Source organism: Psychrobacillus sp. Z3-81, assembly GCF_056620325.1.
In genome coordinates, this window is record NZ_JBWQPU010000015.1 from 1 (window position 1) to 57,671 (window position 57,671).

Below are 57,671 nucleotides of genomic sequence, written 5' to 3' on the forward strand. Positions count from 1 at the left end.
CAACTGTCCCTAAAAGCCCGATTGGTTCAACTAATGATTGGTGGGGGATGAAAGAATACCCCCACCAATCAAAGTTTAACTTTATGTGAATGAAGGGAATTTGGGAAGGGCAATGTAAGGATAAGGGAGGAATAAGCTTGACGAAGATGAATCTAGGAATTATAACGGCATTTTCTGCAATTGGAATTGCACAAGGATTAAAAATTTTTACTTATAAGAAAAACACGGGAAAATGGGATTTCAAGCAAGCATTTACTACAGGTGGAATGCCAAGCTCCCATTCAGCCGGAGTTTCAGCATTAGCTTCCTATATCGCAGCCAATAAAGGAACAAGGCATACAGAAACAGCTATTGCGGTTATTTTTGGTATTATCGTCATGTATGATGCACAAGGAATCAGGAGGCACACTGGTGAGATTGCTCAACTGGTGAACGATTTAGAGGACCATGTTGCTGAGTTATCAGGAAATTTTCCGAGCTTTGAGTATGTAGAGGGAGAGGGCGAACTAAAGGAGCTTCTTGGACATCAACCGATTGAAGTGGCAGCTGGAGCTTTGTTAGGTGTAGCCTTAGGGGTTATCACAGCAAAATTAGAAGGATAAAATCTGGGTATGCAAATCTTTTTGGTACAAATAAAATTCCGGGGTATTGTAGTAAATAAAATACCGACTGCTATACTCCCGGAATGTATCCTTTTTATTCTTCATTTTGGCTATATGTTTTCGTTTCTCCCTCGTGAAACTGGACATCTAACTGGATAGTACGTTCTTTTTGGATATCAAATGATTCCTTCACCTTAGTTAATACCTCTTCCTCTTCCATGTCAGGAGTTAGATTTAGCTCATTGAATACTGGTGCGAGTAAATCTAAGGCTTCGTCACCCTCTGTGTTTACTCCCTCTTGCATATTTTTATAGACAACTAGGCTGGAGTCACCTTTATATTCAACTGTAATCGCTTTTTCATTTTCCTCTGTCGCAACGGTTAGATTAAACTCTTCAAATGTAAATTTATCTTCTTCAGCAGAATCAGCCGATTTTTGGTCCTGTGTGTTTGGCTTGATCACGTCGGTTTTTAATACGTTTTCTTCCGCTTCATTGTTATTATCATCATTATTACATGCACCTAATAACAAAATCCCAGAGAGGATTATACTTACTACCATCGTCTTATGAATATTTTTCATCCTATTTCTCCTTTCTATAAGTACTCACTCTTTTAATAACCAGTTCGCCCATGCTCTAAACAAATAATGAGCTTCTGCCCTTGTTTATGAAATTTGGAAAATAGGGTATAGATAAAGAAATACTTTACGAGAAAGGATGTATGCAGAATGCTTACGTATACCGAAATAACATCGATGGAGCAATGGAAGAAACTGATGCAAGAGTCTGAGGATAAAAAAATACTTATTTTTAAGCATAGTACGACTTGTCCAATTAGCGCTAATGCATATGGGGCATTTGCTTCTTATCAGTCACCAGTAGATAAATATTTAGTAAATGTTATACAAAGTCGGGAGGTATCTAATGCGGTAGCGAAGGATTTATCTATCCAGCACGAATCACCTCAAGCGATTGTAGTAGAGAATGGAAAGGGAATATGGAATGCCTCCCATTGGGATATAACAGGAGAGGCATTGGACGAAGCAATCAAACAATAGAGAAGACCTAAAAAAAGCGGATCAAAATAGCACTTGCGACTTTAGTGATAGTCGCAAGCGCTTTCTTCTTTTTGTGAACAGGCAATTAGGCAAAATAAGTTACCACTCGTAAAACGATAGTATATACATCTTTTTGTCCTCGTTTCCCCTGTAGACTCTACTTTCATTCATAATAGTCTTCCAGCCACAAAGACTCAAAACTATTCTCTTAGTTTAGATAGATACGGGCTAGGGTAACAGATGAATGGGAGAACATTCTTGATTGAAAAAGACCTTGTAGGGTCGAAATAAAAGGAGGATACGAAATGTTCGATGATTTTTATTGGAGAAGTACACTTTCCTTTTTACCAGAATTTATTTTAGCTTTAGTGGTTTTATTGATTGGTTTTGTTGTTGCAAAAGTGTTGGAAAATGCAACATATAAACTACTGAGAAAATACCGAGTGAACGAACGCCTCGGTAATACACGAGAAGGTTGGTCAGTAGAAAAGATTGTGAGCAAAGTAGTTTTTGCTATTGTTCTTTTATTTGCCTTTATTCTTTTCTTTAGTATTTTAAATATGAATACGATCGCTTCTCCTTTTATGAATATGTACACTGGCTTAACTGATGCGGTACTAAATATCTTAAAGGCCGGACTTATTCTATTGCTGGCATGGGTGTTAGCAACCGTAGTAAAAAAAGTTATTAAGATGGCAGGAAATAAATTAGATTTAAACAAATATGTACAAAAAGCTGGCACAGATGCTGGCAAAGTGGATCAAGCGAAATGGACTGATACGGCTGCTAATGTCGTATACTACCTTATTTTCCTGCTTTTCATTCCAGCAGTTCTGAGTGCATTAGGTATAGATGGTTTAAGTGGTCCGTTCGAAGGGATGGTTGCAAGCTTCATCACTTTCATCCCGAAGCTAGTTTCAGCAGCAATCGTCTTTGCTATTGGCTGGTTTGTTGCGAAGCTTGTAAGAAACTTAGTAGAGAAATTTCTTCAAGCTGCTGGTACGGATCGATTAGCTGACAAATTAAAGATTTCTAGCTTCCTAGAGGGTACAACTCTTTCGAAGGTAGCGGGTATCATTGTATTTGTCTTAATATTAATTCCTATTTCGATTACCTCATTAGAGATTTTAGATCTAGAGGGTATTTCAGCACCTGCAATTAATATGCTGAATCTCATACTTGCTATGCTACCTAAGATTTTTGTCGCAATTCTATTAATACTCATTGGACTTGTTGTGGCTAAGTGGATAAAAGATATGGTTGTCTCCTTGCTTGAAAAACTCGGAGTGAACTCTCTTTTCGGTAAGATGGGCTTCAAGGGAGTTGGAGGGAAATCACCTTCTTTTGCTGCTATTATTGGCACAATCGCTCAGGTAGTGGTGATTCTTTTATTTGTTGGAGAGGCACTACAGCTTTTAGAGCTAGACTTTATGGTGACATTGGTAGCTGCGATCTTTGCTTATTTACCTCATGTGCTTACGGCTGTCGTAATACTTGCAGTAGGATTCTGGTTAGCTAATTTAGTGGAAAGAATTGTTGGAAGCTTGATGACTCATGCTTCAGGCTCTCCTCACTTTTTACGCTATGTAGCTAAATATGCTATTTTAGCATTTGCCTTTTTTATGGCCTTAAGTCAATTAGGAATTGCAGCTTCTATTATTAACTCTGCATTTATCTTAATACTGGGTGGTCTGGCACTAGCATTCGGTCTGGCATTTGGCTTAGGAGGACGAGAGCATGCCGCTAGATACCTAACGAAGATGGAAAAAAGCATTCAAGATGCAGAGGTTTCCAAGGAAAGCATGATTCGAGAAAAAGAAGGAATGAAGGAATCCTTTAAGGAAAACTTTCAAAGCCCAGAAGAAAAAGAAAAAAGCTTAAGAGGTAATAATCCACATATAGATGAAATCAAGCCGGTGGGAGATTTTGATGCAACTGCTGCAAATGAACCACCAAATCCAATGGACGAGGCCTTTGAAGAGGACTCTCCTGATACTGGGTACAATCAGCGTTCAACCGATGATTTCCATCCATATGACGATTTACCACCGAACAATAAAGAATAACATTTTCGCTCCAGTCTATGAAGGCTGGAGTTTTTTAGAATAAATGATAATAGATTGCAGGGATGGTAAAATAGATAAAAATGGTATTGGGAGGCTGGGGAAATGATGGAGCAAGTGTTTATAGTAGATGGTGCAAGGACCGCTTTTACAAGCTTTGGTGGAGCCTTTGCACAAACAAAGGCAGATGAACTCGGAGCAGAGACAGCAAAAGAGGCGTTAAGGCGTTCTGGAATTAGTCCAGAAGAGGTAGACCATGTTCTATATGGGAACGTGATTCATTCGAGCACAAATGCTTCTTTTCTAGCAAGGCATATTGCACTAAAGGCAGGAATTCCAGTAATTGTACCTGCCATGAATCTGAATCGATTATGTGGATCTGGCTGTCAGTCCATTATTTCTGCCGCTCAGCTGATTAAGCTTGGGGAAGCTGGCATCGTGCTATGCGGTGGTGCTGAAAATATGTCCATGGCTCCGTATGCGAATTTTGATGCGAGGTTTGGAGCTGCAAAGATGGGGTCTATGACATTTGAAGACATGCTTCAGCGGACGTTAACGGATGAATATATCGGAAAAGGTATGGGAATGACAGCTGAAAAGCTAGCACAAGACTATGGAATTACGAGAGAAATGCAAGATGAATTTGCTCTGCTAAGCCAAACGCGTGCCACTAACGCACAGCAGGAGGGCAAATTTGAAGAGGAAATAGTAGGCGTAGAGGTGCGGAGTAAGAAGGGGGCCGTGTTGGTAGATAGGGATGAATACATTAAGTCACAGGTCACGATGGATAAGCTTCAAAAATTATCTCCTGCATTTTTAAAGGATGGTACCGTCACTCCAGGAAACGCAAGTGGTATTAATGATGGAGCGGCTTCTTTAGTAGTCGCAAGTGAAAAGAAAGTGAAAGAACTGGGCTTACATCCAGTAGCCCGCATTGTTTCTTGGGCGGTTGCAGGTGTTGATCCAAACGTTATGGGAATCGGTCCAGTACCAGCTATGAAAATGGCTTTGGAAAAAGCAGGTCTTTCACTTGAGGACATAGATTTAATAGAAATCAATGAGGCATTTGCTGCTCAATATTTAGCGGTAGAAAAGGAACTGGACCTTGATAGGGAGAAAACGAATGTCAATGGCGGAGCAATCGCACTAGGTCATCCAGTTGGTGCGAGTGGCACGAGAATTGTTCTTTCGCTTGCTTATGAATTAAGAAGAAGGAATTTGACCTATGGAGCAGCCAGCTTGTGTATCGGTGGAGGGCAAGGTATCGCAATGATTATTGAACGTGTGTAACCTATGGAAATTTGAGGACTATTGAAAGAATGATAGTTAAGATGATCGTGGAGGGGGCTAAGAAATGAAAATTGGTGTTTTGGGTGCCGGGACAATGGGGAGCGGCATTGCGCAAATAATGGCAACAGCTGGATACGCAGTGACAATGTGTGATATTAACAATGAGAGCTTGGAAAGAGCGGCAAAAGTGATTGAAGAAAATGTTAAAAGGGTGAACAAAAAACAAGAAAAAAATCTGGAAGAAGCAAGTAAAGTCCAGGAGAGAATAAGGTTCACTTCTAACAAAAATGATCTTGCTGATATGGATATTATTATCGAAGCAATCATGGAGAATATTGAAATCAAGAAACGGGTGTTTTCCGAGCTAGATGCCATTTGCGAGGGTAAAACTATCCTGGCATCTAACATATCGGGCTTTAGCATTACAGAACTGGGTGCGTCTACAAACAGACCAGAAAAGGTAATAGGCCTTCATTTCTTCAACCCTGTTCCTGTAATGAAGCTAGTAGAGGTCATTCGGGGTTCAGAGACGTCGGAAGAGACTTATCAGAAGTCATTAGAAGTAATAAAGAATACCGGAAAAGAGAGTATATCTATAATAGATTCCCCGCTTTTTGTGGTGAATCGAATTCTTGTACCAATGATCAATGAAGCAATATTTGTACTAGGTGAGGGTATTGCGACAGCTGAAGATATAGACAAAGGGATGGTGCTAGGGACAAACCAGCCAATCGGACCCTTAGCCCTGGCTGATTTAATTGGCTTAGATACTTTGCTTTGTGTAATGGAAACGCTGTTGCAGGAAACAGGGGACTCCAAGTATCGTGTTGCTCCGCTATTAAAGAAGTATGTGAGGTCTGGTCGTTTGGGACGTAAGACGGGCAGAGGCTTTTACGATTACAATTGACTTATACGACTGTGAGAAGAAATGATAGCACTTATGACAACTAGTCATAGGTGCTTTTTTTATGCCAATCAAGTCCTGACGAGCGAAAGCTCAGTGGATGCCCGGTTACTCAGACCTTACCGAGTGAGAGTAAATTGCTTCTGAACGAGAGTAAAGTCCGGCTGAACGAGAGTATTCCCCCTAAATGAGAATAAATTGCTCCTATCCGAAAATAAATCTTGCCTCTCAGAGAGTAAATATACCTTGAACGAGAATAAATCCCCTGTGAACGAGAGAAAGGAGTATCGCTCTTTTGGTCCTGCGGCTTCCAGGTTAATCGAATCTTGCCAAGTGAGAGTAAGTTGCTTCTGAACGAGAGTATAGTCTGACCGAATGAGAGTATTCCCTTTTTCTCGGGCCAACTTAGGTTATTTGAGCGTCAATTTACGAGTGAAAGCAGCTTCCCCTCCTAATCCAGCGGATGCTCGGTTACTCAGACCTTACCGAGTGAGAGTAAATTGCTTCTGAACGAGAGTAAAGTCCGGCTGAACGAGAGTATTCCCCTTAAATGAGAATAAATTGCTCCTATCTGAGAATAAATCTTGCCTATCCGAGAGTAAATATATCTTGAACGAGAATAAATCCCTTGTGAACGAGAGAAAGAAGTATTCACCTTGTGACGATAGGATGAATCGGTTGAATAAAAATATATTGAAAAATTATGTATTCAAGTATCTTTGTACTGAGATATTAGTTTGAATTTTTAGAATAAAAATGAATCAAATTTATCAGTTTTAATTTATGATAATAAAATTTTGATATAAATAAAGTTAAATATATATTTATTAATAAAAATATGACTACCAATTTTAGAGAATGAAATTTCGTGACAAAAGTCTTTGTGTGGAAAGTTCTATTAAAAGTTAGACTATTCTGATGAAACTTTGACTAGAAAGAATTGGGATGTTATTTATTATATGAGTGATATATATGGTTGTTCATGTAATAAATGGAATTTAGCTATTATTTGAACGTTGCTTTGAAGTAGAGGTTAATTCAAGGGGAAGTTGGCAATGCAAACATACAAGCACGTGGGGTATGTGTAATTTTGTTTTCTGAGGGAAGGCTCCAAGCCGAATAGTTATTACCCGTCTTACCTTCTGTTAAACCTAACAAATTATATAAATTTGGGAAATTTCTATTTTCCTAGGTTTAAGAGGTTAGAATACGGGGGAATAGACTAATAGAATTGGATGTATTTAGTAAAAAAAGAAGAAGATAGACGCTCTTTGTCGCTGTCTTGTTTGAAAAAAGAAATGTTTGTTACTTATTTGTTAAATAGTCGATGGCGTGTTTAGGAGATTAGGTGGGGAAGTACCTGTCTAGGTTAACCTTACATAGTTAATCTTTACAGTTATTTTATAAATTTAAATTCAATGAAAAGGGAGATGTATGGAATGTCAGGAATTATTCGCGTAACACCAGCTGAGCTTGATGCAATGGCATCACGTTACAGCAACGAATCTAGCGAGGTAGCTTCACAGATTGGACGTCTTGATGGAATGATTTCAGAGCTTCAATCTATGTGGGAAGGGGCTTCTAGTGCAGCCTTCGCTGAACAATATGAAAGATTAAAACCTCATTTTAATGATATGCGAGAGCTTTTAAGTGAAATTAGTGTTCAATTAAGTCGTACTGGTCAAGCTCTTCAGGATGCGGATCAGCAAATTGCAAGCCAAATCAGAGGATAATCTGGCTATATGCAAAAATTGCAAAGCGTCATTCCATATTGGGAAGACGCTTTTTCCTTCATTTTCAGGCGTTACCTTTATCCTATTAGCTTTAGAGGTGAAAAAGATGTATATAGAAATAACGGTAGATCTTTCTAAATACAAGGAAGAAGTGTTGGATATTCGATTATCTAACTACTATACCTTGAAGAAAATGATAGATATTGCTTGGCAGGCAGCTACTATCAAAGACACACCAAGAGAGGGCTATTGGGTTCGTGTCGTGAATAAAGACAAATTATTCCCTGGATACCTTACTATATCGGAATGTGGCATTACTACTGGCGACCGGCTTGAAATTATTTAAAGGAGCTATGGACGATGGCTGTTAACTCTTATACATACTTTAAAAATAGAATTGGCGCTGAGATAACGGAAGAGCCAAAGAAGACCACATTTGTCTTTCAAAAAGAAAGAGTTGGGTTTAAGCGGACGGAGGAAGTCATTTTCCTTCAAGAGGTCAACCCCAAAATTCGCAAGGAAATTATTATTACGGAGAGTGAGTTGATACTGGAGGCAGAGATTCCAGAAGGGTATCAACGATTTTCGAATATACATCAAGAAGAGGTAAAAGCGCGCTGGATGTTTGGATACCAGTTGGTTGAAGCCGTCGAAGCACATTCATATCCTCGACTAAACCAAATTATAAGTCCTGAAAATATTATCTATAACAAAGGGATGGCACCTTCCTTTTTGTATTATGGGGTAAGCGGCAGCCTACCTCCATTCGAAGCAGATAAAGAAAGAGAATGGCTTGAAACCAAGGCGGTAGTCGCAGCAGCCATTGATAATTCCTTTACCTTTGATGATTATCTAAAATACTCTGAGATTTTAGAGTTGAAGGATACTGGGAAGACAATCATGTCCATGGAGGATAGTCAAGCTCTTCTAAATTACATAGCAGTTCAGATGGAGCAGTTAGAGGAAAAGGAAAAGAAAAATGTACAAATTCCTCAAAAAAAGTGGCGAATCACGAAGTATCTAGCCATTGCACTAAGTGTCTTAATGATCCCGGCAATTGTCTTTACTATTTTGTTTTTTGTCCATGAACGACCTAAAAATATCGCCTTTCATAACAGTCATTACTACTACTTAAATCAGAATTATAGCCAGGTAGTTAGTACACTTGGAAAGTATAGCGTGGATTCTATGCCATATGTCGTGCTTTATGAATATGCTTATTCATCTGTAACAAATGAGCGACTGGATGAGGAACAGAAAAAGAATGTTTTAGCGAATATCACCTTGCGTACAGAAGAATCTTATCTGAAATATTGGATTTATATAGGAAGAGGAGAAGCAGAGGAAGCGGTAGATATAGCGCGAGCGATGGAGGATGGGGAACTAATCACATATGGTCTGTTGAAACGTAGAGAAGAAATCAAAGCGGATGACAGTCTTTCTGGTGAAGAAATGCAAGAGCAAATCACGGAGATTGATCGAGAAGTAGAAGAATATGAAAAGCTAATGGAGCAAGAAGGAATGGAAGAGGAAGAATAGCTCCCCAACTAGGTATTGGAAAGAAGGTGTTTGCATTTGATGCATCTATGGGTTTTTTATGGAGACGTTTATCAGAGAGTCCCGCTAGAAGAGAAAGAGGGAGCTATTATTCGAATCGGTCCATCTATTGAAGATGATGTGACCGTACTATCTTATCCTTTTATTCACGGCTCTATTAAGCTGATAAAAAGTGGAGAAACTTTTGAAGTATATGATGGAGATAGACAAACAGGGGTGTTACACCTAGGGAAGGAACTGCAGGTAGAGCAGAAGGAAAAAATGATACGCTTATTTATTTCACGTAATCCCTTATCTGCTAAAACTTACTATATAGACTTTGAGAATGAAGTTACGTTTGGAGGTAATGCTTCAGACGCAACTTTTACATGGAAGGAATCTGTTTATCCCTATGCAGAAGGAGGTAATTTCTCTCTTAATAAAGTAGCAGGTGGTTGGATTATTAAAAGAGATATTAATTGTCCATTGTATCTCAATGGTTATAGATGTGAATCTAATCAGCTATTGAGTATAGGAGATGTTTTACAATGGTCCCTTATAGAATTCCGTTTGGTTGAACGAGACATGCTAGAGGTAGTTTCCGCTGTAGACTATGAAAGTGTATTACCCGAAATAGAAGTTCCGAAATCAGAAGTTTTGCAAAAGTATCCAGATTACCGTAGAACACCTAGGATGATTTATGATTTGCCAGATGAGAAGGTATCCATTACCTTTCCTTCGCAGGAGTCCGAGGATTCTAATAGAGGGTTGCTAACAGCGATTGCAGCTCCTCTTGTCATGCTTATAGTCATGGGTACTATTTCCATCATTTGGCCAAGAGGAATTTTTATCATTATCTCTATTACGATGTTTATTGTCGTGATTATTAATACGACCGTTCAATATGTGAAAGACCGCAAAAGAAGAAAACAACGGGAAGAAAAGCGAGTGAGAGTTTATACGGCATATTTAGAAAACCTCCGTGAGGAAATTCATGAGCTATCAGAGAAGCAAAAGTACGTACTTGCTTATCATTATCCTCATTTTGAACAGCTCAAGGCACTGACACAGAAGCTTTCTGGGCGAATTTGGGAAAGGACATTAGAAAGTCACGATTTTTTAGAGTTTCGACTTGGAGCAGGGACAATACCATCAAGCTTTGAGATTAAGCTATCGTCCAGTGATTTGGCTAATAGGGAAATAGATAATTTGCTTGAGCAAGCGCAACGAATTGAAAAGGTCTATAAAGAAGTGCCAAACGCACCAGTAACGACGAATCTCTCTGACGGTATTCTCGGATTAATAGGAAAAGAGACTATTATTAAGCGAGAAATTCAACAAATTATAGGACAGCTTGCCTTTGCGCATAGCTATCACGATGTCCGATTTATTTATATTTTTAAGCATGAAGAATACAAGGAATTTGAATGGATGAAATGGCTGCCTCATTTTATGATTCCCAATATGCATGCAAAGGGTTTTATTCATAACGAGGAAACAAGAGATCAATTATTGTCCTCTCTCTATGAAATGATACGGGAAAGAGACATTTCCGAGGATAAAGGAAAAGTTACTCATTCGCCACATTTAGTGTTCATCGTGTCTAATTATTCTTTAATTGCAGAGCATGTAATTTTGGAGTTTCTAGAGAGAAAGAATACGCAAGAGTTGGGTTTCTCTGTCATATTCACAGAGACTGCAAAGGAAAGAATTACGGAGAATGTCCACACGCTTGTACGCTATGTGAATGAACGAGAGGGAGATATTTTAATTGAAAAAGGAAAGGCAGTAAATAAATCCTTTCAGCTCGATTCCTATGAACCAACCACCAATGAAAGATTTGCTCGTACGTTGAAGACGTTGAATCACCAGGTAGGTATGACGAATTCTATCCCGAATTCTGTAGGATTTTTAGAAATGTTTGGTGTCAAAGATGTGGAAGAAGTACCAATTGATCGATTTTGGAGAACAAACGAGTCGGCAAAATCACTTGCAGTTCCAATTGGCTTGAAAGGAAAAGAAGAGCTAGTTCATCTGAATTTACATGAAAAGGCACACGGACCTCATGGTTTATTAGCAGGGACAACTGGGTCCGGTAAGAGTGAGTTTCTCCAAACGTATATTTTATCGCTTGCAGTCCACTTCCATCCTCATGAGGTGGCGTTCCTGTTAATTGATTATAAGGGTGGAGGAATGGCGCAACCATTCAAAGGGATTCCGCATTTACTTGGAACGATTACGAATATTGAAGGAAGTAAAAACTTTAGTATGAGGGCTTTAGCCTCTATTAATAGTGAGCTAAAGAGAAGGCAACGGTTATTTGATCAATATGGTGTTTCTCATATTAATGATTATACAAGGCAGTATAAGAGTGGAATTGCAATGGAGCCACTCCCACACTTATTCCTAATTTCTGATGAGTTTGCTGAACTAAAGAGTGAAGAGCCAGAATTTATTCGTGAGCTTGTGAGTACTGCGCGAATCGGACGAAGCCTTGGGGTACATCTAATCTTAGCGACTCAAAAGCCAGGCGGTATAATCGATGACCAAATCTGGAGTAACGCACGTTTCCGTGTTGCCCTGAAAGTTCAGGATGCAGCAGACAGTAAGGAAATCTTGAAAAATAGCGATGCTGCTTCTATCACGGTTACTGGTCGAGGCTACTTACAGGTTGGTAATAATGAGGTTTATGAATTATTCCAATCTGCGTGGAGTGGTGCACCTTATATGGAGGAAACGTTGGAGGGAGAGGATGACGTTTCCATTGTCACGGACCTAGGACTGCTTCGTTTATCCGGAATTGAAACGGTACAGAGTAAGAAGAAAAGCAATTTAACCGAAATCGAAGTGGTTACCTCTAAAATTGCAGAGTTGCAACAGAAGCTGGGAATCTCCAAGCTTCCGAGTCCTTGGCTGCCACCTTTAGAGATGCGCATCGAACCGCCAGTTGGCTGGGGTAATCAGGAGGAGGCATTCCCAATAGGTATGATCGATGAGCCGGAGAAACAGGCACAGCTATTATATAGCTATAGCTGGAAAAGAGATGGAAATGTAGGGGTTTTCGGTTCCTCGGGGTATGGAAAATCTTATACTCTTTTGTCTCTATTGCTCGGCCTTAGTCATCATCTATCTCCAACGGAAGCTCATTTCTACCTATTAGATTATGGCAATGGTTCATTACTGCCGTTGAAACAGCTTCCGCAAACGGCAGATTATCTAACGATAGATGAGGTGCTTAAGCGAGGTAAACTCGTGAAGCTAATAAAAGAAGAAATAGCGAAGAGAAAGGTTGCATTTCAGCAAGCAGAGGTAAGTAACATTCATATGTATAATGTCGTTTCTGAAGAAAAATTTCCTCTACTCTACTTGGTGGTCGATAACTTTGACATTGTACGAGAGGAAATGGAAGAGCTAGAGGCACAGCTCATTCAGTTCGGACGAGATGGACAGTCTTTAGGTATTCATTTATTCATTTCTGCAACAAGAGTTCAATCCGTTCGACAATCTCTCATGAACAATTTAAAAACGAAAATAGTTCACTATTTAATCGACAGCTCCGAGTCTTATAGCATTGTCGGAAGAGTACCGTTTGATTTAGAGCCTTTTGCTGGAAGAGCAATCGTAAAGAAAGAAGATGCAAAGTTTGCACAAATGTATCTACCAGCAAGTGGAGCAGACGACTTTGAAGTATTAGAGGCAGTGAAAGCGGTAGTTCAGCAGTTGAAAGAGCACTATAAAGAGGCTCCATCTCCAGCTCCTATACCGATGCTGCCATTAGAACTTCATTCCGATAATTTTATGGAATACTTGCCTGCTGAAGAGCTTCGAACAATCCCTGTAGGATTAGATGAGGAAACGGTGAAGCCTGTCTTTATTGACTTCCACCGCAATCATCATTGCCTGCTAATCGGTCAGGCGCAGCGTGGAAAGACGAATACCATCAAGTGGATGATTGAACAAATGAAGAAACAGAATTCAGGATTTATCGCTATTTTTGATTCCTTTGATAGGGGCTTGTCCATGTACGCCGGGGAAACAGGCATACGTTATTTAGATACAAAAGAAGGTTTGGCTGAGTGGATTTCAGAGGTTGAGTCGCACTACGCAGAAGTGGAGCAGGATTTTGTTCGCAATATTCAACAAGGAAGAAATATTGAACTGCCTCTTTCCTATTTCATTGTAGATGGATACACACGATTCTTACAGGTTGCAGATGCAAGTGTCCAAGATCGCTTGTCCAAGCTAATGAAAAAGTATGCACACTTAGGATTTAATGTGATTGTTTCCGGAAACAATTCCGAGCTTACGAAGGGCTTCGATCCATTTACCAATGAACTCAAGCTTGTTCGTCAAGGTATGCTCTTTATGAAAAAATCAGAACAGACAATATTCGCTGTTTCTTATGAGCGAAAGGAAACAGAATTGCCTATAGGATATGCCCACTTTGTATTAAACGGAAATACCACAAAAATACTAACGCCGTTATGCAGAATTGAGAGGAAGATCATGCAATGAAAAAGACAAAAAATGTAGGGCTTTGGAAAATTGTTGCTGGTATTGTATTTATCATCGCAACGCCTATCTTATTTTTTCTGCTAATGGGTGTAAGTCCCTTAGATTTAGAAAAAGAAAATAAGAGAGTAATTGCCATTGTCAACGAAGATCAGGGACTTTTAAAGGATGAGGAGTCAGTAGAGATGGGAAAAGAGGTAGTCACTCTTTTAGGGCAGGACTCCTCATATGAATGGTCGGTTGTAGGGCGTGGAACTGCAGAAAGTGGATTAAAGTCTAACCAATACGAAGCGATTGTATATATTCCTTCAAATTTCTCAGCAAGTGTCATGTCGTATGATGAAAGCAATCCACAGAAAGCAGAGTTTACCTTTAAGCTGGATAATCAGAAAGCCGGCATCCAAAAGGAGAAGGTACTTCAGGAAATTAATGGTGCTACGAATAGGGTGAATGAAAAGATTTCTACCCTTTACTGGTCTTATATTGCACAGGAAATGGATCATATTAAAAAGGAATTTTCCAATATTCTTAAGACGGAATCAGAATTCTTAACAGCAATGGCTGGTTATTATAAGCCTGAATCGGAAGCATTAGCAGAGGAAATGACTAGACAGAAGGAGCAAATGGAGGGAATTCTCTCTACCTTAAACTCTACCAATAAATCATCTAAGCAACGGGTTGAGAACGCAGAAGTATTTGAACAGCAGATGAAAGGGTTTATTGATTACCTCCAACAGTATCGTACTTTTCAAGAAAAGCAAAAAGAGATACTGCAACAGGTACAAGATAGCAGCTTGGCCCAAATCCAGGCAGCAGCCGTTAAGCAGAATGAACAATTTGGTGAATCTATAAAGCAATTAGAGGACAATAACGAGAAATTAAATCAGGAAATTAAAAAAGTAAACGATATGGTTGCAGCGAATCAAGAAAAGTTTAACCAGCTATCTACTACCCGTAAACAGGTAGTAGATAGCCAGCTTTCAGAACTGCTAAGCGTACAAAAGAAAGCGATCGACCGTTATAACTTTGCCTTACTTCGAAGCCTGGAGAGAGATATCACCAATCAAAAGGATTCTGGGGTAAGTGGTATAGGAACGGTCGGATTGAACCCTGATGCGTTGGCCGACATAAAGGACGGTATGCTCGTTAAAATTGATGAAAAACGGACTAACGCACCACCACAGCTACACGAGGAAATTGAGAAGATAAGTGGGCTAGTAGCTGTTCTAGATTCCTTAAAGGAGAGCTTACAGGCTACAGAATCTGATTCGAGTTTAGTTTCGGAGCTTGAAAAAGTTCAAACTGAATTATCTACTCTCCATTCTGCAATAAGAGAAAAAGAAGATAATTTGTTCAGTTCTAGACAAGAGGATATGGAGGATTATGTAACTGCAACAAACAATTATACTGAGCTATTAGAAAACTATCGCTCGATTTTTGAGGAAAACACTTCCATCCGTGACGTTTTGAATAATTATCCTGCTGACTTAACTAGAATTGGCGCTGAAATCAAACAGAAGGAACAAAAATTACTTGCCCATAAAAATATGAGTGGATCTCAAAAGGAAAGGTTACAGGAGCTATTCGATAAAGGTTATTCCACAATGAATCTTAGCTCAATGCTATCTTACTACGCTACGTTGCAGCAGTTTGAATATACCTTGAATGATGACATTCAAAATCAGATAAAGGATGGCATGCTAGAGGATGAAATTTTGACCGCATTGCTAAGGGATGTGGTAACTGTGCAAGAGGATGAACTTGAAGACTGGATGCAATTAGAAGAGAGCATACCTCAAACTCAACTAAGTGTAAATGAAATGGACACCACCTTTGCTGCGATTATGTCAGGATATGAGAAGAACATAGAACAACAGCATGTTGCATTGGTAAGCGAGTTAAATTCCATTAATCAGCAGGCGAATTTACTGCTTCAACAGCTTCAAAATCCTGCAACACTAGGGAATCCAGAGCCAGCACAAGGTATAACTGAAGGAGAGGTTGCCTCGAGCGGACAAAATATTAGCAGTCAGCTTTTAACGCTTAATCAAATGATGGTTTCTCTTTCTGATAGACAAAATAGTTTAGTAGGCTATGCAAACGATTTGCATGTGAAGGCAGGAGAATTAAAGGAAACATCAGTAGACTTTACTTCCAAATGGGAAACAAATGCGACTGCAATGAATGAATTTGAAGGAGATATTCAAGAATTCCTAGGGAATACGTATGTAGATGGACAGGAAAATGGCTATGTATTTGAGCATTATGTCAATCCCCTAGCGGTAAAAGGGGAGGCTGTACTTTCTGAGTCTGCTAGCAGAGTACCACCAGTTATTCTATTTTTAGTACTTCTATTGAGCAGTCTGTTTATTGGATATTTTACGTATCAGTTAAAGGCTGGTTCTGAGGGGATGAAGCTTGCTATGGCTGGAATATTATCGCTTATAGTAGGAGCAATCATCAGCCTATACAGTATTAATATGTATGTGTTAAATGATTCTCGAGCTTTAGAATGGTCTATCTTTACTGTCCTATTACTATTAGCAGGTGCTTCTCTTATCAAAGCTGCCCTAGAATTTGGTCAAGCAGCAGGGTGGATTGCTGGAATTGCATTAATGGCTGTTTATATTATTCCTTTATTAATATTGGCAGTACCAACAATTGATGTGCCAGATGTATTATCTACCGTCTATATGTCTATCAAATACGAGCCAGAAACAAGCTTTATTTTAGGGGCAGTAGTGACGGCAATCATCGCTAGTATTATGCTGACAGTCTCCTATTTTATGGGGAGAAAAAACAATGCTACAAGGGTAGATGAGGTTCATGAAGCTTAAGCGGAATTGGTTACTGATATGGATGATTTCCTTTTTAGGAGCTTTTTCAGTAGAGGTACATGCAGAGGAGGATAATCCCTCCTCTGATTTAAATCCTTTGCAATATGAAAGCTTAAAGTTTAAAAAGAATACAGATTATCTACATGATGAAAAAAAAATAGAACTTAAGAACACATTGCCCAAAAAACAGTTTGATATTTTCTTTGATGGGAGGCAGCAGCTTCCTGAACGAGGGGATACCTCTTACTTGTTTCAAACAAGTAAGCGTGGCGAGATAAGTACGGTTTCTGCCAGATCACAGGAGCTTCAGTTATTCTCCGAAGAAGCATCTTCTTCTGTTATACAAGCATCTGACAAGATAGAGGAAGGAAGCGCCAGTAAGCTCCCTATGATCATTATCATTACTTTATTAATTTTATCAATTGGTTCCCTATTTCTATTTATTGTACCAAAGCTGTTAAAAAACGTAGATTCACCTAGAAGTGTTCAAACAAAATCATAGGAGTGGATGGTTAGCATGCTAAGTTATTATCTCGCTCTTCTAGCTAAAAAGCAGGAAGAGGTAAGACGCTTAAATACCTGTAAGTCTTCCCTATCGGGGAAGAGAGCGGATTTTCAATCTAATCAACATAAATGTCTAGAGCCACACTTGACGACAACCACCTGGCATGGCACCTTAGCGGATAGCTTTGATCATATCCGGGAGGGTGGAATTGAAGCATCGTATTTAGAAATTATGGGAAGTCAGTTCGATGCAGCTTTCACGGCAATTGATAACAAGATTGCCTCCTTAGAGGCAGAAATAGAACAAATTAAACGGATTATCGAAGAGATTCGTGCACGAGAAGCAGCGGAGGCAGCTGCAAGAGCAAAAGCTGCCAAATAAGGTGAAGGGGTGACTGTTGATGGCAGAAATTAAAATGAAATATGCGGATGTAGAGGCTAAGATTGATCAGATGAATAATGCTGGGAGCTCCTTAGACCCTTCCAAGCCAGAGCCTATTTCTGGTAACACCTTAAACGTAGTAGATAAATTAAGTAATCTATCTGATGAACTAGAAGGGGTATTGCTCCACTACCAAGAAATTTTAGCATCGAATAACCAAACTTCTACAGCGTCGGTTCAATCCATGAAAGAGACGGATGAAATGATTTCAACTGGTATTAACTCTTCAATGAATGGACCGAGACTGATGGCACATTAACAGCTGCAATGACAAATTAAAACTAGGGGATTAAAACCTGTTTCCCGGAGGTGCTCATGTGAAAGTATTGCAAGTAAGTTCTTTTAATGCTGGGCTGCAAAGAGAAAAGGAATGGCTAACAAAGCTTGAGGGAGAAATGAAGGCTATTCAACAAGCAATTGATGGATTTGTAGCTCTGGAGGATTCGCTAAAAGGGCAAGGAGGAAATGCTCTAAGGGCATTTTATAATGACTGTCACTTGCCCTTTGTCCTATTTTTTCAAGGATTTCAATCTGCTTTCCAAGACGTATTAAGCAATATGAAGGCTTCTCTTCAACAGCTGGAGCCAAGCGATGCTGGGTATATACAGCAAAGCTTTCTTGAAGGGGAAGTAGAAAATGGTTTAACGGAGATTTCTACTATAACTGGGAATCTTACTGACGAGGCAAATAGTATTATGGATACGGTAGCAGACATCGTAGGCCTGCCACATCTGAATGATAGCGAAGTGCAAAGTGAAATTAAGAATGCCAAGAAAAAGAGAGATACAACAGTCACTGACTTGGAGGCTTTTGATGCCAATCAAACTGCTGCACTAGAAGTAGCGGCAGTTGGAATCGATAGCTTAAAATCGTGGCTCAACGATATTGAATTTTTAATGGCAGAGGGGTTAGTAGGTGTTGATTTCCCGCAAGACGAGTGGAATCAAGCGCAAAGTGGTACATTAATTGGAAAATTCTACAAAAACTATCAAGCGGATTTATTAGCTAATAACCCACGTGTTACCGGGAATGATGTGGATGTATGTACACCTAACAATGCGGAAGCCTCTGGAGGTGGAGGCTTAGAAGGCATGGCTTCATCTTTTTTATCAGCTATAGGTCTGGATGCATCAGATTGGAAGGATGAGCCTATTGTTGCAGCAGCTACGTTAGCGACCTTTAGTGATTCTGGATATGCCGCTCTTAAAGAAATGATGCTAGCTAAACAAGGGTTTGGAATAAGACGTGAAACAAAAGTGACCGCTCAAGGAAAGACGAGAGTTGTCATCAAGCTAGATAGACCTGAGCTTATAGGTGTGAAAAAGAAAACTTATACAGGCGCTAATGCAACAAACTATACAAAAATCTTTAAGCGTGTAGATGCAGCAACGAGAGTGAAGGAGACATTTAAATACGCTGGCAATAAAATAGGTTTTATTGGAGCTGGAGCTACTCTTGTAGGTAATATATTCCATGGTAGTAGAAGAGGAGACACAGTTGGAGAAATTGCAGGTGAAGCTGTTAGTGATCTTGCTGTAGCAACTGCATCTTGGACCGCTAGTGCAGCAGCTGGTGCAAAAATTGGAGCCATGGCTGGAACATTTGGTGGACCTGTGGGAGTAGTGGCAGGTGCAGCGGCGGGCTTTGCAATCGGTATAATAACTACTGCTATGCTAAGTGACTACAAAATTTTTGACGCAGATGGGGATGGGAAAAAAGATTCTGTCGGAGGAATGATAAAAAGTGGCGTATCTAAGTTAGTCGGATTATTTGGATGATAGGAGAGAATGAAGATTAGTAAACACATAGACGAAATTACAAAATCCTACTTACGGTTTCAAACACCGGAAGAAAATAGATCAAACATCATTACATTTTTTTTAATCTTTTTATATTTTATTGGTCTCTTTCCCCTGATAGGGGATCCAGTTTCTATGAGTTATATTTGGTGGGCTATAATTCCCGTAATTCTCATAACTATATGGGGATTACTCTACATAATAAACCCCTATAAATATGAGAAATCTTATTATCTCTTTTTTGGGGTGTATGGAATAGTTAATACATTTGTATTCTTCTTATCTATACAGAAAATGCTTTATGTAAATATGAATGCCACTGGTAGCTATGTATGGATAAGTGGGGTTATTTTATTCCTAGCTTTAATTATTGGGATAAACATATTAAATGTGAAAGCTATTTATAGTGGTACGTATCATAAGCTCCAGCAGAAGAAAGGAATATCTGTCAGTTGGATGGCAATTGGGGGAATCGGCTACGCGCTTGGGCAACTAGTTTTGTCCTTTGCTAATTCTGACTTCGCTATAGAAATGATCATCATCGTATGTATTTCTTTTCTAAGTGTATTTACTGCCTTTTTTTCTGTTCATATTCACAAGTACTTTTACATTAGGAAGCATCTAGAGGAAGTTAAGCAGATATATCCTCAGTTTGGTTTACCGAAGGAGGAAAGATATACAAAGAAAAAGCGAAAGAAGGGGAAAAAATGATACCCAGTTTTTCACACAAGGATCTCTACTTTTTAATGCAGATAATGGATACAGATATTCTCATTGGGTTCTCCAATCCCTTTGAGGGAAAGGCTCATCACGAAATATCTCCAGAATGGAAGAAGACACGGGAAAAGCTAGAGCAGCTTCAGCTCTTAAAAATCACGGATAACGATGTACAGATGGAGGAGCAGTTCCAACGTGCATTGTGGATTATGTCACGGACAAATCTAGTAGTAGAAATCTTAAAGGATGGAAATCAAAAGAGTTATTTTTACTTTAGCAGACAAAATGTGGTGGAGTGTACGCAAGTGGAGAACGGGGAATTCACCCTTTATATGCACGGAGCCTCAGAGGATACATGGAATAATGTCATCTATCCTAGAATGCTTACTGGTGTCGAAGAGAGAAAAATACTCACGAATGAAAAGGTTTATGTGTCTCCAAGGGAGTACAATAAATGGGTAAAGGATAATAACATGCAGGCGGCAAGCGATGCAAATCCAGCCTTGAAGCAAGCATTTCAACAACGAACACACAATCATCGGATGATGCTATTTTATAAGGGTGAAACAGATTGGATGGTGGAGGGCCTCCATATATTGACATCTCCGGCTGGAAACTGGGTATTGAAGATGATGAACAAGGATGGCGTGGAACTATTAGAGGGCAATCAATCTACGAATATGGGAATTGTTTCAGCTATATTATCCTTGCTCCAAATAGTTATGGAAAAACAACAAGCGATTGTAAAATAATAAAAACGCATGTCATCTTTTATCGGATGATATGCGTTTTTATAATGGGATTTGACATTTCATAGTTGTGTTCTCACCTGAATTCTTTCAATTTGTGCTAGATTAATCGTATAGTTATTCTCTGTAATAATAAATTCTCCTCCATTGGCGTATTCCCTTTTTGCCTTTCGGATATCCGTGTCCGTCTCCAAAACTAAGCTATGTCCACCTTTAAAGGATAAAAAGAATTTATATTTTTTTGTCTCCAAATGGTCACCTCCTTTCAAAAATTGTACCATATGGTTTTATTTTTGGAAATATATTCATAAAAAGTAATTCGATTTATTTATGCTTAACTTCTAGACAGTTCATTATATATTATAAATACTAATATTCTAATTAAATTGACTTCTTTATTAGGAACACTTATATTTTAGATAATGAAATGGAGAGTGGGGAAATCACATGCTGTGGGATACATCAGAAAAGCTGAGAAAACTTTTATGTGAGCTAGTAAGCTGGAAAAGTATAACGCTAACAGAAGGGGAGAGACTGTTTGCGCCAAAGCTCATAGATAAAATGAGAGAGTTAGAATATTTTCAAAAACATCCAAGTCGATTGCAAATGCATGATGCTGGTCTAGGAAGATCGGTAGTGACTGGACTATATAAGCATTCATCTGCTGTAGATACAATCGTTATGATTAGCCATTTTGACACAGTACAAACAGAAGAGTATGGAGAGCTAGAGCCACTAGCATATTTCCCAGAGGAGCTAACAAACTATTGGATGGAGCATCCTCAAGAATTACCGGAGAGTGCCAGAGCCGATTTGAATACAGGTAAGTATTTGTTTGGACGAGGCACAATGGATATGAAAATGGGACTTGCCCTTCATATGCAGCTAATAGAAAAGGCAAGTATGGAGAAATGGCCAATCAACCTGTTACTTGTAGCTGTCCCAGATGAAGAGGTAAATTCAGCTGGAATGCGTGCTGCTGTGCCACATTTAGTAAATATTCGTGAAGAATATGGCTTACATTATAAGCTTTTCTTAAATAGCGAGCCGTCCTTTGCACAAAATCCAACGGATATAGACGAGTATATCTACTCTGGAACTATCGGCAAAATTATGCCTGCTGCTTTATTTTATGGAAAAGAAACACATGTCGGAGAGCCGATGAAAGGGATCACTGCCAATTACATTGCTTCTTATCTAACACAGCGCATGGAATTTAACCCGATTTTCAGCGAAACTGATTTAGGAGAAAGTACACCAGTTCCAGTATCTCTGCAACAAAAGGACTTAAAAATGTCTTATTCTACACAAACTCCTTACCGAGCAGTAGCCTTATATAATGTGTTTTTATTCAAACGATCAGCATTTGAAATCATGGAGCTGTTCGAGCGAGTGGCTAACGAAGCAATGAGTGCTTTAAATGAAAGCTATAAGGTAATCTGTGATAGAGAAAAGGTTTTGGGAGTAGGACCAGTAAAGGTTTTACGCTATGAGCAGCTACTAGAATATGCTAGTAACAAGCTTGGAGCAGAGAAAGTAGAGGCATTAAAGAAAGAGGTGCTATCTCAGGAAGAGTGGGATGACCGTGAAAAGTCTCTACGAATCGTGGACAATCTGATGATTGCCTGCCAAGAGTTAGCGCCAGCTACCGTTCTATTGTTCGCTCCACCTTATTACCCGGCTGTAAATACTTCCAACGACCCGCTGATAGTGGAAGCGATGGAAACATTGAAAAAGTCAGCGGAGTCCTTTAACAATACAGTTAAGCAGGTTCACTATTTTAACGGTATTTGCGATTTTAGCTACGTCAATTACCAGGATGAAGGAAACGGTTGGACAGCCTTCGAAAGCAACACGCCTGTATGGGGCGAAACGTACAGCATTCCGTTCAAAGAAATGGCTCAGCTGAAGGGGCCTGTTTTAAACGTAGGTCCTTTTGGTAAAGACCCGCATCAAAAAACGGAGCGCTTACATGTAGACAGTGCATTCGTTGAAATGCCAGTGATGCTGGAAACTTTAATAAAGAGCTTTTTCGAGACAAAATAATTAGGAAGACATCCCATATACAGTGTGGGATGTCTTTTTTTGATCGACTGACGTATAACTAGTTATTTAGAGTTAGAGAGTTCTCATTTTGTTGCGGTTATTTGGAAATGAAAAGGAAATACTTGCGGAAGGCAGCCGGTTACTTGCGCTTGGGTGTAGAATACTTGCGCTGGCTTTGATTTTACTTGCACAATTGGCTTTCTTACTTGTGAAACCGGCTGATTTACTTGCAATATGGTCACCGAAATGGTGAATCCACTCTTAGCCCATAAGAAAAGATCATGGAAGCTCCATGATCTTTATTCGATATTAGCTGATAGATAGGTTAATTCTTTCAAAGTGTCTTCATTTATGTCGAGCCCAAGCCCTGGCTTGTCAGTCAAATGGACGAAGGGAACGTTATAATTTAAGTTAGCGATATCCTTGCTAAACATCAAGGGGCCAACTAGCTCGTTGCTCAGAATATTTTTCTTGGCAAGCGCTAGGTGAAGACCAGCTGCAGATGCAACTGCCGACTCGACCATGGAGCCTATTTGACATTCGATTCCACTAGCCTCTGCTTGATGAACCATCTGAACAGCTGGATAGAGCCCGCCACATTTCATGAGCTTGATATTAATCTTGTCGGCAGCCCTTTTTTCGATTACTTCTTTCAACTCTTTATTACCATGGAGCCCTTCGTCGATCATTACCGGGATAGTGGTTTTTTGTTTAATTTCCCAAAGACCCGCTATATCGTCCGCTATTACTGGCTGTTCAATCCAGTCAATCTCTGCATCGAGTATCCTCTCTAGAACGTAAAGGGAGCGGCTGCTGTTTTTCCAGCCTTGGTTTGCGTCTACCTTTAAAGGAATGCTTGGCCCAACGGCTTCACGTACTGCCTTGATTCGCTCGACGTCCAGCTTGTGGTCTGTTCCAACCTTCAGCTTGAGTGTTTGATAGCCTTCGCGGACAGCTTCTTTGGCTTGAGTAGCCATCTTCTCGGGCGAAAGGATACTGATCACCTTTGGAATCTCTAAAGCATCATGGTATTGTCCACCCAAAAGGTTGTAGACAGGCTGACCTGTTGCTTTTCCCATTACGTCATAGCAAGCAATGTCGATTGCGGCTTTTGCAGAAGGGACGCCTAATACGAGCTTGTTCATTAGGTCATGGATTTTTTCTGTTTGAAAAGGATTGCAGCCGATTAGAGCTGGTGCAATTGTTTTCGTAAGCACGGCATAGGTGCTTTCCCATGTTTCACCGGTAACGTGCTCATCGGGAGTAGCTTCCCCATGTCCGGTAATTCCACATTCGGTCTCGATACGAACGATAATGGAAGGCATGTCGTTATAGGTATGATAGCTTACGATAAATGGCGTCACTAAGGGCAATCTGATAGCGGACACTTCCAGCGATTTAATCTTCATTGGAAGCAGCTTCCTTTAAATAGTCAATCACGCCGTTCGTAAATAATTCAACTCCCACTGGGAGCATATCTTCGTCTATATCAAACTTCGGATGATGGTGTCCATAAGGAGCTTCTGGTTTTCCTACACCGATAAACGTAAAGCTTGCTGGAATCTCATGTGAATAGTAGGAGAAATCCTCGCTACCTAATATCGGATCGATTTCCACAACCTTATCCTCACCGTAAAGGTTGATTGCCGTCTTTTGAATAAAAGAGGTCAGTTCTTTATTATTTAAAACTGGTGGATCACCGTGTATATACGTAAATTCGTAGGTTGCGCCAAATGACTTGCATACCCCATCGATGATTTCTTCCATTCGTTTCTCGATAAGGTAGGAGGTTTCTTTATTGAAATAACGAACAGAGCCAGAAGCATAAGCGGTATCTGGAATCACGTTATAGTTAGTGCCTGCTCTCAGCTCTCCTACGCTTAGTACGGCATTGTCGATTGCTGAAATGCTTCGACTAATAATCGTATGGAGCTGTGTAATGATATGGGAGATAACGAGCGTTGGATCGACTGTTTGCTCTGGCATCGATCCATGTCCACCCTTCCCATAAATCTTTATTTCAAACCGATTAATTCCTGCCATTGCTGGGCCACTGCGTACACCGATAAGTCCGCTTGGCAAAGGCTGCCACAAATGATAGCCAAATATTGCTTCGATATCCTTTAATCCATTGGCCGTAACGATTTCTACTGCGCCACCCGGCACTTCTTCCTCTGCATGTTGAAATAAAAGATGAATGGTCCCGTGTATAGAAGACTTATTATCTACTAGTATTTTCGCAACTCCTAGAAGAATAGACATATGCCCATCGTGCCCACACGCATGCATAACACCTGGGCTTTGAGAAGCAAAAGGTAAGCTGGTTTCCTCTAGAATCGGAAGGGCATCCATGTCTGATCTAATAGCTACCGTTTTACCAGGATGATCACCTTTAATAATGCCTATCACATCTTTGCCAGTCACTGTATACGTTTCAATACCTAGTTCATGCAATTTTGCGGTAATATAAGCTTTTGTTTCCGTTTCATGATGAGAAAGCTCTGGATGCTGATGTAAGTATCGACGCTGTTCGATAACCCACTGATTCAAATCGTCTCCTAATTTCATGTTGCTTCATATCCTTTCTTAAGAAAAACCAATGTAATGAGCGATTGTCACAAAAATAGCTCCTAATGTGTATTGAATAATGATTAATGGGAAAATCCATTTCACCCATTTCACCCATGAAATTTTTGCTAAAGCCAATCCAGCCATAAAGTAGCCAGACGTTGGTGTGAAAATATTGGAAATACCATCTCCGAATTGGAATGCAAGCACTGCTGTCTGACGAGTAACGCCAACTAAATCCGCTAATGGAGCCATGATTGGCATGGTTAGAGCTGCCTGGCCACTTCCAGAAGGGATAATGAAGTTTAATAGACACTGAACAATATACATACCGAAAGCCGCTAACACAGCAGGCATTTCACCGATTGTAGAGGAAAAGGCATGTAAGATCGTATCCATAATCTTACCGTCTTGCAAAACAACGAGTATACCATTTGCCACACCGACTACAAGTGCTCCCATCACCAGTACACTACAGCCTTTAATGAAGGACTCGGAAATCTGACTGAAGTTCATCTTTCCGACTAACCCTATTAAAATCCCCATAAGTAAGAAGAGACCTGCAATTTCTGATAGATACCAGCCGAATTTGATTACTCCAAAGGCTAACGTTACTAGTGTTCCTAGGAGGATAGCGAAGATAATCTTATGGCGTCCAGTAAGTGTTGCGATTTTATCAGGAATAATAAAATCATCTTCTTGTTTTTCACCATACATAATACTTTTCTTAGGATCTTTCTTTATTTTATTCGCATATCTCATCACATACCAAATGCTAATAATTAGGAAAACGACAAAAAAGATAATACGTAGAGTCATTCCAGAGAATATAGGAATCTCGGCAATACCTTGTGCTACACCCACTGTAAAGGGGTTTAAAAACGCTGCTGTAAATCCTGCAGAAGTACCTACCAATACGACGGCCGCACCAACCATGGAATCATAACCAATAAGCAACATCAATGGAACTAAAATAGTTATGTAAGGAATAGTTTCTTCCGCTAGACCAAGCATTGCTCCAGATAAAGCGAAAAATGTCATTAAGATGGGGATGAGCAGTATTTCTCTTCCTTTTAGTTTTTGTGAAATAGATCCTACTGCTGCTTCAATTGCTCCTGTAGTTTGAAGGACTCCAAAGGATCCACCTACAATGAAAATATAAAAGATAATACCAGCAGAATTTACCATTCCTTTATGAACGGCTTGGAAGATAGACCAGAATCCAGCGGGTGTCGACTCGGTTTCTGCATATGTATCCGCAACGACTACCGTCCTGCCTGCATCGTCTACAATTCTCTCATACTCCCCTGCAGGTAATATGTATGTAGCTATAGCTGCAAGGATGATTAAGGAAAATAAAATTACATACACATGAGGGATTTTAAACTTTTTTTCATCATGCTTTTCCGTTGAATTACCCATTAATATTCTCCTTTTCTTTACAATTATTTCTTAATTAATTTATTATACTGAGAAAGGAATAAATATTCAATTAGTTGTAAGAATATTTTAAAATGACGTGATAATCTCTTCTATTTCCTGCAAGAAAGGAAATAGATTCATAATAGGAGGTAGTAGTTTATACTACAAGATGAGCTGTAAAATTCCTTTGTAACCTTTTTGTTACACAAATGTAAACTCACTTACGTTTATATCGTGTTAGGATGGGTATAGAGAAATTTTGGTAATTTTTCAATACGCATCTATGGGGGAACTTACGGTTTGACTTCTTTGTTTAAAAAAATCATCACTATTTTTAGTTTGTCATTAGTTTTAGCCGCGGGAACATTTGGAGGAAATACAGCAGAAGCATCATCTGTATCATCAACAGAAATAGTATCGAGTGCGAAAAATTTAGTTGGAATTAAATATCGTTTTGGTGGAACAACGAAGGCAGGCTTTGATTGCTCAGGATATATTGGCTACGTTTACAAACAAAATGGAATTAAGCTTCCGAGAACTGCAGCAGGTATGTACAGCACAGGAAAAAGTGTGAAAAAAGCTAATTTACAAACTGGCGACTTAGTATTTTTCAATACATCCGGAAAAGGTGTTTCCCACGTTGGCATGTACATAGGTAATGGAAAGTTCATCCATGCATCTACATCCAAAGGTGTTCGTGTTGATAAATTAAACGACCCATACTATTGGGGTAAAAAGTATGTAGGTGCAAAAAGAGTAGCTACAGTTGCAGTAGCAAAAAAATAAAATGACTGTTCAAACCGTTTCGGCTATGTTGCTGAAACGGTTTTTTAATACTTGAGGAGCCTGGCGACCTGGGTGAGCAGTTTACTCTCGGATAGAGTAGATTTACTCTCGGTTGGCTGGTCAATACTCTCGATTAAGGCTGCTTTACTCTCGGATAGCGCCGATTTATTCTCGTTCAGCCGGTTTACTCTCGCTCGAGGAGGATTTACTCTCGTTCAGCGGTGATTTACTCTCAATTAGGAGATTCATATTCTTGTATAGAGGAGCCAGGTCAGCTAGTTAGTAGCTTACTCTCGGATAGAGTGGATTTACTCTCGATTGGCCGATCAATACTCTCGATTAAGGCTGCTTTACTCTCAGATAGAGCCGATTTATTCTCTTTCAGCCGGTTTACTCTCGCTCGAGCAGGATTTACTCTCGTTCAACGGTAATTTACTCTCGGATAATCGAGTCATACTCTCATATGACCCAGCCCCCCTGGTCAGTTGTTTACTCTCGAATAATCGAAATTTCTTTAGGAGTTACTTATATAGCCAAAGCGCGATTTGCAGTAGGAGTGCATCATGAAAGATGGTTGGGTCATAGCCAGTTATCTCCTTGATTTTCTGTAAGCGATAGGAAAGAGTGTGCCGGTGAATGTTTAATTCATCAGCGGTAGCTTGTAGCTGTTGATTTGTATTAAAGTATGATTGCAGGGTATGTAAGAGCTTTTTATCGAGAGAGCCAACTAGTCGGTTTGTGAAATGAGCTACCTCTGTTGTTTCTCGACTTTTTAATAAGGAAAAAAGCTCAGCCTCTTCAAAATATCGGATGTGATTTTTTTCATTTCCGTATACAAAAGCCACCTTGGCGGTCTTATATGCATATAGTACTTGTTCTAAGGTGTTTACCTCTTGGCCAACCCCAATCGGCAAAACGTGATACTTTCTCATATAGGATATAAAGTTATTTACTATATGAGTAAACGCTTGTTTTGATAAGCCGGAGACTAGGATGAAATGCTCCTTATCTTGGTAGTGTCCCACTAGCACAGAGCCTTTGGGAAACAACAGATCAATTTCTTGAAGGATGCTTTGGTAGGAGCTTGATTCTGGATTTATTTCTAGCATAATAGCATGATAGGGTGGGATATTTTTATACCCTAGCTTCTTTAAGCGTTCCACCAGCAGTTTCTTTGGTGGCTGTCCACTCATTAATTCCTCGAAAATCATTTCTTGCAGTTTTCTTTTCCACTCTCTCTCGGAGACTATTAATGCTTGGTGAACCATCATTTCGGTTGTCAGCTGTACAAGGTTCGCAAACTCCTCGAGCTCCTCAGGATTTCCGGTTATGCCAATTACGCCTACCAACTCCTTTTGAAAGAAAATAGGCATGTTGATGCCAGGCTTTGAATGTGGAAATAGATGATTATTTTCTATATTTATTCGTAAAGGGAGCCGCGTATGAGCCACCTCAATTGCTCCTTCATGAATGCTGTTAATACGTAGCTGATCTCCAGATGCAAGAATTACTCCATTTGTTTGCATGACATTTATATTTCGATGAAGCCGCAGCATTGTCTGTTCTACAATCTGTTGGGCTAATTGTTTTGTAAGCATATTTCCACCTCTATGTATAAAAACTAAGCTGTTATAATACAGAAATTTTATACTAAAAGTATAATGTATTTTCATGCAATTAGCACTATAATTTTTGAAAGCGCTTTAATAGATTGGAGGAAAGCCTGTGAGAATCGTTATTAGTCCGGACTCTTTTAAGGGATCCTTGACCGCAATAGAGGTAGGAGTACAAATGACTGAGGCAATAAAGGAAGTAAACGCTGAAATAGAAACTGTACTATTACCTGTAGCAGATGGAGGAGAAGGAACATTAGAGCCTCTCATAGAAGCGACAGAAGGAAAGCTGATAAATGTCCAGGTACATAATCCTTTAGGGAAAATGATAGAGGCTTCTTATGGGGTTCTTGGTGACGGCAAGACATGTGTGATTGAGATGGCAAAAGCATCTGGCTTGCCATTGATAAAAGAAGATGAGAGAGATCCTTATAAGGCTTCTAGCTTCGGGACTGGAGAGTTAATTCTACATGCATTAGACCAAGGCTACCGAGAATTTATTATTGGAATTGGAGGCAGTGCCACGAACGATGGTGGCACAGGAATGCTTCAAGCTCTTGGTGTTACGTTTTCTAATACCATAGGAGAGGTTATCCAGCCTAGAGAATTTTTACTGGAGGAGTTGGGAGAGATCGATCTAGCTTCCTTCGATTCTAGAATTATAGAATCAAAGTTTACAGTGGCTTGCGATGTAGATAATCCATTTGTAGGACCCCATGGAGCTACGGCTGTGTTTGGTCCACAAAAAGGAGTAATTGCAAAGGATGTACCGTTGTTGGACCAGAAGCTGGTAGCGCTTGGCGATAAAATAGAAGAAAAGACTGGAATACGTATTCATGAAAGTCCTGGGGCAGGAGCGGCAGGGGGTCTTGGCGGAGCATTACTAGCTTTTTTCCCTGTCGAATTAAAACCAGGAATAGATGTAGTCATGGAAGCAATACATTTTAAAGAGAAGCTAAAAAATGCTGATTTGGTCATAACGGGCGAAGGAAAAAGTGATCGTCAGACACTGGCTGGGAAAGCGCCACTCGGAGTCGCCAAATTGGCAAAAGAATTTGGAATCCCTACTATATGTATCTCGGGGATGGTCGAGGATAAAGAGCTGCTCTCTTCTCATTTTTGGAAGATTGCCAGTGTGGTAGATGGATTTGTTTCAAAAGAAGATTCTATGAACAACCCAGGCTATTATGTAAGACTACGCACGAAGGAAGTATTGCAAACCATTCTAGAGGAAAAGAGGTAGAAACATGTTATTTTTGATTATTCTAATCGGCGTCTTGTTTGTCGTGTTAGCGACTGCAGTATTTAAAGTGCATCCATTTTTATCATTACTAATCAGTGCTTTTTTTGTAGGGATCGCTTCTGGTATGCCGTTATTAACAGTAGTGTCTACGATCAATACGGGTTTTGGCAGCTTGATGACAAGCATTGGTATCGTTATCGTGGCTGGAACGATTATTGGAGTTATTTTAGAAAAATCCGGTGCGGCTTACCGTATGGCAGAAGTAATATTACGATTTCTTGGGGAGAAGCGCCCGCAGCTTGCAATGTCAATGATTGGGTATATTGTGTCCATCCCAGTGTTTTGCGACTCAGGATTTGTTATTTTATCTAGCTTGAAAAAATCGCTGGCAAAGCGTGCAAAAGTAAAGGTAGCTTCTATGGCAGTTGCGCTTTCCACTGGACTATATGCAACTCATACATTAGTGCCACCGACTCCGGGTCCAATTGCAGCGGCAGGAAACATTAATGCAACGGATTACTTGGGAACAATTATTTTAGTTGGCTTACTGGTTGCTATTCCCGCAGTGCTTGTGGGATACATTTGGGCAGTAAAGGTAGGAACGAAAATCGATGTTCCTGCAGACCATGAGGAGGCTTTGGATTACGAGGAGGTAATAAAATCCTTTGGAAAAATGCCTTCTACGTTTAAAGCATTCTTACCGATTGTGTTACCGATTTTATTGATAGGTATCGGATCAATTGCCAAACTGACGCTTGATGAGTCAGGGATATCAAACTTTCTACAATTTTTAGGTTCACCAACAGTCGCATTACTCTTTGGTGTGCTGGCGGCATTCCTGCTTCTTCCTGAAATCAGTGAGACGACATTAACTGGATGGATCGGAGAAAGTTTAAAAGAGGCAGCACCTATTCTACTTATTACTGGTGCTGGGGGAGCGTTTGGAACAGTTATCAAAGAATCTGGTGTTCAGGCTATATTAGAAGGAATGGACTTAAGTGCTTTTGGAAGTGGCGCCTTATTCTTGCTAGTGCCATTCCTAATAGCAGCAGCGCTTAAGACGGCTCAAGGTTCTTCCACGACTGCATTAGTCGTAACCTCTACTTTGGTTGCACCAATGCTTGTAACATTAGATATAAGTGGAGCACTTCCATTAGCACTTGTGGTTATGGCAATTGGTGCTGGTGCTATGACGGTAAGCCATGTGAACGATAGCTATTTCTGGGTCGTAACGCAATTCAGTGGAATGAAGGTAACAGATGCTTACAAAGCACAGACAATGGCTACTTTGCTACAGGGTGTTACTACTATTATTGTAACTATGTTTTTATGGCTAATATTCGTATAAAGCTTTGAAAAGAGATGAAGCAGAGTTAGATATTAATAGCTATCCTTCGTATAAAATATTTTTCAAATTAAGCAGTTAGCATTAATGGTTTAAGGGTAGCCAGTAACCTAAGCTGAAAGTAAGAAAGGACTTACGATTTTAGAGAAAATCGTAAGTCCTTTTATTTTATTTGTTCAGGCTTTCCTCTTTTTAATTGGTGATTGTTACAATTTTCTCTCCAATGACATTGCCGTATTCATCGAAGGCGATGAATTTTGCTTCGGAGAATAAGGAAAGGTTAGCGATTTCATAGCTTGCTTTTTCAATTGCAAAGTAGTTTTGTCCTCTGTCAATCAGCTCGTAATCAATATTTCCTTCTAAAGAAGAGAAGCGAACAATGACTCTTGCTGTCGTTCCACAATTATTATCCATAAAGGTATTCAGGTATAGACTATTGCTTGTCAGCCTAATGGTAGGCGAGATAAAGCCTTGGTTGAAATACGAGCAGCTTGGAGGTGGAGTTACACATGTTATTTCATTGATGATTGTTTGGTAAGCAGTAGTTATGTTCCTGCTATCTTTCACATGGAAATAGCTTCCTCCAGTAGTAGCTGCCACTTGCTCTAAAAATTCCTCATTTAGCTGGTTCTTGTCGCCTAAGCCTATTGTATAAATCGTCACATTACGATCCCTAGCCTTTTGTAAAAGAGTTAATAATCTGTTTGTGTTTGATTTTCCATCAGACAACAGAATGGCTACCTTTGGTGTCTGGTTATTAGAGAACCTATCAAGCGCTATATCTAAGCCAGCCACAATGTTGGTTCCGCCAGATTGCGTGACATTATAGAAGGAAGAGCTTACAGTATACTGATTTCCTGTTGCAAGCAAATGGCCGCTCGAGTTGAAGTGTGATCCAACGTTATAGGCTGCACCGAGCTTGGAAATCATCTCTTGTGATTTAGACACCCTTAGTCGATCAGGATCATTACGCTTCATACTGCCAGAGGAATCGATAATAAAACCTATTTCATAATCTCTCGGACAGCTGTGATCAATGGTTAATGGATGTCCAAGATCTACTTCCTGTGTTTGTGGTCTATTTACCACTGCTCCGACGATGGAGCTATATCTAGGATCTGCCTGTGTAACAGTTGCAGTATATTGACCGAAGCCCCTGTTACGATTGTTTTGAACAGTAGTGCTGGCGACCCCGTTAATAAATTGTACTTCATTGCTAATGAAGTTAAACTGTGAGGATGTAAACCTTACTTTTCCGTTGTAATCGGTAATGACATCTCCACCTGGGCGAACGATTGTAGCTTTTACTTGAATGGTTTGGTCACTATAGCTATCGAAGCCCCAACTATAAACTTCATGTTCAATACGAAGCTCTGCTTTTGGTTCATACGTAACTTTTACATTAACTGGGGTCTTATAGCAGGACATGTTGACACCAGAATAATTGCCCTCAGTGATTGTGAAGGAGATTGTATCCGTTACGTTTTTGTTTGATTTGATTGCTGTGATGTTCGCTGTAATATCTGGACCATCCGAATAAAGTGTAGTAGCAGAATTGACCTTGCTGCCATTCTCTGTCGTGATGGATGCTCCTAGTGTAGAACGGACAACTAGTGGAATTGATTGGTCAAATGAAATTGGGTTGCCGTAACAATCCTTCAGGGAAATGGTGATGAAACTGGAATCCACACCATTAGCTAGTAAAATTGGCTTTTCTATATCAACTCCTGCTACGCGGGAATCGGTGCCAGTAGCAGGGGGAGTGTTTGTGCCCGGCTTCGTTGGGCTAGGAAATACGATTGTTCCATTGTCGGGGAAATCAGCTGGCACGTCAGCGACATTTCCATTTTTTACTCCTACGATTTTATAGACTCCTCTGTTTTCAAGTCGCTGAAGCAATACGATTGCATCGGCTCTTGTCAGTGTCCTCTTGGGCTGAAAGTCTTCATATGTTTTCTTTCCGCTAGTTCCATTTGAAAGTCCTTGGCTATATAAGTATTCCACGGCATATCTCTCGGTAAGCTTATAGCCATCTGCTGCTGCAATAATTTTTGCAAACTGCCCACGAGTAATTGGTTTATTTCTTTGCTTCGAATCAGAGAGGCCTGCTAAAGGGATTTGTTTGCTCTTGAAATAACGATAATATCCTGCAGAGCTTGCTTCCCCTTCCTTTGCAACATAGGGAGAAACCCGTTTATAGGAACTATCCTGCTTTGTTAAAACTGAAATTAGCTGAGATTCTGTTATAGCTTTGGTTGGCTTGAAGGTCCCATCCGGGAATCCTGCCGTTATTCCTTTTTTAGTCGCCCACTCGATGGAGCTGTATGCCCAATAGCTCTTATTGATGTCTTTATAAAGATTCGCAGCGCTTACTGAGAGAGAGCTTGTTAGGAAAAGAAAAAATATGGATAGAAGTAGACCGCGTCTCAAAGTAGCTTTCATTAGTATTTCCTCCCCTTAGTCAAAAAAGAGCATGTCGTCACGGTAATTTTGTTTTAAATCTGCTTCTAGGAAGTTCAAGAAGCGTGAAATAATGGCAGAAGCCTGTGCTCTCGTAAGAGGCTGATTTGGATTAAAGCGGTTTTTTTCATCTCCACTTATTAGTCCGAGCTCAGTGGCTACATAGACACTATCCTTCGCATATGCAGGGATTTTTTTATCATCCGCATAGCTTGTTTTAAAGCCAGGGCTTGGTGCTCTTCCTTCTAAGCCGAGTGCGCGTACTAGTATTGCTACGGCCTGTGCACGCTTGATTGGTTGGTTTGGAGCAAAGGTAGTAGGGTTAACTCCTGAAATGATTCCTTTTTCTACTGCACTTTCAATGTAAGGATAATCTGGATCTTTCGGATTCAAATCAGCAAAAATTGCCTTTGCAGGAGCTCTTTTTGTTTTTGGTTGCTCTAATACTCGAAGGTCAACAGCCTTCAATACTCCTACCGTAAATTGATATCTTTGCATCGGTGTGTTAGGAGAGAAGAATTGACTTGATTCGTCTAAAATGCCTAAGGAATATAGCTTTTCAATGTCGTCCTTTGCCCAATGGTTAGAAAGGTCGCGAAGCTTGGGAACAATTAACCGTTCTACAGTAGGCAGGTTTTCTTGTGCAAGATTCATTTTTCCTTTTGAAGACGTATATCTTGAATAGGGAATATCATACGTATATTCTGCAATCATATTGCTAGAGTTGATGACAGAATGCCCTCCTACAAAGCTTGAAAGAGAAGGAGGATTTGGCTCATATTGCAACGTTTTTGACTTGCTGTCAGAGACCTTGCTAGTAATATAAGCAGTTCCTTGCGGAGTGATGATTTCGTAATCCATTAGCTGAGTTTCGGTAGCACCCCAGAAGTTTTTATAACCCATGTCTCTTCCACTCATAAACATGGTGATAGTTTCTTTAGTAGAGTTGGAACCAGTGCCTTTTGTTGTCTTAATAAATGTTTTTCTACCTGAAATATTGCCAGAGTAGTAATCAGACGCTGGTCTGTTGTCAATGATTGAAGCCTTAGAAAATTGATAGTCATCTAAAGTATAGGTTTCACTTCCTACCGTGATTTTTTCAGTAAAACTTTTAACTATCGTATTGGAGGTTGTTTGTCCTTTATCTGCATGTGCTTCTAGACTAGAAACATAAACTACGTTTCTAGTTAGTTTATCTCCATCGGCTGAACTAAGATTGAACTTATAGGTTGTTGTAATCTGATTCTTCGCTTCTCTTTCTGTAACTATAGGTTTTCCAGAAAATCTAATAGGGTAACCTGCAAGGAAGAATACTTCTTCATATGTATATTCGTTTTGAACTCCTCCTTGGAATTCTGGAGCCTTTGCAAAGGCTTTTTCTGTGTCTAGCGCAAGGAACAATAGACTTACACAAAGTGCAAAAGATAAATAGAATTGTAATTTTCTCATGTTGTTTACTCTTACCTCGTTTCATCGATTTGAGGATGGAATTGGCATGTAAAGTAGTGCTTACATGCCAAATTTTCATCTCTTCATTCATTCTTCTCTTAGAAATTTTTATCCAAAGGCTATGAGTCTGGTTTTCGTTAGATTGACAGAGTGAATTTTTTCACCATGGTATTTTTCATCTTCTTCATACCGATAAATAGAAACAGTAGTTAGATTTTCTTTGTCGTGCATGTGTTTTCCAATTAGCTAAACTCCCTTTACAAAACACTATGGAATTTCAGGTTACGAGCCGAGTAGTTAGTCAACTAATATAAATCTGCCTTTTACAAAAGATTCGTGGATGATAAATAAACGGTCGTTCGGCTCAAGGTCGCTAATGGAAATCACTTTGCCTTCCTTAATAAATGTTGCCTGTTCAACATTCATATTGTATATTTTTCCTGCTTCCTTCCAAGTGCCTGACTGCCAATTGCTTACGTTTTGTACCCTTATCGTTGAACCGTAGGAAGTCTCTAATCGACCAATTGATATTAGATTTGCAGGCTTTGTTATTGTGCCAACAAGGTGCATTGCAGTTATGTCATTGTCTTTCACATAGAAATATGCGAACTGACCGATTCTGTCATCCAGTTCATTTTTAGGCAGAACAGTTAGGGTTCCTCTTCTAAAATCTTCTACCGCTGTTGTCTCATTATGGAATGTAAGCTTAGTGCTAGGGGTACTCGCCCAGTAGTTGCCAGACAGCTTACTAGCATTATTAACCGTTGTCTCATAGTTATTTGTCGAGCTTATTCTACCGTAATATAATGTATAATCAGCTAGGTTTGGACTTTGAAAACCATCATTTGTAATTTGAATAATATTCGCAAATTGATTTTTAGCCGTGCCATCTGTTAAAACAAAAGCTGTACCACTGGCCTGTAAACTGTTTGAATCTACTAATCGTCCATTTCTAATTAAAATGGAACCACTGTGGTAAGGAAATATGCCTGTGTTTCTAAGACCAATCTTTTTAGTAGACGTGTTAATAGAGGACATAGGCTGGTAATAGCTTCGTTCACTAGATTTTTGGATAATTATCTTTTGGATGACTTCCTTGCCAAATTGGCTCACTGTGACATAGTAAACCTCGTCATTCACATATGAACGGAGCTGGCTTTGCTTTATCTGTTTATTCCCTACGTAAATAGATGTATTATAGCCAAATACTCGTGATGTATTATTAGAAGCCCTTAGTTGCCATTTCCAATCCTTAAATATTTCCTCGTTTTTTACTACTAGTTTACTTTGTATGGGATCTATTTTTTGGATAGTTCCTTTATATATATTCTCGATGATGGAGCCCTGGGTATTTACTTCGATGGAGGAAATGATGTTTGAGTCGTGCTCCACTAACATTCCTTTTACTTTATCGCCCTCAAAAAATGCACTTAAATCAACTTGACTCTGATCTTTAAATAACTCTGTCTCGTTATTCATATAATAAGTTTTTGTTTTCCCCGACGTCAGCTTAATTGAAAGGTATGTACCCTTCTTATCTATCCGACTGATGCTGCCAGAGAAGCTTTTTCCAATTGCATCTGTATCACTGTTTGCAATATTTACGTTGCCTCTTAATTCTTTCACCTTTCGAAGGTTAACTTCTGCTTCTATTTTCATGCCTAGTTTGAAAGCTGTAATAGTAGTAGGTATTGAATTAATGGAAAGTTTGGAGGAGCTATCCATATGAAAGGTTACCTCTCGACCGTTGCTGCTTTTAATGGTTACCTTCACTGGTTTTGTGCCTATGGAACCATCGTTTTTTTCAAAATCGGTGTAAGTAGCTTCGACAAAAGTTCCCTTGTAAAGTGTGGATGCAGTAGCTTCAGATGATAAAAATAGGCTACTAATGAAAAGCGTTAGTACTATACAATAGAGGAAAATCTTCTTAGACAAATTATTGCCCCCTTTATTTGTGACTATATGTATAGTTATTTTATCGGCCAATATTCCAATAATGTTATGAAATTATTGATATTTCTATCTTTTCCATAGAATTCCGAAAGCGGGTTCTTATTTATAAAATATTTTGAATATTTTATAAAAGGGTATTTACGAATTTAGTAAAAGGAGTATAATTGCATATAATATATTGCACATTTCTATAGTGTAATTTAATAATCTAATAGCTAAATGGGGTAATGATATGTCTAATAGTCTAAAAATTCTTTTGAACGAAAGTGATATTAAAAGTGACAAGATTCCTGCAAGTGAATTGGTTTTTGGACGGAAATTCACGGACCATATGTTTATAGCGGACTATACTGCCGGAGTAGGTTGGCATGATTATCGAATTGTTCCATATCAGCCTATTATGTTAGATCCCTCCGCTACAGTTCTGCATTACGGACAAACTGTGTTTGAAGGAATGAAGGCATACCTTTCTGAAAAAGGGAAGATTCGCTTATTCCGTCCGGAACAGAACTTGAAACGGATGAATATATCCTGCGACCGTTTAAGCATGCCGCCAATAAATGAAGAAATGGCACTAGAGGCATTAAAGCAATTATTAGAGGTAGACAGAGAATGGATACCAAATGAGCCAGGGACTGCTCTCTATATCCGACCTTTCATGATAGCTACAGAACCACATCTAGGGGTTTCGCCGTCAAAGACTTATCGCTTTATGATTATCATGTCGCCAGTTGGTTCTTATTATAAAGAAGGAATTCACCCTGTGAAGATTCTCGTAGAAAGTGAATATGTACGGGCCGTGGCAGGGGGGACTGGTGCTGCTAAAACAGCTGGTAACTATGCAGCTGGTTTAAAGGCACAAGAGGTTGCTGACCGAGAAGGGTACTCACAGGTGCTATGGCTAGATGGAGTAGAAAGAAAATATATAGAAGAAGTCGGTAGCATGAATGTCTTCTTTAAAATAGACGGAGAGGTTGTCACACCAGCGCTAAATGGCAGTATTTTGGATGGGATTACTAGAAAATCGATTATCCAGCTTCTAAAATACTGGGGTGTTCCAGTATCTGAAAGAAAGGTTTCGATGGAGGACATCCGGAATGCATATGTTAATGGGAAGCTTGAAGAGGCTTTTGGTACCGGAACAGCAGCGGTTATTTCCCCTATAGGAGAGCTTTGCTGGAAAAATGAATTGTTTTATATTAACAACGGCGAGGCTGGCGAGCTGTCTACAAAATTGTATGATACGTTAGTTGGTATCCAAAGAGGAAAACAAGAAGACCCATTTGGTTGGGTATTAGAGTTATAGAATCTTGAAGAATAGTGGGTTAGAACAAATCCAAAAACAGTACTTATGATTCTTTCATAAGTGCTGTTTTATATTGGAGACTCAGGTTTTTCAGTTGTTGCGCCGGAGGCCAACAGGATGTTGGTCAGGAAAACGTTGTCACACGACGTGACGTTCTTAGTTTTCCCTCCACGTGGCAAGCCAGCACCCAATAGTTAGAGGTTGTACAATTTTGCCTATCACTCTGCTTAGCCCCGCTAAAATATCACAAAACTTCGTTACAATGGAGATGTCTTAATATGTCTTCGAGATTTCCCAACTTCTACACTACTTACTTTGGACTTAGGACGAAGTATAAAGGACAATTCCGGAAGAGACTGTTCTTTGGAGGTCTGCAATGAACAGGAACTATATGGATAAGCATCTGTCTTTGTCATAATGCCTGCTAACAGTGGCTGCTCGTATATAAAATTTACTATTTTTAATAGCTCATTTTCTGTTTGAATAATGCTAGTGAAGAAATTTGATTCATATAGCTGCCCTGTCCATTTATATTTTTGTTTATAGTAACGTGAATAGGTTTTATTGATATATAGCATAATCTCAGGGAGAGGTTCTTGGGAGGAGCGGATTAGTATATGATACTGGTTATCTAGTAGACAGTAAGCGAGTAAGTGGAAAGAAGACTCCTTGCTAGCTCTTCTCAAGATACGAATGAATTCTTTATAATCATCGGAACAGCGGAATATTTGTTGTCTATTATTACCTCTCATCGTTACATAATAGCAAGTGTATGGCAGCCAAAATTTTCTCGTGCTTTGCATTCCTTTCAATCCTCCCCTAAACTATTTTTTTAAAAGATACAGTAATTTACATAAGATGACAAATCACTTAATTAAATGTTTTATGAAACTATTCCATTTTATTAAGAAAAAATGAATGAAAATGGTTTTTCCGTATGCAAATGAGGATAAAAATAATTTATAGGTATACAAAAATTAAGACAGATTTAGCTTAGTGGATGAAAATATTTCCTTGGAGCGAGATAGTTTGTAGATTAAAAATGAAAGTTTGTCGCCTTTGACACTAAAAGACAAACGCTTCTCTTATACGTTAAAATATGGTATTGACTATTAGGAGATAAGACAATGTCTCAAGGAAAAATTTTAAAATAGTATGATAGAATAAGAGCAAAAGGAGGATTCTAATGAAGGAACAAGTGCTAATCATAGAAGACGAAGAGAATATTGCACGTGTTCTTCAATTGGAATTGCAGTTTGAAGGATACGAGGTTGAAGTTGCCCATACCGGGCCGGATGGATTAATTAAATATAGAGAAAATAGCTGGAATCTCGTGTTGTTAGACTTAATGTTACCTGGACTCCATGGCTTGGATGTATTAAGAAGAATTAGGGCAACAGAAATGAGTACTCCGGTCATCTTATTGACAGCAAAGGGAGAGGTAGAAGATAAGGTGGCAGGCTTGGATTTGGGGGCAAACGATTATATAACAAAACCGTTTGAGATTGAAGAGCTAATGGCTAGAGTGCGATCTGCCATCCGCTTTGCTAAAAAAGTGGATGCCCCTCAAGTGAAGGACGAGAAGATCCATGTGTTCCACACCCTTGTGTTAAATGAACATACTCGAGAAATTACAAATAACGGAAGGATGATAAATTTAACCCCAAGGGAATACGACCTTTTACTTTTTCTAATGAGGCATCCCAACCAAGTATTATCTAGAGAGCAACTACTGGATGCAGTGTGGGGATATGATTATTATGGAGATACAAATGTGGTAGACGTTTACATAAGGTATGTACGAAAAAAACTGGAAGTAACGGGGAAAGCATCTTTTATCCAAACTATCCGTGGGGTTGGTTATGTGTTGAAGGAGCAATCTAATGAAGCTTAAAACGAAGATTCATCTGTTCTCGACTTTTTTAACGCTTGTTATATTGGGAATAATGAATGTTGGCGTTTATTTCATCTATGAGCGCTTGGCTTACGATACGGAGTATAAGCAATTAAATGAGGAGATAGATGAGCTGATTACTGCCATTAGTAAGTTAGAGGAAAAAGATGATGCAGCTACTTTGCTTAGAGCCTATCTTCCTCCGAATGGCGGTATCCGGGTCGTTCAATCAAATGTAACTAAAATGTTTGTTCAATCTATTGAGGGGCTTAATAATTATTATCCCGAATACCAGTCTGAAGAAAGATATTCGATTGATAATTTTGAAGGGCCCCCCGTGATGGCAATCTCTAAGCCTGTTATTTGGGCGGATGGGGAAGTGCTGGAAATCCAAGTGATGAAGGTTTTATTAGAAGTAGAGAAAAACTTAACCTACTTGCGCTTTACTCTAATAGGGGTTACGTTGATTGGTCTGTTTCTTATGACCATCTCTAGCTTTATACTCGGAAATATTATTACGAGCCCTATTAATCGCCTGATTAATACGATGGCTAAGAGTAGAATTTCAGGGAACTATGAAAAATACAAGCTAAGCCCTAATAGAAAAGATGAAATTGCACAGATGGGGATTGCTTTTAACGAAATGATGGAGCAGCTTGAGGAAAATTATAAGAAACAGGAGCAGTTCGTATCAGATGCTTCTCATGAATTAAAGACGCCTATTACGGTTATTGAGAGCTATGCTCGATTGTTAGCTAGGCATGGTTTGAAAAACGAAGAAGTAGCGACGGAATCCATCCAAACTATCTTAAAGGAAACAGATCGCATGAAGGAGATGGTTTCACAAATGCTCCTGTTGGCTAAAGGGAATAGCCAAACCACTCCTCACATAGAAACAGTTAATATAGAAGAACTTGTGTCCTCTACTCTTCAATCGCTACGTACTGCATATGGAAGACAATTTATTCTTGAGTCGGAAGCTAATCTTTTGGTGGATACGGACAAGCAGAAGCTAAAACAGTTGCTGTTCATTATCTTAGACAATGCGAGGAAGTACAGCGATAAAGAAATTTATACTATTGTCCAAAAGAAAGAGAAGGGTGTATTAATCAGTGTCCAAGATTATGGGAATGGTATACCAGAGGAAGCATTAGATCATATTTTTGATCGTTTTTATAGAGTCGATCAGGATCGAAACAGAAAGACTGGCGGAACAGGTTTGGGCCTGGCTATCGCAAAAGAGATTTCGAAAACACTCTCCATCGATTTAACAATTTCTAGCAAGATTGGGGAAGGGAGCACTGTATATATTTTTATTCCAAATTAACCATTTCTCATCAATTTTTAATGTTTCTTTATTATGATGGTAGGGTGGAGGGGTGAATGGAATGAAAATGAAGCAGAGAAAACAGTGGCTCACCTTCATTTCTATAGTAATAGTAATCGGAATAGGTGTCGCTTATGCATTCATGACTTCGAAAAGCCAGGTCATCACCGAAACCGATGTGAGAAATCAGCTTTCTTCCCTGTATGACGCGGAAGTAGCGGATGTTCAAAAAACGAAGGATGTTTATACAGCAGTCATTACAAAGAGTGGGTCTGCATACTTGGTTGAAATGAATCCAAAAAATGGTGAAATTTTTTCATTACAGCCTACAGAGGAGCAACCAGTTTCGAAGCAAGTACATTCAACAAGTTCCAATATTTCCGACAAGGAGAAGGAGCTTCCGTCTAGTACTAAGCCAAAGTCACAGCCGGATTCAACTAACAAGCAACGTACCAGTACAAGCCTTTCAAAACCAGGAACGGCAAAAGAGGACAAATCTGTTTCACAGGATGAGAAGGGAAGTAAAAATAATGCTGGTAGGCAAAAGCAAGAGACAGGTACTGTGAAAGAGCAGGTTTCTAGCGAAGGACTTCCAATAGATGAAACTCAGCCTGCTACACTTTCTGGAGAAACAGTATCTCAGCCTACTAATACCGAGGCTGTCGCACCTAACGATACAAAGCAACCCTCTTCAGAAGAAAAAAAGGATGAGCAGACAAGTGCTGAATCAACGAAAGAAACAGTGAATGATAGCAAGGGGGCACCTGTACTCACAGGGGAAAATGCTATCACCATAGCAACAGTGGATGAGTCAAAAACCGACGTATCAGCTAAGGAAACTCAGCCGTCTACCATGTATATTTCAAAGAAAGAAGCGATTCGGATTGCGCTTGAACAGTACAAAGGCTCCTTTGAAAAATTGAGTTTTGAAAAGAAAGAGGATGGCGGTTTTTATTTAGTTACGTTAAAGGACATCACAAGCGAAAAAGACTCCAAGGAAAAACAAAAGGCTACCGTACAAATACATGCTATCTCTGGCAAGATCCTTTCAGTCACATGGGAATAGATATTTCTCATGAATTTCTCATTTTTCTCTAAGGTTCCTCTCATCTAGAAGAATTATGATGGAGTTACAAATAAATAAGTATTCTGTTGCGAAAGCAACACATTATAAAAGGGGAATTTCATAAAGGCAACCAACCATTTTTTATGAAATTATAAACGACCTACCAATATGACCATGTTCTATTTTCCCCGTAGAATATGGTTTTTTATTTTGGATAAAGCACAACAAATGTGGTAGTTGCTTTTGATAAGAGATAAGAATGGGTATAAATAAAGAGACGAAGGGGATTATGCTGGATGATAGACTCTTAAAATTCGTTGCAAGTAAAGTAGCCTATCGTGCAGTTAAATATCTTGCTATTTAGTATTCTAAGTCTAAGCACTTTTTTAAAACGAAGAAAGAAAAGAAAACTGCCGTTCACCAGATGAACGACAGTTTTTTAAACGTATACTTATTTTTTCTTTCCTTTTGTTAGTCTTCCTAATAGGAATGCGCCTGCTGCAACACCAAGGACTGTGTTTGTGCGTTTGTTGAATACTTGTTTTGCAACTAAATTTAAGTTGGCAGGACGCTCTGCTAAGCGACGCATGAAATATCCGTACCAGTCTTTCCCGAACGGAACATAGGTTGTAAAGTTATAGCCTTCTTTTGCAAGCAGTTCTTGCATATCAGTACGGAAGCCATATAGCATTTGGAATTCAAATTTATCGTAAGGAATGTTATGTTCCTTTATAAATTGCTTTATTTCATTAATCACATGATGATCATGTGTAGCGATGGAAGTAAATTTCCCGTTTAGTAAGTGCCATTTAATTAATTCAACATAGTTTTTGTCGATTTCCTCTTTTGTTTGATAAGCTACATCTGCAGGCTCTTTGTAAGCACCTTTTACAATACGAAGACGGAAGTCCTTATATTTTTGGATGTCGTCTGCTGCACGGAAGAAATAAGCTTGAATCACTGTACCAACATTATCAAAATCCTTTGATAGCTCGTCTAATATATCAAAGGAAGGCTGAAGATGCTTGTTCGACTCCATATCGATATTGATAAACATATTATATTTTGCAGCAGCCTCTACAATTTCCCGAAGATTTTGTAAAGCAAAATCATAATCTATATCTAAGCCTAGCTGAGAAGGCTTTAGGGAAATATGAGCGTCTACTTGATGCGTATGAATAGCTTCTACTACGTTTAAAATTTGTTCTTTCGCTTCTAGCGCTTCCTCTTTTTCAAATACAAATTCTCCTAGATTATCAACAGTACAAGAGATTCCAAGTGCATTCAATTTTTTAATGCTTTCTATTGTTTCTTCTATATTAGTTCCTGCAACTACACTTTGTGCACCCATTTTTAAACCATATTTTTTTGCTGCTCCATTTAACAGCTGATTTTCAGATAAAGCCATAAAGATATCTTTTAACATAATGATGCTCCTATCTCTATATTGATGTCTTATTATATCATATAAATGATATTCTTGTGCACGTTATGCAAGGGGAACCCTTCTATTTATGACATGATGCAACAAGAAGATGAAGTTCATGTCTAGTATATTACTTTTTTATTACTGATAGTATATTTGTGTTTTCCTAGCTTAACTCTGGGTATTCAAAGGATGAGTATCGTGTTTTTTAGTGTGTACAAAAGTGTACTTATTAGTCGATGCTTACACTGAAAAAGGAGGCATAAATAGTATGAAGCAAAAGGGTATGAAAGCAACGGCAGCCACTGCGTTACTATCAGCAGCAATCTTAGGAGGACCTATGGCTGGAAGTGCTCACGGAGGGCCTGGTCACGATAAGGGACATTCAAAGGATTACAAACAATCCTATCAAACAATGGAAAACTACAAGCAAAAGGATAAGCGAGATAAACACTGGAAGAGGGAAGGGCACAGAGACCGAGGAGATCGTGGCTTCCGCCAATCAAACTTTGATAGACATGGTGAGAACTCAAAGCATGTCGAGCAAGTACAAAATAGAGACAACGGGAGAGTGGAAAGTGCAAATTCCCAAAGAAAAGAGAATGCTAAGAGCAGAGTGGACAAGGTAAGAGCAGACAAGCCGAATAAAATTATTCCTACTCCTGCACCAGTACCAGCAGTAACGGTCGCTGATGTGAATGCCTTTGGAGACGAACATGTCTTACCATATGTGGATGCGCTGGATAAAGCGGAGGCAAATGTAGATTGGGAAGGCATTCAAAAGAATTCTAGAGTCCTTTCTGCAAATGTCAAGAAAGTGGCAAAGTTAATCGACAAGCTAGAAAACAGTGAAGAAAAAGCAAATCTGATCAACAGCTATGTAGTTGCTGGAGAAGAGGCATTGTCAGACGTAAAGCTTGCGCTTAAAGCACATAAAACCCTACAAAATGCTGAAAATCAATATGCAAAGGGGAAGGCAAATAAAGCGGTATGGAAGTTAATCAAAGCAAAGGTTCTAACAAACAGACTAGATCGTGGAGCCGATGACCCGCTTCAAGCCGACCTGCAGTCTAGAATAAATAGTTTACAAGCGAAGGTTAAGGAATCTTACAATACGAATGTGGATGAGGTTTCTCTCTAGGGGCTTAAAACACGGAAAGCACTTATGATTCTTCTGTACTGGCAAGAATCATAAGTGCTTTTAAGCTACTACTGTAACTGGGGATTCCAGTTAGGTTTGAAGGTGTTATAGGCTGTCACCAGCTATGTTCCTCGACTGTAAATTGATTTATTGCTGAGTAATCAAGCTCATATCCAATGCCGTATCCAGAGGGAATAGCGATACAGCCATCTACTGCTACAATCTCTGGGGTAATTATATCCCTCTCCCAATATCGTGAGGAGCCTGAGATATCTCCAGGAAATGAGAAGTTCGGTAGGGAAGCAAGAGCAATATTATGGGCTCTTCCAACTCCTGCCTCTAGCATTCCTCCGCACCAAACAGGTACGCCAGCTTGCAAGCAGTAGTCATGAATCTTTTTAGCCTCTGTTAACCCTCCGACTCTTCCGATTTTAATATTGATAACCTTTGCGCTGCCAAGCTCAATAGCCTTTCTTGCATCCTCTAAAGATTGAATGCTTTCGTCTAAGCAAATAGGTGTTTTTAGTTTCTTCTGTAATGCCGCATGGTCCACAATATCATCAAAGCCAAGAGGCTGCTCAATCATGAGGAGGTCAAATGGATCTAGCTTCTGTAATAGCTCAATATCTTGCAGAGTGTAAGCAGAGTTAGCATCAGCCATTAACGGAATATCAGGAAATACCTCTCTAATAGACTGGAGCAGTTGGACATCTTCTCCTGGTTTAATTTTTACTTTTATTCGCTTATAGCCGTCTTGTAAATGGGCTTGGATTACCCTTTGTAATGCTTCGAAGCTATTCTGTAGACCAATGCTGACACCAACCTCGATTTTCTTTCTTGTACCGCCCAAGGCCTGCGACAGGGTTTGCTTATTCCTCTTTGCATATAAGTCCCAAACAGCTCCTTCCAGTGCTGCCTTTGCCATATTGTTTCTACGAATAGAAGAAAAGCGTTTGCTAATCTCATCTGGATGTTCGATATTTTGATGAAGTATTAGAGGGATTAAAAATTCCTTCATTATATGAAAATTCGTTTCGACCGTTTCTTCGGTATACCAAGGGGCGTGGAAGGCAACAGATTCTCCGTAACCGATGTTCCCAAGCTCATCCATCACCTCGACTAGATAAAATGGCTTGTCCTGGATACTGCCAAAGCTCGTTTGAAATGGGGATTTTAATCGCATCTTGAGTTTTCTTAGGCTGATCTCCTGAATATACATCTCTCTGATCTCCCTCTAGGATGAAATTTTTTCTTTCTTTATAAATTGGTAGTAGTTAACAGGCTCGTCTGTTTTACGTACCGCTATGATTGAATAGTCTTCATTGAATAAAACTTGCATAATCCTTCTAATTTGTAATCGCCATTTTAAAGCTAACGGAGGATCGGTAATCTTCATCTCCTCTATTAGTTGAGGGATAGGAACTTCATAACCCTCCTCGGTTGGCTGGAAAGTCGGGGGCTCTACTAAAATAGGATAATTTTTTTCTGTAATTGTAATTTGAAATGGTTGCATAAATGTCTTATTGTCCTTCATGCGTTTGTTCCTCCGCTCGTTCACTTTAAAACTGCCAACATAAGTTCCATTAATACTCGTCTGCTTCTTCAAACAAAAAGTGGCTAGGTATATTTTGATACATTTGCTGTCTGTGCTTGAATGCTTCCTTTTGTTCCACTATTAATCCTGCAACAATCGCATTCATAAATGAAAATAAAGGAGATACTACATCGAAGGTAGATTTGTTTTGAGAATAAATAGGGAAAAGTACGTCACTATGTACATGGATCGGAGCGAGCATAGAGTCGCTGATTCCTATGATATAAGCCTTTTGCTTTCTAACAAGTTCGGCAATTTGCAGTGTTTCCTTCAAGTAACGATGGAAGGAAATGATAATTACCACTGAATTCGCATTCATTTGGGTAATTGTTCGAATAATGTCTTCTGTATCTGGACGCATGAAATGCACGTTTTCTTTTACTAGACCAATAGAGAAGGATAGCCAATTGGCAGCGGAATACGATGTACGAAGGCCGAGTACGTATACTGTTTTTGCTTTTGAAAGTCGTTGTACAGCAGCGTAGTAGGAAGCCTCGTCTATCTGGTTCATCGTTGTCAGGATAGATTGGCGGTCCTTTTCCATCACCTGCTTGTGGAAACTACTTTCTTGCTCTAGTTTGATTTCCGTATGCTGGTATGGAGTAAAGGTGGGCTCGTTAATAAAGAAGTGCTCGCGCATTAATTTTTGTAGCTCTACATATCCCGAGAAGCCAAGTGTGTAGGAGAATCTGATAATAGTTGATTCACTTACCCCGATTCTCGCCCCTAATTCCGAAGCTGAGCAAAGAGCAATATCTCTGGGATGATCCAGTACATAACTAGCTATTTTTTTTTGGCTTTTGGACATAGAGACGAAGTTATCTCGGATAAGATCATGAAGTATCAATGTTGTTCTCCTTTTTGAAGCTATCTCGTTATTTGTGTTGTCTTTTGAAGTATGCGCTTCATTTTCTATTATTGCTTAATTTATCATAATATTCCATCAAAAACAATGTTATTTTTATATTATAGAAAGAAAGAAGCCTCCCGGGGTGGGGAAGCCTCTCTGACATTCGACCATTTATTTATCCTCTTCATCAGGTCCATCTTCCTCTAGGGGATAGACAGGTCCTCCTTCTCCAATCATATTAAGAGCTGCTATCTCATCCAAATCCATACGTCTGTTCATTTCTTCTGAATCGACAGGATTTCGCTTAATTGAAAATGACCTCCTAGCTTTTTTACTAATATATTCGAAAAAGGGTCATTAAAGTCCGAAAATATTTTAAACAGCGAAAATTTTGATTAAAAACCCATTTTGGTGTCTAACTCTCTATAGAAATAAAGAAGATGCTTACTTTACACAATTTTGCTTGGTTGAAAGTATACAGAAAATTGTTAAAATGGAGGTGGGAGGAGGTTATGGAATGAATGCGACGGATTTTGTAAAAGGGATGAATAGTAGTATTCATAGTGTGGAAGAGAGTTTTCAACAACTGAAGAAAGGCTCAGCACTAACGAAGACAGAGCAGCTTCAAATGATGCAGGCGCTTTTAGAGCTTAGCCAACGTATCAAGCTTCTTGAGATGCATATCGAAATACAAAAAAACGAGGGAGACCATTAGCCCCCTCAAGTTTTATTTAGAGAGCTCTGCAAATATGTCAGGGAGCTCTGTTATCTTTGCGTGGCAAGCATGCTGTTCACATATTTCTATTTCCACTTGCTTAGTAGCATCATGACGAATAAACCAAACGTCATAAGGCCTGAATGTTGTATTTAAAAGCATTAGAACCTTCTCTATATTGGACCCAGTAATTTTAATTTCCCTATTCTCTGAATAAAGTGCTAGCTGTGTGCATAGCAAGGTTAATGTGGAGGAAGGATAGTTAGTTATTTCGTCGGCAAATGTAAGGAGTGTTTTCTCCACTTTATTCATTAAATCTATATCGTTTGTTAGTTTGGCTAATCTCCAAAGTTGAAGCGACGCAACCCCGTTTCCTGATGGTAATGCATTGTCAAACGCTATTTTTTGGCGAACAAGTAGTTTTTCAGCCTCGATATCTGTAAAAAAGAAACCACCATTGATGGGATCTGCAAATTTCTTCTCTATTTTGTCAGCGATGTCCTTTGCTTTCTCTAGATAGTGGACTTTGCCCGTTGCCTCATACAATTCTACGTAGCTCCATAATAGGAAAGAATAGTCATCCAAGTAGGCAAGATATTTCTTCTCTCCGTCTCTATATCTGGCATATAGTTGATCATGATCCATTAAATATTTCTCAAGGAAGGAGATGGCTCTTTTTGCCTTTTCTAACAAGCTGCTCTCATTAAATGTACCAGCAGCCTTGGTCAGAGCTACAATCATTAAGGCATTCCAAGAAGTCAGTATTTTGTCATCCAGGTGCGGGTAACTTTTGGCTGCTCTTCTTTCTAATAAAATCTTTCGTGACGCCTCTAAACGTTCCTCTAATTCATCCAGAGAGAGTTGGAATTCTTCTAGTAGAGCATCGACATCCGTAAAAATAAGGTTAGGTATATTGTTACCATCAAAGTTTCCTTCTTCGGTAATATCATAAGCATTGGCAAATAACGAACCCTCTTCTTTTCCAAGCAACTCTATTATTTCATTGTAGGACCAAATATAATAGGCGCCTTCTTTTCCATCACTATCCGCATCAATTGCTGAATAGAAGCCCCCTTCTGGTGAAGTAAGCTCTCTATCTATAAATTCCACAGTATTTAAAACGATTTCCTTATATTGAGGAATCTTTAAAATTTGATAAGCCTCCGTATATGCAAGGATGAGGAGGGCTTGATCATATAGCATCTTTTCAAAGTGAGGGACTAGCCACATTGGGTCGGTTGAATATCTGGAAAATCCGTATCCTATATGATCATATATGCCACCTCGTGCAATGCTGTTTAAGGTAGTTTCCACCATATTTAATGCCACGGGGTCCTTCTTCACCTCATAATAACGCATGAGAAAGAGAAGCTGACCAGGGGTAGGAAATTTAGGTGCACCACCAAATCCACCGTACTTTTCGTCATACATACTTCTAAGCTGTTGAAATGCCTCCTCTGTTATAGTCGGAGGAAGGGTTCCAGGGTCTTTTGATGAGCTGTTATGTAATGCAGTCATTAATCTTTTTGTGATGTCTCCAATCTTTTTATGATTTTTATTAAAAGCATTGGAAAGTTGCGGGATGAGCTCTAGTAAGCCGGGACGACCGTGTTTATCTTCCTTGGGATAATATGTTCCTGCAAAAAAGGGCTCTTGCTCAGGAGTCAAAAAAACATGTAAAGGCCAGCCGCCTTGACCAGTCAGCATTTCACATACATTCATGTAAAGCGAGTCTATATCTGGACGTTCTTCTCTGTCTACTTTTATGGAAATAAAGTGCTTATTCAGTAGTTCGGCAACTTCTTTGTCTGCAAATGATTCTCTTTCCATCACATGACACCAATGACAAGTGCTATAGCCTATGCTGACAAATACCGGTTTATTTTCTTTTTTTGCTATTTCAAAGGCTTCTTCTCCCCAAGGGAACCAATCGACCGGGTTATGCGCATGCTGTATGAGATAGGGAGACTTTTCATGTAATAATCTGTTTGCCATCTGTTCACCTGCTTTTTTAGATTCTATTTAAACCATTACCCTATTACACATCAACTCACACAGGAAGAGGAGAAAAATGCTAATAAGTTGTGTCAACTTTGGAACGCAAAAAAAGTTAAACCTTTCAAGAAAATATTTGACACTCTATAGTAAATCCTGTAAATTAACCTATGTACGAACGTTTTAGTTATAATTTATATAAAATATTCGGTTTTAGGAGTGTTTTAAATGGAAAATGTGTTTGATTACGAGGATATTCAATTAATTCCTGCGAAATGTATAGTGAAGAGTAGAACAGAATGTGATACAACCGTTACACTAGGCGACCATACCTTTAAGTTGCCTGTTGTCCCTGCGAATATGCAGACAATTATAGATGATAAGATCGCTCTTTATTTAGCGGAAAATGGCTATTTCTATATCATGCATCGGTTTCATCCAGAAACACGCACGAATTTTATAAAGAAGATGAAGGAGAGAGGATTAATTGCCTCTATCAGTGTAGGCGTGAAGGAGGAAGAGTATCAATTTATCGAAGCGCTTGCTGAAGAAAATTTGGTACCCGATTATATTACAATAGATATTGCACACGGTCATTCGGATGCGGTTATTCAGATGATCAAGCATATAAAAAAATATTTGCCGAAAAGCTTTGTCATAGCAGGAAACGTTGGAACTCCTGAGGCAGTAAGAGAGTTAGAGAATGCTGGTGCTGATGCAACAAAGGTAGGGATAGGACCAGGTAAAGTCTGTATTACAAAGATAAAAACAGGCTTCGGCACAGGAGGCTGGCAGCTGGCAGCATTACGCTGGTGTGCAAAGGCAGCAAGTAAACCGGTTATAGCTGACGGAGGAATTCGAACACATGGCGATATAGCAAAGTCCGTACGTTTTGGAGCTTCCATGGTGATGATTGGCTCTCTATTTGCCGGTCATGAGGAATCTCCGGGAGAGACAATCGAAAGAGGCGGGAAGCTTTACAAAGAATATTTTGGTTCTGCTTCTGAATTCCAAAAGGGTGAGCGTAAAAATGTAGAAGGTAAAAAAATGTTTGTAGAGTATAAAGGAAGCTTAGCGGATACACTGCAAGAAATGGAGCAGGATTTGCAATCTTCTATTTCCTACGCTGGTGGCAAGAAGTTAGACGCTATCCGTACCGTGGACTATGTGATTGTGAAGAATTCCATCTTTAATGGGGATAAAATTTACTGATAGAGATAATTTGCCTCTGGGGATATAAGGGATGCCCTTTATTCTCGGTTGGCTGGGATTTATTCTCGTTCGAAGGAAGGTTACTCTCGATTAGGTTCGGTTTATTCTCGTTTAGGGGAAGGTTACTCTCGTTCATCAATTTTACTCTCGTTCAGAGGATGTTTACTCTCGGATAGCCATGGTTTATTCTCGTTTAGAAAAGTAAAGGTTTTGAGTAACTTTATGAAGATAAAAACAAATGAGAATCAGTAGGTAATGGTTGCTTTCGGAGGACGCTTTCCGCGGGGAGAGCGGTGAGCCATAGCCGAACGCCTACGCGCGCCGTTGCTATGTCTCACCTGACCTCATCTTCCCGCAGGAGTCGCCGCCTTCGCTTCCATTAGTGTGGAGTTCGTATAAATAAATTCTTCTATAGAGTGGAGCCAAGTAGTATTTCCTTCTATAGCTAAATTTTTTTAAAAAGCTCCAAGCTTATATAAAAACTAATGGTTAGGAATAAGTGAAAAGAATAGCAAATAACTAATTTTTGGAAGTGAGATTAGCAAGCTAATTCGCACTTCCTTTTTTATTGTATCAAGTTATTTATCCTTTAAGGAGTGTCTTTAACATCTCGATTCTCAGCATAATAGCAATACTGCTTTAATTTAGGTGGTCTTTCCAAAATCGCTGTCAAAACAAGTGGTTATGTCTTCAGATATCGCACGAAGTTCTTTCTAAAGAAAATAGAAATGGGAAATTATGATAAAATGAATTCTATAAGGTGGTGGATATAGTGCAAACAAATGCTTTATTCTATAAAATCCAAAATGGAACTGTTTCTACTATAGACTATATCAATTGGTCGCAAACCTTATTAGAAAACACTGTGTCATCGCCATCCGTAAATATTATATCTTCCTTATCTTTTAACGAAAATATTTTCAAAGCGGAAGCTTATTTTAATAGAGCTTTAAAAGAGTTGGCGTTACAGAAACCATCATATGAGAAATGTGCGAGAGCCTATATAGGTCATTTAGCAAATAAAATTATAAAAGAAAATGACCATACCGTAATACTTGATTTAGCTTATATGATTTTTCGGATTGTGTCTGTGGATTTACGCTATCCAGATGATTTGTTTGGGTGGTATGAAATAAGTGAAATGATTGACGAGCTACGATATGGTGATAATCCTTTCAAGTTTAATAAGGAAGAAGTAATATCGAGGATTAAAGATGAGGCAGACGAATACTTTGATAAATGATTAGTACTGCTTATTTCGCTAACAAGTACGTTGATCTCGGAAGGTCTAATGATGTGATATGTTTAAATTTCATCAACTTGCTACGGGGGAACTTATGAAGACTCATTATTATTTAGGTTGGTTTAATAATTTTTTTCCAGATAATCTAGGCAGTGTATTACAGGAGGATATTACTGATAGAAAATCGCTTGCTATGATTAGCTCGAATCCATTATGTTCTGAAGATGATGGTGCTACTGAACGCTCGTGGTTGGACCAGGCCGGTATTATATTTGATGAATATCATGTAATTAATTACCGTATACAGAAGGAAGATGCCCAAACCTTCATACAAAATGCTTCAGTTATTTTCTTGTTGGGTGGAGATACACTTAAACAAAATAGGTTTCTAATGGAATATGGATTGTGGGATTCGATTAAAAAAAGCAGAGCTGTTGTGATGGGAGCAAGCGCTGGTGCGATCAATATGTCAGCTAAATGGTTATGTTCAAAAAACTTTGGCTATCCAGTAGAAAAAAGCTCGGTTTACGATGGAATTGGCCTTGACGATTTTTCCGTCCTGTCTCATTTTGATCTAGAAAATAACATGGCAATGGTTCAAGTAGAACTGACTCTCTTATCGGAAGAAATTAATATTTATGCGTCTAACAAAGATTGTGCAATACGTGTAAAGGGAGATAAAATCGATATTTTAGGCAATGTATATTTAATTTCCCACTCAAAAATTCAGAAATTGGATGCGACGCTTTAGTAATGTGGTAAACCAATCCGATTTGTAGGTTAGTTGCATAACGTAGCGGAGAACCTAAGCGTAAAAAGGAAGAAGCCCTTATGATTCTTATCAAGATTAAGAATCATAAGGGCTTTTCACTTGTTTTGTCCCGGCCTATTTTGCTTGCTATATATTTTGTTAAGTAGCAAGGGGAGTAGGCTTCTCCCACCAACCTATTGGTTTTGTCACTGCGTCTCTATTTTTGCTTATCATAAAATATTTTCCCGGGGTTCAGTATTCCTTTGGGATCGAATACCTTTTTTAACTCCTTCATAATGTCTATTGCTAAACCATGCTCTGCATCTTGATATTTTCTTTTTCCTAAGCCTACACCGTGTTCACCTGTGCAGGTTCCTCCGAGTTCAATAGCCTTCAGAGCGATTTTCTCATTGGTAAATTCAGCTTTCTCCAACTCTTCTTTGTTGTTAGGGTCATACATGACAATCGTATGGAAGTTGCCGTCTCCCACGTGACCAAAAACCCCATCCATTAATCCACTTTCTTCTATTAAGATGCGACCGAACACAACCATGTCAGCTAGCTTGGAAATTGGAACGCATGCATCTGCTCCGGTATTCACTTTTCCTTTTATATGCTTGTAGGAATATGCAAGCTCATGTCGTGCTTTCCATAGGTCTGCACGTTCCTTTGGAGTTTGGGCTCTTACCCAGTTCTCACATCCAAGCTCCTTCATCAGCTCCTCCACAACGAAAGCCTCTTCCTCTGCTATGTTAGGTGTACCTCCAAATTCAAAGAATAGGGAATGCTGCTCTGGAAAGTGGTAGCCCCCATAGCTATTCACTTGCTTAATACTATCTGCATCTACTAATTCCATCCGCATAACAGGAATTCCATAAGATAGTACCGCTTGAGCTGCTTCGGCACATGCCCTCGGTGTTTCAAAGGTACAGCGTGCTGCAATTAATTTTTCTGGTATGCCGTGCAGCTTCAGTGTGACTTTGGTGATGATGCCCAATGTTCCTTCAGAGCCTGCAATAATGCCATTTAGATGATAGCCGGAGGAGGATTTCTTGGCTTTGGACCCAGTGTGTATGATTCTTCCGTCTGCAAGGACTAGCTCCATATCTAAAATTTGTTCTCGCATGGAGCCGTACCGTACTGCCGTGGTCCCACTTGCATTGTTCGCTACCATCCCGCCAATAGAGGCATCTGCACCTGGGTCGATTGGGAAGTATAAACCATGCTTGTTCACGTACTCGTTTAATTGGAGTCTAGTTATACCTGGCTCCACCGTTATCAATAAATCCTCCGGTGAAAATTCTACTATCCGATTCATTCTCTCTAAATTAATCGAAATGCCTTTTTTTATTGGAATCGCCTGCCCCTCTAAACCAGAGCCCACTCCAAATGGCGTAACGGGGATTTCATATTTGTTCGCCAATTTCATCAAAGCTTGAACATCTTCCACATTCTCTGGGAAACATACAAAGTCTGGCTCCACAAACTCATAAGGAGATTCGTCATGGCTATGACGGAAAAGCTCTGATTCACTGGTGCTTATTTTTTCTTTTCCAAGTTCAGCGATAAAAGTATTTAATAGGTCCTGTTGCATCATAACTCTCCTTCTATTCGAAAAATTCTAAATATATATTTACAAGGATAATAGCATACTATATTATTTGTGTATACAGTATACAGGAAGGAGATAACTTCTCTTGAAAAAGTTGTTACCACGGGAGTCTCTGGCTGATCAAGCATATAAAGCGTTGAAGGATGCGATTATTCAAGGGACACTTGCTGAAGAAGAAGAGTTACCAGAAGAAAAGCTAGCATTAGACTTAGGGATTAGCAGAACTCCTATCAGAGAAGCGATAAAAAGGCTTGCTAGCGAAGGACTGGTCCTGCTGAATAAAGCCAAGCCTGCAACTGTCGCAACTTTTACAATGGAAGACGGTTTGCATTTCATGGAAATTAGAAGACTGCTAGAGCTATATAACATTGAGAAAAATGCCCAGCTTATCTCGGATTCTATACTGTTTGAGCTACAAGGAAATTTAGAAGAGCAGGAACAATCGATCAAAGAAAAGAAATATCATGAATTTATTGATTTAGACCGAGAATTTCATTTATTGATTGGGAGTATTGGAGAAAACAAAAAGCTTACCATGCTGTTAAGAGATGCAAACACAGGGGTAAACCGAGCGTTTCTTTTGCTTTCCAAAACACTAGAGATGGCTGCGGATGACGCATATCTAGAGCATAAAGAAATTTATAAAGCTCTTCGGAATAAAAGTACGGAGCTTACAAGGCAACTCATGTCCAATCACCTAGAAAAAGTAGAAAAAAGATTTTTATTATACTTTAAGGAGGAAGAAAAATGAGAAAGCTACTAGGTTTATTGTTAATTGTTACGATGATTTTAACTGCTTGTGGAAGACCGACTGCATCCAATTCTGGAGACGGGGAAGAATACAAGATTCGAATAGCCTATCTAGTGTCAGAGGAGCAATCTACACATTTGGCGGCACTGGATTATAAAGAAAAGCTTGAGGAACGATCTGAGGGAAGAATAAAAGTAGAGTTATATCCAAATGGTCAATTATATGCATCTGACCGCGAAGCAATTGAAGCAGTTCAATTAGGGAACATTGAAATGACCATCCCAGCGGTAGCACCGCTTGCATCCTTTAATGATAAATTCATGGTTTTTGACCTACCATTCTTATTTAACGACCATGATGCAGCCTACCGAGCACTGGACGGAGAGCTTGGACAAAAGCTTTTAGCAGAATTAGAGAGCAACGACATGAAGGGACTTGTATTTGCAGAAAACGGCTTCCGCCATATGTCCAATAATAACGGACCAATTGAAGGTACTGCAGATTTAAAAGGATTAAAATATCGAACACTTGAAAACCCAGTACATACAGATACCTTTAAGGCATTCGGGGCGAATGCTTCACCATTTGCATTTGGAGAGCTTTATACAGCACTTCAGCAAAAAACATATGATGCAATGGAATCTCCAATCTCTTTATATTACACAAACAAATTTTATGAAGTACAAGAATACTTAACATTATCAGGACATGTGTATGCAGCAACAATTTTGTTAATGAATAATGACTTTTACAATGACTTGCCAGAGGACCTTCAAAAGCTAGTAGTAGAGGCTTCAGAGGAGTATAGAGAAGAGCAGCGTTTGATTGCACAGAAACAAGACGTAGAATTTTTAGAGAAGCTAGAAGAAGAGGGCATGAAAATAAATGAATTAACAGAGGAACAAAAGAATGAGTTCCGCGAAGCAACAAAGTCTATCTACGATAAATATACCTCTCAGATTGGAGAGGACTTGGTAAACATGGCACAGGAGGCAAATAATCAATAAAGAGGTGATTAGTTTATGCTCAAGAGATTATCAAAAATAGAGGAGTTTTTATTAGTCATCTCTCTAGCAATTATGGTTATGCTTATTTTCGGCCAGGTTGTCGGGAGGAAAGTATTTTCTTCGGCTCCTAGCTGGACAGAGGAAATGG

General features: G+C 39.3%; 49 protein-coding genes (1 of these 49 running past the window's edge). 33 read left to right on the forward strand and 16 right to left on the reverse strand.

Annotated elements, in window-relative coordinates; all coding sequences use genetic code 11:
* Nucleotides 1-137: 137 nt before the first annotated feature.
* A complete protein-coding gene (locus tag AC1ECF_RS14595) occupies nt 138-602 on the forward strand; it encodes a divergent PAP2 family protein (protein WP_480390158.1) in 465 nt (154 codons plus the stop codon).
* A gap of 94 nt (nt 603-696) precedes the next feature.
* On the opposite strand, the gene AC1ECF_RS14600 is transcribed toward AC1ECF_RS14595, so the two are convergent.
* Nucleotides 697-1,185, reverse strand: coding sequence for a YusW family protein (locus tag AC1ECF_RS14600; RefSeq protein ID WP_480390159.1), 489 nt, complete (start codon nt 1,183-1,185; stop codon nt 697-699).
* A 147-nt stretch (nt 1,186-1,332) separates the two neighbouring features.
* Here AC1ECF_RS14600 and ytxJ point away from each other — a divergent pair, with 147 nt between their 5' ends.
* From ytxJ to AC1ECF_RS14675, 15 genes are all read left to right on the forward strand, one after another.
* Nucleotides 1,333-1,662, forward strand: coding sequence for a bacillithiol system redox-active protein YtxJ (ytxJ, locus tag AC1ECF_RS14605; RefSeq protein ID WP_480390160.1), 330 nt, complete (start codon nt 1,333-1,335; stop codon nt 1,660-1,662).
* Nucleotides 1,663-1,967: 305 nt separating this feature from the next.
* Complete coding sequence (locus tag AC1ECF_RS14610; protein ID WP_480390161.1) at nt 1,968-3,728, forward strand: mechanosensitive ion channel; 1,761 nt, start codon at nt 1,968-1,970, stop codon at nt 3,726-3,728.
* 105 nt (nt 3,729-3,833) lie between these two features.
* Entirely contained in the window at nt 3,834-5,015 is a 1,182-nt protein-coding gene (locus AC1ECF_RS14615; RefSeq protein WP_480390221.1) for an acetyl-CoA C-acetyltransferase, read from the forward strand.
* 64 nt (nt 5,016-5,079) lie between these two features.
* A complete protein-coding gene (locus AC1ECF_RS14620; protein WP_480390162.1) occupies nt 5,080-5,922 on the forward strand; it encodes a 3-hydroxyacyl-CoA dehydrogenase NAD-binding domain-containing protein in 843 nt (280 codons plus the stop codon).
* Between the two features lie 1,436 nt (nt 5,923-7,358).
* A complete protein-coding gene (locus AC1ECF_RS14625) occupies nt 7,359-7,652 on the forward strand; it encodes a WXG100 family type VII secretion target (RefSeq protein ID WP_480390163.1) in 294 nt (97 codons plus the stop codon).
* Nucleotides 7,653-7,758: 106 nt separating this feature from the next.
* The gene (gene yukD / locus AC1ECF_RS14630; protein ID WP_480390164.1) at nt 7,759-7,998 is read left to right on the forward strand and encodes an ESX secretion system protein YukD; all 240 of its coding nucleotides are present in this window, start codon (nt 7,759-7,761) and stop codon (nt 7,996-7,998) included.
* Nucleotides 7,999-8,012: 14 nt separating this feature from the next.
* On the forward strand, nt 8,013-9,191 hold the full coding sequence (gene essB / locus AC1ECF_RS14635) for a type VII secretion protein EssB (RefSeq protein WP_480390165.1): 1,179 nt from the start codon (nt 8,013-8,015) through the stop codon (nt 9,189-9,191).
* Nucleotides 9,192-9,227: 36 nt separating this feature from the next.
* Complete coding sequence (gene essC / locus AC1ECF_RS14640) at nt 9,228-13,703, forward strand: type VII secretion protein EssC (RefSeq protein WP_480390166.1); 4,476 nt, start codon at nt 9,228-9,230, stop codon at nt 13,701-13,703.
* Nucleotides 13,700-16,537: a type VII secretion protein EsaA gene (gene esaA / locus AC1ECF_RS14645; protein ID WP_480390167.1), complete on the forward strand. Its 2,838-nt coding sequence runs from the start codon at nt 13,700-13,702 to the stop codon at nt 16,535-16,537. Before essC ends, esaA begins: the two co-directional genes overlap by 4 nt.
* Nucleotides 16,527-17,039 (forward strand): type VII secretion protein EssA, encoded by a 513-nt coding sequence (gene essA, locus AC1ECF_RS14650; RefSeq protein ID WP_480390168.1) that lies wholly within the window; start codon nt 16,527-16,529, stop codon nt 17,037-17,039. The genes esaA and essA overlap by 11 nt, the downstream gene beginning before the upstream one ends.
* A gap of 15 nt (nt 17,040-17,054) precedes the next feature.
* Entirely contained in the window at nt 17,055-17,423 is a 369-nt protein-coding gene (locus tag AC1ECF_RS14655; protein WP_480390169.1) for a YwqH-like family protein, read from the forward strand.
* Between the two features lie 19 nt (nt 17,424-17,442).
* The gene (locus AC1ECF_RS14660) at nt 17,443-17,742 is read left to right on the forward strand and encodes a YwqI/YxiC family protein (protein ID WP_480390170.1); all 300 of its coding nucleotides are present in this window, start codon (nt 17,443-17,445) and stop codon (nt 17,740-17,742) included.
* A gap of 58 nt (nt 17,743-17,800) precedes the next feature.
* On the forward strand, nt 17,801-19,261 hold the full coding sequence (locus AC1ECF_RS14665) for a ribonuclease YeeF family protein (protein ID WP_480390171.1): 1,461 nt from the start codon (nt 17,801-17,803) through the stop codon (nt 19,259-19,261).
* Between the two features lie 156 nt (nt 19,262-19,417).
* Nucleotides 19,418-19,993, forward strand: a complete 576-nt coding sequence (locus AC1ECF_RS14670; RefSeq protein WP_480390172.1) for a hypothetical protein — start codon at nt 19,418-19,420, stop codon at nt 19,991-19,993.
* Nucleotides 19,990-20,751, forward strand: a complete 762-nt coding sequence (locus AC1ECF_RS14675) for a hypothetical protein (RefSeq protein WP_480390173.1) — start codon at nt 19,990-19,992, stop codon at nt 20,749-20,751. The genes AC1ECF_RS14670 and AC1ECF_RS14675 overlap by 4 nt, the downstream gene beginning before the upstream one ends.
* A 59-nt stretch (nt 20,752-20,810) precedes the next feature.
* Here AC1ECF_RS14675 and AC1ECF_RS14680 read toward each other — a convergent pair whose 3' ends face one another.
* Nucleotides 20,811-20,999 carry a hypothetical protein gene (locus tag AC1ECF_RS14680; protein ID WP_480390174.1) on the reverse strand — a complete coding sequence of 63 codons (189 nt, stop codon included), beginning with the start codon at nt 20,997-20,999 and terminating at the stop codon, nt 20,811-20,813.
* A 196-nt stretch (nt 21,000-21,195) separates the two neighbouring features.
* On the opposite strand from AC1ECF_RS14680, the gene AC1ECF_RS14685 reads away from it, so the two are divergent.
* Together AC1ECF_RS14685 and AC1ECF_RS14690 are read left to right on the forward strand one after the other, a co-directional pair.
* The gene (locus AC1ECF_RS14685) at nt 21,196-22,794 is read left to right on the forward strand and encodes a M20/M25/M40 family metallo-hydrolase (RefSeq protein ID WP_480390175.1); all 1,599 of its coding nucleotides are present in this window, start codon (nt 21,196-21,198) and stop codon (nt 22,792-22,794) included.
* A gap of 88 nt (nt 22,795-22,882) precedes the next feature.
* Entirely contained in the window at nt 22,883-23,047 is a 165-nt protein-coding gene (locus tag AC1ECF_RS14690; RefSeq protein WP_480390176.1) for a hypothetical protein, read from the forward strand.
* Between the two features lie 46 nt (nt 23,048-23,093).
* Here AC1ECF_RS14690 and AC1ECF_RS14695 read toward each other — a convergent pair whose 3' ends face one another.
* From AC1ECF_RS14695 to AC1ECF_RS14705, 3 genes are read right to left on the reverse strand one after another with little or no spacing between them, the layout of a single operon-like run.
* Nucleotides 23,094-24,203 carry a mandelate racemase/muconate lactonizing enzyme family protein gene (locus AC1ECF_RS14695; protein ID WP_480390177.1) on the reverse strand — a complete coding sequence of 370 codons (1,110 nt, stop codon included), beginning with the start codon at nt 24,201-24,203 and terminating at the stop codon, nt 23,094-23,096.
* Entirely contained in the window at nt 24,193-25,362 is a 1,170-nt protein-coding gene (locus AC1ECF_RS14700; protein WP_480390178.1) for a M20 metallopeptidase family protein, read from the reverse strand. Before AC1ECF_RS14700 ends, AC1ECF_RS14695 begins: the two co-directional genes overlap by 11 nt.
* A gap of 18 nt (nt 25,363-25,380) precedes the next feature.
* Entirely contained in the window at nt 25,381-26,784 is a 1,404-nt protein-coding gene (locus AC1ECF_RS14705; protein WP_480390179.1) for a YfcC family protein, read from the reverse strand.
* Between the two features lie 300 nt (nt 26,785-27,084).
* Between AC1ECF_RS14705 and AC1ECF_RS14710 the strand changes: the two genes are divergently transcribed.
* The gene (locus AC1ECF_RS14710; RefSeq protein ID WP_480390180.1) at nt 27,085-27,570 is read left to right on the forward strand and encodes a C40 family peptidase; all 486 of its coding nucleotides are present in this window, start codon (nt 27,085-27,087) and stop codon (nt 27,568-27,570) included.
* 521 nt (nt 27,571-28,091) lie between these two features.
* On the opposite strand, the gene AC1ECF_RS14715 is transcribed toward AC1ECF_RS14710, so the two are convergent.
* The gene (locus AC1ECF_RS14715; RefSeq protein WP_480390181.1) at nt 28,092-29,168 is read right to left on the reverse strand and encodes a CdaR family transcriptional regulator; all 1,077 of its coding nucleotides are present in this window, start codon (nt 29,166-29,168) and stop codon (nt 28,092-28,094) included.
* Nucleotides 29,169-29,295: 127 nt separating this feature from the next.
* Here AC1ECF_RS14715 and AC1ECF_RS14720 point away from each other — a divergent pair, with 127 nt between their 5' ends.
* Nucleotides 29,296-30,426 carry a glycerate kinase gene (locus AC1ECF_RS14720; protein WP_480390182.1) on the forward strand — a complete coding sequence of 377 codons (1,131 nt, stop codon included), beginning with the start codon at nt 29,296-29,298 and terminating at the stop codon, nt 30,424-30,426.
* A gap of 4 nt (nt 30,427-30,430) precedes the next feature.
* Nucleotides 30,431-31,774, forward strand: coding sequence for a GntP family permease (locus AC1ECF_RS14725; RefSeq protein WP_480390183.1), 1,344 nt, complete (start codon nt 30,431-30,433; stop codon nt 31,772-31,774).
* Nucleotides 31,775-31,963: 189 nt separating this feature from the next.
* Here the strand turns inward: AC1ECF_RS14725 and AC1ECF_RS14730 are convergent, their stop codons facing one another.
* The 3 genes from AC1ECF_RS14730 to AC1ECF_RS14740 form a co-directional block, all read right to left on the reverse strand.
* Nucleotides 31,964-34,213 (reverse strand): S-layer homology domain-containing protein, encoded by a 2,250-nt coding sequence (locus tag AC1ECF_RS14730; RefSeq protein WP_480390184.1) that lies wholly within the window; start codon nt 34,211-34,213, stop codon nt 31,964-31,966.
* Nucleotides 34,214-34,228: 15 nt separating this feature from the next.
* Entirely contained in the window at nt 34,229-35,680 is a 1,452-nt protein-coding gene (locus AC1ECF_RS14735) for an S-layer homology domain-containing protein (RefSeq protein ID WP_480390185.1), read from the reverse strand.
* 297 nt (nt 35,681-35,977) lie between these two features.
* On the reverse strand, nt 35,978-37,615 hold the full coding sequence (locus tag AC1ECF_RS14740) for a hypothetical protein (RefSeq protein ID WP_480390186.1): 1,638 nt from the start codon (nt 37,613-37,615) through the stop codon (nt 35,978-35,980).
* A 250-nt stretch (nt 37,616-37,865) separates the two neighbouring features.
* Between AC1ECF_RS14740 and AC1ECF_RS14745 the strand changes: the two genes are divergently transcribed.
* Nucleotides 37,866-38,939 carry a branched-chain amino acid aminotransferase gene (locus tag AC1ECF_RS14745; RefSeq protein ID WP_480390187.1) on the forward strand — a complete coding sequence of 358 codons (1,074 nt, stop codon included), beginning with the start codon at nt 37,866-37,868 and terminating at the stop codon, nt 38,937-38,939.
* A gap of 257 nt (nt 38,940-39,196) precedes the next feature.
* On the opposite strand, the gene AC1ECF_RS14750 is transcribed toward AC1ECF_RS14745, so the two are convergent.
* The gene (locus AC1ECF_RS14750) at nt 39,197-39,742 is read right to left on the reverse strand and encodes a transposase (protein WP_480390188.1); all 546 of its coding nucleotides are present in this window, start codon (nt 39,740-39,742) and stop codon (nt 39,197-39,199) included.
* A 383-nt stretch (nt 39,743-40,125) separates the two neighbouring features.
* Between AC1ECF_RS14750 and AC1ECF_RS14755 the strand changes: the two genes are divergently transcribed.
* The 3 genes from AC1ECF_RS14755 to AC1ECF_RS14765 all read left to right on the forward strand — a co-directional run bounded on the left by AC1ECF_RS14755 (nt 40,126) and on the right by AC1ECF_RS14765 (nt 43,226).
* Complete coding sequence (locus AC1ECF_RS14755) at nt 40,126-40,833, forward strand: response regulator transcription factor (RefSeq protein WP_480390189.1); 708 nt, start codon at nt 40,126-40,128, stop codon at nt 40,831-40,833.
* Entirely contained in the window at nt 40,823-42,160 is a 1,338-nt protein-coding gene (locus AC1ECF_RS14760) for a sensor histidine kinase (RefSeq protein WP_480390190.1), read from the forward strand. The genes AC1ECF_RS14755 and AC1ECF_RS14760 overlap by 11 nt, the downstream gene beginning before the upstream one ends.
* 61 nt (nt 42,161-42,221) lie before the next feature.
* Nucleotides 42,222-43,226, forward strand: a complete 1,005-nt coding sequence (locus tag AC1ECF_RS14765) for a PepSY domain-containing protein (protein WP_480390191.1) — start codon at nt 42,222-42,224, stop codon at nt 43,224-43,226.
* Nucleotides 43,227-43,677: 451 nt separating this feature from the next.
* Here the strand turns inward: AC1ECF_RS14765 and AC1ECF_RS14770 are convergent, their stop codons facing one another.
* On the reverse strand, nt 43,678-44,652 hold the full coding sequence (locus AC1ECF_RS14770; protein ID WP_480390192.1) for a proline dehydrogenase family protein: 975 nt from the start codon (nt 44,650-44,652) through the stop codon (nt 43,678-43,680).
* Nucleotides 44,653-44,923: 271 nt separating this feature from the next.
* Between AC1ECF_RS14770 and AC1ECF_RS14775 the strand changes: the two genes are divergently transcribed.
* On the forward strand, nt 44,924-45,793 hold the full coding sequence (locus tag AC1ECF_RS14775; protein ID WP_480390193.1) for a hypothetical protein: 870 nt from the start codon (nt 44,924-44,926) through the stop codon (nt 45,791-45,793).
* Nucleotides 45,794-45,908: 115 nt separating this feature from the next.
* Here the strand turns inward: AC1ECF_RS14775 and menC are convergent, their stop codons facing one another.
* Genes menC through AC1ECF_RS14790 form a run of 3 tightly spaced genes read right to left on the reverse strand, consistent with a single transcriptional unit; the run spans nt 45,909 to nt 48,234 of the window.
* Nucleotides 45,909-47,012 (reverse strand): o-succinylbenzoate synthase, encoded by a 1,104-nt coding sequence (gene menC, locus AC1ECF_RS14780; protein ID WP_480390194.1) that lies wholly within the window; start codon nt 47,010-47,012, stop codon nt 45,909-45,911.
* A gap of 15 nt (nt 47,013-47,027) precedes the next feature.
* Nucleotides 47,028-47,327: a hypothetical protein gene (locus AC1ECF_RS14785; RefSeq protein ID WP_480390195.1), complete on the reverse strand. Its 300-nt coding sequence runs from the start codon at nt 47,325-47,327 to the stop codon at nt 47,028-47,030.
* Nucleotides 47,328-47,376: 49 nt separating this feature from the next.
* Nucleotides 47,377-48,234, reverse strand: coding sequence for a MurR/RpiR family transcriptional regulator (locus AC1ECF_RS14790; RefSeq protein ID WP_480390196.1), 858 nt, complete (start codon nt 48,232-48,234; stop codon nt 47,377-47,379).
* A gap of 520 nt (nt 48,235-48,754) precedes the next feature.
* Between AC1ECF_RS14790 and AC1ECF_RS14795 the strand changes: the two genes are divergently transcribed.
* Nucleotides 48,755-48,952 (forward strand): hypothetical protein, encoded by a 198-nt coding sequence (locus AC1ECF_RS14795; RefSeq protein ID WP_480390197.1) that lies wholly within the window; start codon nt 48,755-48,757, stop codon nt 48,950-48,952.
* Nucleotides 48,953-48,964: 12 nt separating this feature from the next.
* Here the strand turns inward: AC1ECF_RS14795 and AC1ECF_RS14800 are convergent, their stop codons facing one another.
* Complete coding sequence (locus AC1ECF_RS14800) at nt 48,965-50,947, reverse strand: thioredoxin domain-containing protein (RefSeq protein WP_480390198.1); 1,983 nt, start codon at nt 50,945-50,947, stop codon at nt 48,965-48,967.
* A 228-nt stretch (nt 50,948-51,175) separates the two neighbouring features.
* On the opposite strand from AC1ECF_RS14800, the gene guaC reads away from it, so the two are divergent.
* The 3 genes from guaC to AC1ECF_RS14815 all read left to right on the forward strand — a co-directional run bounded on the left by guaC (nt 51,176) and on the right by AC1ECF_RS14815 (nt 54,153).
* Nucleotides 51,176-52,159 carry a GMP reductase gene (gene guaC, locus AC1ECF_RS14805; protein WP_480390199.1) on the forward strand — a complete coding sequence of 328 codons (984 nt, stop codon included), beginning with the start codon at nt 51,176-51,178 and terminating at the stop codon, nt 52,157-52,159.
* A gap of 772 nt (nt 52,160-52,931) precedes the next feature.
* Nucleotides 52,932-53,402, forward strand: coding sequence for a hypothetical protein (locus AC1ECF_RS14810; protein ID WP_480390200.1), 471 nt, complete (start codon nt 52,932-52,934; stop codon nt 53,400-53,402).
* A gap of 94 nt (nt 53,403-53,496) precedes the next feature.
* A complete protein-coding gene (locus tag AC1ECF_RS14815; protein WP_480390201.1) occupies nt 53,497-54,153 on the forward strand; it encodes a Type 1 glutamine amidotransferase-like domain-containing protein in 657 nt (218 codons plus the stop codon).
* A gap of 217 nt (nt 54,154-54,370) precedes the next feature.
* Here AC1ECF_RS14815 and AC1ECF_RS14820 read toward each other — a convergent pair whose 3' ends face one another.
* The gene (locus AC1ECF_RS14820; protein WP_480390202.1) at nt 54,371-55,747 is read right to left on the reverse strand and encodes an FAD-binding oxidoreductase; all 1,377 of its coding nucleotides are present in this window, start codon (nt 55,745-55,747) and stop codon (nt 54,371-54,373) included.
* 103 nt (nt 55,748-55,850) lie between these two features.
* On the opposite strand from AC1ECF_RS14820, the gene AC1ECF_RS14825 reads away from it, so the two are divergent.
* The 3 genes in view from AC1ECF_RS14825 to AC1ECF_RS14835 are tightly spaced (at most 15 nt apart) and all read left to right on the forward strand, a layout consistent with a single transcriptional unit that may run on beyond the window.
* Nucleotides 55,851-56,516 carry a GntR family transcriptional regulator gene (locus tag AC1ECF_RS14825; RefSeq protein WP_480390203.1) on the forward strand — a complete coding sequence of 222 codons (666 nt, stop codon included), beginning with the start codon at nt 55,851-55,853 and terminating at the stop codon, nt 56,514-56,516.
* Nucleotides 56,513-57,523, forward strand: a complete 1,011-nt coding sequence (locus tag AC1ECF_RS14830) for a DctP family TRAP transporter solute-binding subunit (RefSeq protein ID WP_480390204.1) — start codon at nt 56,513-56,515, stop codon at nt 57,521-57,523. Before AC1ECF_RS14825 ends, AC1ECF_RS14830 begins: the two co-directional genes overlap by 4 nt.
* Nucleotides 57,524-57,538: 15 nt before the next feature.
* Nucleotides 57,539-57,671, forward strand: the 5' portion of a protein-coding gene (locus tag AC1ECF_RS14835; protein WP_480390205.1) for a TRAP transporter small permease. The gene runs 362 nt beyond the window's last position; only the first 133 of its 495 coding nucleotides appear in the window; its start codon is at nt 57,539-57,541; its stop codon lies beyond the right edge, outside the window.

What these genes read in the sequence shown, in the direction of transcription:
- AC1ECF_RS14600 (WP_480390159.1), bottom strand. Translation starts at nt 1,185, where the DNA reads ATGAAAAATATTCATAAGACGATGGTAGTAAGTATAATCCTCTCTGGG.
- AC1ECF_RS14820 (WP_480390202.1), bottom strand. Translation starts at nt 55,747, where the DNA reads ATGCAACAGGACCTATTAAATACTTTTATCGCTGAACTTGGAAAAGAA.
- AC1ECF_RS14655 (WP_480390169.1), top strand. Translation starts at nt 17,055, where the DNA reads ATGCTAAGTTATTATCTCGCTCTTCTAGCTAAAAAGCAGGAAGAGGTA.
- AC1ECF_RS14610 (WP_480390161.1), top strand. Translation starts at nt 1,968, where the DNA reads ATGTTCGATGATTTTTATTGGAGAAGTACACTTTCCTTTTTACCAGAA.
- yukD (WP_480390164.1), top strand. Translation starts at nt 7,759, where the DNA reads ATGTATATAGAAATAACGGTAGATCTTTCTAAATACAAGGAAGAAGTG.
- AC1ECF_RS14620 (WP_480390162.1), top strand. Translation starts at nt 5,080, where the DNA reads ATGAAAATTGGTGTTTTGGGTGCCGGGACAATGGGGAGCGGCATTGCG.
- AC1ECF_RS14760 (WP_480390190.1), top strand. Translation starts at nt 40,823, where the DNA reads ATGAAGCTTAAAACGAAGATTCATCTGTTCTCGACTTTTTTAACGCTT.
- AC1ECF_RS14770 (WP_480390192.1), bottom strand. Translation starts at nt 44,652, where the DNA reads ATGTTAAAAGATATCTTTATGGCTTTATCTGAAAATCAGCTGTTAAAT.
- AC1ECF_RS14660 (WP_480390170.1), top strand. Translation starts at nt 17,443, where the DNA reads ATGGCAGAAATTAAAATGAAATATGCGGATGTAGAGGCTAAGATTGAT.
- AC1ECF_RS14785 (WP_480390195.1), bottom strand. Translation starts at nt 47,327, where the DNA reads ATGAAGGACAATAAGACATTTATGCAACCATTTCAAATTACAATTACA.
- guaC (WP_480390199.1), top strand. Translation starts at nt 51,176, where the DNA reads ATGGAAAATGTGTTTGATTACGAGGATATTCAATTAATTCCTGCGAAA.
- AC1ECF_RS14725 (WP_480390183.1), top strand. Translation starts at nt 30,431, where the DNA reads ATGTTATTTTTGATTATTCTAATCGGCGTCTTGTTTGTCGTGTTAGCG.
- AC1ECF_RS14695 (WP_480390177.1), bottom strand. Translation starts at nt 24,203, where the DNA reads ATGAAGATTAAATCGCTGGAAGTGTCCGCTATCAGATTGCCCTTAGTG.
- essA (WP_480390168.1), top strand. Translation starts at nt 16,527, where the DNA reads ATGAAGCTTAAGCGGAATTGGTTACTGATATGGATGATTTCCTTTTTA.
- AC1ECF_RS14730 (WP_480390184.1), bottom strand. Translation starts at nt 34,213, where the DNA reads ATGAAAGCTACTTTGAGACGCGGTCTACTTCTATCCATATTTTTTCTT.
- AC1ECF_RS14830 (WP_480390204.1), top strand. Translation starts at nt 56,513, where the DNA reads ATGAGAAAGCTACTAGGTTTATTGTTAATTGTTACGATGATTTTAACT.
- AC1ECF_RS14815 (WP_480390201.1), top strand. Translation starts at nt 53,497, where the DNA reads ATGAAGACTCATTATTATTTAGGTTGGTTTAATAATTTTTTTCCAGAT.
- AC1ECF_RS14615 (WP_480390221.1), top strand. Translation starts at nt 3,834, where the DNA reads ATGGAGCAAGTGTTTATAGTAGATGGTGCAAGGACCGCTTTTACAAGC.
- menC (WP_480390194.1), bottom strand. Translation starts at nt 47,012, where the DNA reads ATGTATATTCAGGAGATCAGCCTAAGAAAACTCAAGATGCGATTAAAA.
- AC1ECF_RS14775 (WP_480390193.1), top strand. Translation starts at nt 44,924, where the DNA reads ATGAAGCAAAAGGGTATGAAAGCAACGGCAGCCACTGCGTTACTATCA.
- AC1ECF_RS14765 (WP_480390191.1), top strand. Translation starts at nt 42,222, where the DNA reads ATGAAAATGAAGCAGAGAAAACAGTGGCTCACCTTCATTTCTATAGTA.
- AC1ECF_RS14685 (WP_480390175.1), top strand. Translation starts at nt 21,196, where the DNA reads ATGCTGTGGGATACATCAGAAAAGCTGAGAAAACTTTTATGTGAGCTA.
- ytxJ (WP_480390160.1), top strand. Translation starts at nt 1,333, where the DNA reads ATGCTTACGTATACCGAAATAACATCGATGGAGCAATGGAAGAAACTG.
- AC1ECF_RS14675 (WP_480390173.1), top strand. Translation starts at nt 19,990, where the DNA reads ATGATACCCAGTTTTTCACACAAGGATCTCTACTTTTTAATGCAGATA.
- AC1ECF_RS14745 (WP_480390187.1), top strand. Translation starts at nt 37,866, where the DNA reads ATGTCTAATAGTCTAAAAATTCTTTTGAACGAAAGTGATATTAAAAGT.
- AC1ECF_RS14755 (WP_480390189.1), top strand. Translation starts at nt 40,126, where the DNA reads ATGAAGGAACAAGTGCTAATCATAGAAGACGAAGAGAATATTGCACGT.
- AC1ECF_RS14800 (WP_480390198.1), bottom strand. Translation starts at nt 50,947, where the DNA reads ATGGCAAACAGATTATTACATGAAAAGTCTCCCTATCTCATACAGCAT.
- AC1ECF_RS14700 (WP_480390178.1), bottom strand. Translation starts at nt 25,362, where the DNA reads ATGAAATTAGGAGACGATTTGAATCAGTGGGTTATCGAACAGCGTCGA.
- AC1ECF_RS14625 (WP_480390163.1), top strand. Translation starts at nt 7,359, where the DNA reads ATGTCAGGAATTATTCGCGTAACACCAGCTGAGCTTGATGCAATGGCA.
- AC1ECF_RS14750 (WP_480390188.1), bottom strand. Translation starts at nt 39,742, where the DNA reads ATGCAAAGCACGAGAAAATTTTGGCTGCCATACACTTGCTATTATGTA.
- AC1ECF_RS14715 (WP_480390181.1), bottom strand. Translation starts at nt 29,168, where the DNA reads ATGCTTACAAAACAATTAGCCCAACAGATTGTAGAACAGACAATGCTG.
- AC1ECF_RS14670 (WP_480390172.1), top strand. Translation starts at nt 19,418, where the DNA reads ATGAGTTATATTTGGTGGGCTATAATTCCCGTAATTCTCATAACTATA.
- esaA (WP_480390167.1), top strand. Translation starts at nt 13,700, where the DNA reads ATGAAAAAGACAAAAAATGTAGGGCTTTGGAAAATTGTTGCTGGTATT.
- essB (WP_480390165.1), top strand. Translation starts at nt 8,013, where the DNA reads ATGGCTGTTAACTCTTATACATACTTTAAAAATAGAATTGGCGCTGAG.
- AC1ECF_RS14735 (WP_480390185.1), bottom strand. Translation starts at nt 35,680, where the DNA reads ATGAGAAAATTACAATTCTATTTATCTTTTGCACTTTGTGTAAGTCTA.
- AC1ECF_RS14705 (WP_480390179.1), bottom strand. Translation starts at nt 26,784, where the DNA reads ATGGGTAATTCAACGGAAAAGCATGATGAAAAAAAGTTTAAAATCCCT.
- AC1ECF_RS14795 (WP_480390197.1), top strand. Translation starts at nt 48,755, where the DNA reads ATGAATGCGACGGATTTTGTAAAAGGGATGAATAGTAGTATTCATAGT.